Annotated in this window: 56 protein-coding genes and 2 pseudogenes (1 of these 58 only partly in view); 44 read left to right on the plus strand and 14 right to left on the minus strand. The window is 34.2% G+C overall.

Annotated elements, in window-relative coordinates; genetic code table 11:
- The first annotated feature begins 129 nt into the window (after positions 1-129).
- On the plus strand, positions 130-630 hold the full coding sequence (locus F5ESL0230_RS02410) for a lanthionine synthetase LanC family protein (RefSeq protein WP_122021431.1): 501 nt from the start codon (positions 130-132) through the stop codon (positions 628-630).
- Positions 631-806: 176 nt separating this feature from the next.
- Here the strand turns inward: F5ESL0230_RS02410 and F5ESL0230_RS02415 are convergent, their stop codons facing one another.
- Positions 807-998 carry a hypothetical protein gene (locus F5ESL0230_RS02415; RefSeq protein WP_122021432.1) on the minus strand — a complete coding sequence of 64 codons (192 nt, stop codon included), beginning with the start codon at positions 996-998 and terminating at the stop codon, positions 807-809.
- A gap of 403 nt (positions 999-1,401) precedes the next feature.
- On the opposite strand from F5ESL0230_RS02415, the gene F5ESL0230_RS02420 reads away from it, so the two are divergent.
- The 6 genes and pseudogenes from F5ESL0230_RS02420 to F5ESL0230_RS08685 form a co-directional block, all read left to right on the plus strand.
- On the plus strand, positions 1,402-2,517 hold the full coding sequence (locus tag F5ESL0230_RS02420; protein ID WP_122021433.1) for an ATP-binding cassette domain-containing protein: 1,116 nt from the start codon (positions 1,402-1,404) through the stop codon (positions 2,515-2,517).
- Between the two features lie 335 nt (positions 2,518-2,852).
- A pseudogene (locus F5ESL0230_RS02425) lies at positions 2,853-3,134 on the plus strand (helix-turn-helix domain-containing protein).
- Between the two features lie 426 nt (positions 3,135-3,560).
- A complete protein-coding gene (locus F5ESL0230_RS02430; protein ID WP_158593047.1) occupies positions 3,561-3,710 on the plus strand; it encodes a lactococcin 972 family bacteriocin in 150 nt (49 codons plus the stop codon).
- Between the two features lie 4 nt (positions 3,711-3,714).
- Entirely contained in the window at positions 3,715-5,865 is a 2,151-nt protein-coding gene (locus tag F5ESL0230_RS02435; protein WP_122021435.1) for a hypothetical protein, read from the plus strand.
- Entirely contained in the window at positions 5,866-6,495 is a 630-nt protein-coding gene (locus F5ESL0230_RS02440; RefSeq protein WP_122021436.1) for an ABC transporter ATP-binding protein, read from the plus strand.
- Between the two features lie 88 nt (positions 6,496-6,583).
- Positions 6,584-6,649 (plus strand): annotated as a pseudogene (locus F5ESL0230_RS08685) (hypothetical protein); the annotation flags it as partial.
- A gap of 174 nt (positions 6,650-6,823) precedes the next feature.
- Here the strand turns inward: F5ESL0230_RS08685 and F5ESL0230_RS02445 are convergent.
- The 6 genes from F5ESL0230_RS02445 to rlmD all read right to left on the minus strand — a co-directional run bounded on the left by F5ESL0230_RS02445 (position 6,824) and on the right by rlmD (position 13,517).
- On the minus strand, positions 6,824-7,141 hold the full coding sequence (locus F5ESL0230_RS02445) for a YxeA family protein (protein WP_090093004.1): 318 nt from the start codon (positions 7,139-7,141) through the stop codon (positions 6,824-6,826).
- Positions 7,138-7,803: an ATP-binding cassette domain-containing protein gene (locus F5ESL0230_RS02450; RefSeq protein WP_122021437.1), complete on the minus strand. Its 666-nt coding sequence runs from the start codon at positions 7,801-7,803 to the stop codon at positions 7,138-7,140. The genes F5ESL0230_RS02445 and F5ESL0230_RS02450 overlap by 4 nt, the downstream gene beginning before the upstream one ends.
- Before the next feature lie 10 nt (positions 7,804-7,813).
- Positions 7,814-9,847 carry a hypothetical protein gene (locus F5ESL0230_RS02455; protein ID WP_122021438.1) on the minus strand — a complete coding sequence of 678 codons (2,034 nt, stop codon included), beginning with the start codon at positions 9,845-9,847 and terminating at the stop codon, positions 7,814-7,816.
- A gap of 161 nt (positions 9,848-10,008) precedes the next feature.
- Positions 10,009-10,278: a lactococcin 972 family bacteriocin gene (locus F5ESL0230_RS08470; protein WP_199692494.1), complete on the minus strand. Its 270-nt coding sequence runs from the start codon at positions 10,276-10,278 to the stop codon at positions 10,009-10,011.
- A gap of 202 nt (positions 10,279-10,480) precedes the next feature.
- A complete protein-coding gene (locus F5ESL0230_RS02465) occupies positions 10,481-11,230 on the minus strand; it encodes a hypothetical protein (RefSeq protein WP_158593048.1) in 750 nt (249 codons plus the stop codon).
- 910 nt (positions 11,231-12,140) lie between these two features.
- Positions 12,141-13,517, minus strand: a complete 1,377-nt coding sequence (gene rlmD / locus F5ESL0230_RS02475) for a 23S rRNA (uracil(1939)-C(5))-methyltransferase RlmD (RefSeq protein WP_122021441.1) — start codon at positions 13,515-13,517, stop codon at positions 12,141-12,143.
- A 126-nt stretch (positions 13,518-13,643) separates the two neighbouring features.
- Between rlmD and recX the strand changes: the two genes are divergently transcribed.
- The gene (gene recX / locus F5ESL0230_RS02480; RefSeq protein WP_122021442.1) at positions 13,644-14,459 is read left to right on the plus strand and encodes a recombination regulator RecX; all 816 of its coding nucleotides are present in this window, start codon (positions 13,644-13,646) and stop codon (positions 14,457-14,459) included.
- Positions 14,460-14,469: 10 nt separating this feature from the next.
- The gene (locus tag F5ESL0230_RS02485; RefSeq protein ID WP_122021443.1) at positions 14,470-14,949 is read left to right on the plus strand and encodes a hypothetical protein; all 480 of its coding nucleotides are present in this window, start codon (positions 14,470-14,472) and stop codon (positions 14,947-14,949) included.
- 3 nt (positions 14,950-14,952) lie between these two features.
- On the opposite strand, the gene F5ESL0230_RS02490 is transcribed toward F5ESL0230_RS02485, so the two are convergent.
- Positions 14,953-15,414 (minus strand): hypothetical protein, encoded by a 462-nt coding sequence (locus tag F5ESL0230_RS02490; protein ID WP_090093019.1) that lies wholly within the window; start codon positions 15,412-15,414, stop codon positions 14,953-14,955.
- A 99-nt stretch (positions 15,415-15,513) separates the two neighbouring features.
- Here F5ESL0230_RS02490 and F5ESL0230_RS02495 point away from each other — a divergent pair, with 99 nt between their 5' ends.
- Positions 15,514-16,395: a hemolysin family protein gene (locus F5ESL0230_RS02495; RefSeq protein ID WP_122021444.1), complete on the plus strand. Its 882-nt coding sequence runs from the start codon at positions 15,514-15,516 to the stop codon at positions 16,393-16,395.
- Positions 16,395-17,966, plus strand: coding sequence for a peptide chain release factor 3 (locus F5ESL0230_RS02500; protein ID WP_122021445.1), 1,572 nt, complete (start codon positions 16,395-16,397; stop codon positions 17,964-17,966). Before F5ESL0230_RS02495 ends, F5ESL0230_RS02500 begins: the two co-directional genes overlap by 1 nt.
- Positions 17,967-18,138: 172 nt before the next feature.
- Here the strand turns inward: F5ESL0230_RS02500 and F5ESL0230_RS02505 are convergent, their stop codons facing one another.
- Together F5ESL0230_RS02505 and F5ESL0230_RS02510 are read right to left on the minus strand one after the other, a co-directional pair.
- Positions 18,139-18,420, minus strand: a complete 282-nt coding sequence (locus tag F5ESL0230_RS02505; protein ID WP_090093025.1) for a DUF1827 family protein — start codon at positions 18,418-18,420, stop codon at positions 18,139-18,141.
- Positions 18,421-18,509: 89 nt separating this feature from the next.
- Positions 18,510-20,657, minus strand: coding sequence for an ATP-dependent Clp protease ATP-binding subunit (locus F5ESL0230_RS02510; RefSeq protein WP_122021446.1), 2,148 nt, complete (start codon positions 20,655-20,657; stop codon positions 18,510-18,512).
- A 194-nt stretch (positions 20,658-20,851) separates the two neighbouring features.
- On the opposite strand from F5ESL0230_RS02510, the gene F5ESL0230_RS02515 reads away from it, so the two are divergent.
- From F5ESL0230_RS02515 to F5ESL0230_RS02540, 6 genes are all read left to right on the plus strand, one after another.
- Positions 20,852-21,034 carry a hypothetical protein gene (locus tag F5ESL0230_RS02515; protein ID WP_090093245.1) on the plus strand — a complete coding sequence of 61 codons (183 nt, stop codon included), beginning with the start codon at positions 20,852-20,854 and terminating at the stop codon, positions 21,032-21,034.
- A 113-nt stretch (positions 21,035-21,147) separates the two neighbouring features.
- The gene (locus F5ESL0230_RS02520) at positions 21,148-21,414 is read left to right on the plus strand and encodes a phosphocarrier protein HPr (protein ID WP_090093029.1); all 267 of its coding nucleotides are present in this window, start codon (positions 21,148-21,150) and stop codon (positions 21,412-21,414) included.
- On the plus strand, positions 21,414-23,147 hold the full coding sequence (gene ptsP / locus F5ESL0230_RS02525; protein ID WP_122021447.1) for a phosphoenolpyruvate--protein phosphotransferase: 1,734 nt from the start codon (positions 21,414-21,416) through the stop codon (positions 23,145-23,147). The genes F5ESL0230_RS02520 and ptsP overlap by 1 nt, the downstream gene beginning before the upstream one ends.
- A 205-nt stretch (positions 23,148-23,352) precedes the next feature.
- A complete protein-coding gene (gene spxA, locus F5ESL0230_RS02530) occupies positions 23,353-23,751 on the plus strand; it encodes a transcriptional regulator SpxA (protein WP_090093032.1) in 399 nt (132 codons plus the stop codon).
- A 106-nt stretch (positions 23,752-23,857) separates the two neighbouring features.
- Positions 23,858-24,628 (plus strand): adaptor protein MecA, encoded by a 771-nt coding sequence (locus tag F5ESL0230_RS02535; protein WP_122021448.1) that lies wholly within the window; start codon positions 23,858-23,860, stop codon positions 24,626-24,628.
- 54 nt (positions 24,629-24,682) lie between these two features.
- Positions 24,683-25,531 (plus strand): competence protein CoiA, encoded by an 849-nt coding sequence (locus tag F5ESL0230_RS02540; RefSeq protein ID WP_369931543.1) that lies wholly within the window; start codon positions 24,683-24,685, stop codon positions 25,529-25,531.
- On the opposite strand, the gene F5ESL0230_RS02545 is transcribed toward F5ESL0230_RS02540, so the two are convergent.
- Positions 25,517-26,134, minus strand: coding sequence for a DsbA family protein (locus tag F5ESL0230_RS02545; protein ID WP_158592377.1), 618 nt, complete (start codon positions 26,132-26,134; stop codon positions 25,517-25,519). The genes F5ESL0230_RS02540 and F5ESL0230_RS02545 overlap by 15 nt on opposite strands.
- A 75-nt stretch (positions 26,135-26,209) precedes the next feature.
- Complete coding sequence (locus F5ESL0230_RS02550; RefSeq protein WP_122021451.1) at positions 26,210-26,833, minus strand: CYTH domain-containing protein; 624 nt, start codon at positions 26,831-26,833, stop codon at positions 26,210-26,212.
- 461 nt (positions 26,834-27,294) lie between these two features.
- Between F5ESL0230_RS02550 and F5ESL0230_RS02555 the strand changes: the two genes are divergently transcribed.
- Genes F5ESL0230_RS02555 through F5ESL0230_RS02565 form a run of 3 tightly spaced genes read left to right on the plus strand, consistent with a single transcriptional unit; the run spans position 27,295 to position 29,619 of the window.
- Positions 27,295-27,924 (plus strand): GTP pyrophosphokinase family protein, encoded by a 630-nt coding sequence (locus tag F5ESL0230_RS02555; protein WP_122021452.1) that lies wholly within the window; start codon positions 27,295-27,297, stop codon positions 27,922-27,924.
- Positions 27,924-28,730 (plus strand): NAD kinase, encoded by an 807-nt coding sequence (locus tag F5ESL0230_RS02560; RefSeq protein ID WP_122021453.1) that lies wholly within the window; start codon positions 27,924-27,926, stop codon positions 28,728-28,730. The genes F5ESL0230_RS02555 and F5ESL0230_RS02560 overlap by 1 nt, the downstream gene beginning before the upstream one ends.
- A complete protein-coding gene (locus F5ESL0230_RS02565) occupies positions 28,717-29,619 on the plus strand; it encodes an RluA family pseudouridine synthase (RefSeq protein WP_122021454.1) in 903 nt (300 codons plus the stop codon). The genes F5ESL0230_RS02560 and F5ESL0230_RS02565 overlap by 14 nt, the downstream gene beginning before the upstream one ends.
- A 31-nt stretch (positions 29,620-29,650) precedes the next feature.
- On the opposite strand, the gene F5ESL0230_RS02570 is transcribed toward F5ESL0230_RS02565, so the two are convergent.
- Positions 29,651-30,685 (minus strand): lactonase family protein, encoded by a 1,035-nt coding sequence (locus F5ESL0230_RS02570; RefSeq protein WP_122021455.1) that lies wholly within the window; start codon positions 30,683-30,685, stop codon positions 29,651-29,653.
- Positions 30,686-30,852: 167 nt separating this feature from the next.
- Here F5ESL0230_RS02570 and F5ESL0230_RS02575 point away from each other — a divergent pair, with 167 nt between their 5' ends.
- From F5ESL0230_RS02575 to F5ESL0230_RS02650, 16 genes are all read left to right on the plus strand, one after another.
- Complete coding sequence (locus F5ESL0230_RS02575) at positions 30,853-33,609, plus strand: cation-transporting P-type ATPase (RefSeq protein ID WP_122021456.1); 2,757 nt, start codon at positions 30,853-30,855, stop codon at positions 33,607-33,609.
- 79 nt (positions 33,610-33,688) lie between these two features.
- Positions 33,689-34,069 (plus strand): PTS glucitol/sorbitol transporter subunit IIA, encoded by a 381-nt coding sequence (locus F5ESL0230_RS02580; protein WP_122021457.1) that lies wholly within the window; start codon positions 33,689-33,691, stop codon positions 34,067-34,069.
- Positions 34,070-34,082: 13 nt separating this feature from the next.
- A complete protein-coding gene (locus F5ESL0230_RS02585; protein WP_122021458.1) occupies positions 34,083-35,273 on the plus strand; it encodes an AI-2E family transporter in 1,191 nt (396 codons plus the stop codon).
- A gap of 55 nt (positions 35,274-35,328) precedes the next feature.
- A complete protein-coding gene (locus F5ESL0230_RS02590) occupies positions 35,329-35,886 on the plus strand; it encodes a tRNA (cytidine(34)-2'-O)-methyltransferase (RefSeq protein WP_122021459.1) in 558 nt (185 codons plus the stop codon).
- A gap of 2 nt (positions 35,887-35,888) precedes the next feature.
- Positions 35,889-36,281 (plus strand): DUF1149 family protein, encoded by a 393-nt coding sequence (locus F5ESL0230_RS02595; protein ID WP_090093051.1) that lies wholly within the window; start codon positions 35,889-35,891, stop codon positions 36,279-36,281.
- Positions 36,282-36,299: 18 nt separating this feature from the next.
- Positions 36,300-38,741: a DNA translocase FtsK gene (locus F5ESL0230_RS02600; protein WP_118897964.1), complete on the plus strand. Its 2,442-nt coding sequence runs from the start codon at positions 36,300-36,302 to the stop codon at positions 38,739-38,741.
- Positions 38,742-38,902: 161 nt separating this feature from the next.
- Positions 38,903-39,631, plus strand: a complete 729-nt coding sequence (gene ymfI / locus F5ESL0230_RS02605) for an elongation factor P 5-aminopentanone reductase (protein WP_122021460.1) — start codon at positions 38,903-38,905, stop codon at positions 39,629-39,631.
- A 68-nt stretch (positions 39,632-39,699) separates the two neighbouring features.
- Positions 39,700-40,785, plus strand: a complete 1,086-nt coding sequence (locus F5ESL0230_RS02610) for a RodZ family helix-turn-helix domain-containing protein (protein WP_122021461.1) — start codon at positions 39,700-39,702, stop codon at positions 40,783-40,785.
- A gap of 29 nt (positions 40,786-40,814) precedes the next feature.
- Positions 40,815-41,375, plus strand: a complete 561-nt coding sequence (gene pgsA, locus F5ESL0230_RS02615) for a CDP-diacylglycerol--glycerol-3-phosphate 3-phosphatidyltransferase (protein ID WP_090093058.1) — start codon at positions 40,815-40,817, stop codon at positions 41,373-41,375.
- A gap of 146 nt (positions 41,376-41,521) precedes the next feature.
- Entirely contained in the window at positions 41,522-42,700 is a 1,179-nt protein-coding gene (locus F5ESL0230_RS02620; RefSeq protein WP_305020018.1) for an ABC transporter ATP-binding protein, read from the plus strand.
- On the plus strand, positions 42,700-43,323 hold the full coding sequence (locus F5ESL0230_RS02625; protein WP_122021462.1) for an ABC transporter permease: 624 nt from the start codon (positions 42,700-42,702) through the stop codon (positions 43,321-43,323). Before F5ESL0230_RS02620 ends, F5ESL0230_RS02625 begins: the two co-directional genes overlap by 1 nt.
- Positions 43,324-43,335: 12 nt before the next feature.
- Positions 43,336-44,265 carry a glycine betaine ABC transporter substrate-binding protein gene (locus F5ESL0230_RS02630; protein ID WP_122021463.1) on the plus strand — a complete coding sequence of 310 codons (930 nt, stop codon included), beginning with the start codon at positions 43,336-43,338 and terminating at the stop codon, positions 44,263-44,265.
- Positions 44,258-44,917, plus strand: coding sequence for an ABC transporter permease (locus F5ESL0230_RS02635; RefSeq protein ID WP_122021464.1), 660 nt, complete (start codon positions 44,258-44,260; stop codon positions 44,915-44,917). The genes F5ESL0230_RS02630 and F5ESL0230_RS02635 overlap by 8 nt, the downstream gene beginning before the upstream one ends.
- A gap of 151 nt (positions 44,918-45,068) precedes the next feature.
- Positions 45,069-46,181 carry a recombinase RecA gene (gene recA, locus F5ESL0230_RS02640; RefSeq protein ID WP_118896757.1) on the plus strand — a complete coding sequence of 371 codons (1,113 nt, stop codon included), beginning with the start codon at positions 45,069-45,071 and terminating at the stop codon, positions 46,179-46,181.
- A 130-nt stretch (positions 46,182-46,311) separates the two neighbouring features.
- Positions 46,312-47,943, plus strand: a complete 1,632-nt coding sequence (rny, locus tag F5ESL0230_RS02645; protein ID WP_122021465.1) for a ribonuclease Y — start codon at positions 46,312-46,314, stop codon at positions 47,941-47,943.
- Between the two features lie 144 nt (positions 47,944-48,087).
- Complete coding sequence (locus tag F5ESL0230_RS02650) at positions 48,088-49,242, plus strand: glycosyltransferase family 4 protein (protein ID WP_122021466.1); 1,155 nt, start codon at positions 48,088-48,090, stop codon at positions 49,240-49,242.
- Positions 49,243-49,298: 56 nt separating this feature from the next.
- Here F5ESL0230_RS02650 and F5ESL0230_RS02655 read toward each other — a convergent pair whose 3' ends face one another.
- Positions 49,299-49,952: a YigZ family protein gene (locus tag F5ESL0230_RS02655; protein ID WP_122021467.1), complete on the minus strand. Its 654-nt coding sequence runs from the start codon at positions 49,950-49,952 to the stop codon at positions 49,299-49,301.
- A gap of 47 nt (positions 49,953-49,999) precedes the next feature.
- Between F5ESL0230_RS02655 and F5ESL0230_RS02660 the strand changes: the two genes are divergently transcribed.
- The 8 genes from F5ESL0230_RS02660 to lgt form a co-directional block, all read left to right on the plus strand.
- Positions 50,000-51,280 (plus strand): helicase-related protein, encoded by a 1,281-nt coding sequence (locus tag F5ESL0230_RS02660; protein WP_122021468.1) that lies wholly within the window; start codon positions 50,000-50,002, stop codon positions 51,278-51,280.
- Positions 51,277-51,981: a ComF family protein gene (locus F5ESL0230_RS02665; RefSeq protein ID WP_122021469.1), complete on the plus strand. Its 705-nt coding sequence runs from the start codon at positions 51,277-51,279 to the stop codon at positions 51,979-51,981. The genes F5ESL0230_RS02660 and F5ESL0230_RS02665 overlap by 4 nt, the downstream gene beginning before the upstream one ends.
- An 82-nt stretch (positions 51,982-52,063) precedes the next feature.
- Complete coding sequence (hpf, locus tag F5ESL0230_RS02670) at positions 52,064-52,624, plus strand: ribosome hibernation-promoting factor, HPF/YfiA family (protein WP_122021470.1); 561 nt, start codon at positions 52,064-52,066, stop codon at positions 52,622-52,624.
- A gap of 128 nt (positions 52,625-52,752) precedes the next feature.
- A complete protein-coding gene (gene secA, locus F5ESL0230_RS02675) occupies positions 52,753-55,152 on the plus strand; it encodes a preprotein translocase subunit SecA (RefSeq protein WP_122021471.1) in 2,400 nt (799 codons plus the stop codon).
- Positions 55,153-55,223: 71 nt separating this feature from the next.
- Positions 55,224-56,340, plus strand: a protein-coding gene (gene prfB / locus F5ESL0230_RS02680) for a peptide chain release factor 2 (RefSeq protein WP_199688759.1) whose coding sequence is annotated in 2 segments (ribosomal slippage) — positions 55,224-55,295 and positions 55,297-56,340 — 1,116 coding nt in all. Because the reading frame shifts where the segments join, the coding sequence is not laid out codon by codon here.
- Between the two features lie 20 nt (positions 56,341-56,360).
- The gene (locus F5ESL0230_RS02685; RefSeq protein WP_122021472.1) at positions 56,361-56,630 is read left to right on the plus strand and encodes a hypothetical protein; all 270 of its coding nucleotides are present in this window, start codon (positions 56,361-56,363) and stop codon (positions 56,628-56,630) included.
- Between the two features lie 17 nt (positions 56,631-56,647).
- Positions 56,648-57,583, plus strand: a complete 936-nt coding sequence (hprK, locus tag F5ESL0230_RS02690; protein WP_122021473.1) for an HPr(Ser) kinase/phosphatase — start codon at positions 56,648-56,650, stop codon at positions 57,581-57,583.
- A gap of 29 nt (positions 57,584-57,612) precedes the next feature.
- Positions 57,613-57,671, plus strand: partial view of a prolipoprotein diacylglyceryl transferase gene (gene lgt / locus F5ESL0230_RS02695; RefSeq protein WP_122021474.1) — the beginning only. The gene runs 778 nt beyond the window's last position; only the first 59 of its 837 coding nucleotides appear in the window; its start codon is at positions 57,613-57,615; the stop codon falls past the right edge of the window.

Below are 57,671 nucleotides of genomic sequence, written 5' to 3' on the forward strand. Positions count from 1 at the left end.
CGATATTATTAAAAGTATATAACAATAATAAAGAATGGGTTTTAAACAAGTATTACAAAGAGAAGCAGAAAATAAAACTACAAATTCTACAGACCTAGTTATGTTTTCATGATCTTCTAGAAGCTGTCCATGTCAATTACCAATGATCTAATTAAATATATTATTCAGTTCAAAAATAGAAACTTTGGCTTATTTGATGGATATGCTGGTGTAGGCCTTTCCTTAATCAATAATTCTAAAAAGAGTCAAAAAGTTGAAAATACACTCTCCTTCTTAGTAACGAAATTACTCAATGAAAAAACTTTAGTTAATTATGATTATTTAGGACTGGCCCAAGGCGGAGCAGGTATAGCATATTTTTTATTAAGGTATGAGCAGCATTTAAAATCACATAAATACGACAATATTATTTATAAATGGTTGCGACATGATTTTGATTTGGCAATACGTGATAATGATAATAAGTTCGTAGGATTACCTTCAAAAAGAAATAGTACTATAGCTTATCCATATTTAGTATATGGCACCGCAGGGTTATTACGGGTCTTTTTAGAAATCTATGATTATTGTCCTAATCTTCAATCAAAGTTGAAAAACAAAATCAAAGAAATGGCCGCTAGTTTAGATTAACCTTATACAGCGTATTATGGTTATTTCTTTGGAATTGCAGGAATTATAGACACGTTGATAGAATTTGATAACCGATTTCCATCAGATAAAACTCAAAGTGTTATCAATCGTCTTTTATCCTATCTTATTCTACACAAGTTTAAATCTGAATCTGGACATACCCTATTATTATCATATCAATTGCAAGCAGTTGGTACAGATTTAGGATCTGGAATTACTGGCATTTTAAAAGTTTTAGGGAAGTATTGTAACAAGCTGGAATATGACAGCTTGTGGAGGATTAAAAATTGAGTCTTAAAAAAATTACTATTATTACTCTTCATTACTCTTTCAATAAGTTCTTTGGCAGGAATTGCTAACTCAGCCATTATAGGTTATTTGCCTAACTTTTCTAAAAATACTTCATGGGTAAAATTTGCTAATTTTGTTAGTATTTCAGTATTTACTTATATTTTGATCTATATGTCAATTTGGCTGTTTTCGAAGATACAAAACAAAATCATTTATTTACTCAATACAAATCTTAAATCCGAATATATTAAGAAGGCAACTTTTAAAAAGATTAATACTAATTAAGAAATTTCTACACTAATTAATGATTTCAAATTAATCGAAACTAATTATTTTAACTTACTTATTCAAATTGTTTCTGATTTTTGTATAGTTGCATTTTCGACATTTTTTGTACTGAAGCTTAATCTTTTACTAGGAACAGTCTTTATTATTTTTGCTATACCCCAAATATTTATCCCAAATATTTTTCAGCCTGTCTTGTTACGACGTTCAGCCAAATGGTCGAATAATAATAGCGATTTTGTTGAACAAATACGTGATTTAATGGGTGGTCGGGATACCGTACTGCGTTATTGTGCATTTGCTCCAGCTTTCAAAAAAATTAAGGAACAGCTCTCTGTAACAGAGCGGTCTTATCAGAAAATGAATAACTCTAGAATAGATGTTCAATTAATATCTTGGATATGGTCCATAATTGCTCTATTCGTACCAGTTGCTCTAGGATTTTTCTTAATGAACACTGGCAAACCCGTTACGATTTCAATCATTCTATCTATTTATTTAGCAAGCAGTCAGGTAATGCAGCCTTTAAGAGAAGCTATAAATGACTTTGCTTCTATAAAAACAACCAAAATGATTAGAAAGACAATTGAACAAACACTTGCAAGTGAAATTGATCAATTTGATGAAAAATTTGAAATCAATACTAATACTTCACCAATTTTAAAAAAGATATACAGTAACGATATTACCTTCTCTTTTGGTAACAAGATAATTCTAAAAAATGCTATGTTCACAATTAATCAAAACGATAAAATTTTGTTAACAGGCGCCTCTGGTATTGGTAAGAGTACCGTTTTCAATTTATTGATGGGTTCACTTAAGCCGTCAAAAGGCAAAATAATTTATACTACTAAAGATGGAGAAACAGCTCTTGATCCAAATGATTTTGCTCTAATTCAACAAGATCCATATATTTTCAATGATACTATTCGCTACAATTTAGGCTTAGGACTGAGATTTTCAGATCAGATTTTAGAATCATGTCTAAAAGAAGTCAATTTAGATAAAGAACTTGGCAGTAAACCATTAGATTATGTTTGTAAAGATGGTGGTAATAATTTATCGGGAGGTCAACGTGCTCGCCTAGAGATTGCTCGTGCTCTAGTTTTTGATAGGCAAATTATCTTGGCGGACGAAATTGATGCAAATTTAGATCCTCAAAATGCCGTTCAAATAGATAATTTGCTTGCAAGCATTGATAAAACGGTGATTATGATTTCCCATCATATTAATAGTCGGCAAGCACAAGATTTAGGATATAAACAATGGCTATTAACCGATGGTAAATTAAAAGAAAATATCTCAAATTAGCGCAGCAGTAATCAATATATCATTTAGATTAGTAGGAGCTTTATCGACTCTTTATTAAATATAGTTGATAGAATTTGGTAAAGTTTTGCTTGAGCATCAGGTCACTGACCCCCGAAATTGAAATTTGCAGTAAATACTTGTCTCACCAAGAAACTTTAGCTAGTTTAGAGCGGGAATACGGCGTTGATCATACCAAGATTAGAGCTTAGGCGTAACGCCCCCGCAAACATGGCTTAGCCGCATTAAAGGTTACTCATGGATTTTGCAAAAAGCACCAGTAAGGGAAATTAATAAAGCCAAGGCACGTTGTGATAATTACAAAGGAGAAAATGACAATGAGTAAAATTGACAACTACATTAGCAAAAGAAGTCAGGACAGTTCTGAATTTGTCCAGGCTGTGACACAGTCCAATATCAACCTTGAGGTTGCAGTTTAAGTTAAGAAACTACATGATAGTCTAGGCTTAACGCAAAGGGAATTTGCTAATCTGGTAAACAAGCCGCAATCAACAATTGCAAGAATTGAAAATGGCTCATTTAACGTTTCCACTATGTTGCTGAGCGAAATTGCTCAAGCGGCCAATAGAAAAGTAAAAATTGAATTCACACATGCTTAATTTTATATTGAATCTAAAAGAAAAGGTAAATTTATAGCTTTTTTCTACTATCTCTTAAAGCAGTTAGTTCAATAGAGCCCACCCTATTATTCATATTAAAATTTGTGTTATACCTGTTTTGGTTACAGTTCATTAGCAAAATGCAAAGTAGATCAATTGTTTTGTGACAAAATGTCGGGGGCAAATAATAAGCGTCTAATATCAAACAAATAAAATTATAAAAACATGTGTAAAAAATAAAAATAATGTTATAATTTTAACAGTAAAGCGATATCATTATGAAAAAACATAAATCATAACAGAAAGAAGGCCTATTTAATGTTAAAAAAATTAACCACAGCTCTTGCAACTAGTGATACATCAGCTCCATATGAATGGCATCACATAGATGATGGAGATTGACTATTTGGCATTTATGGAACAAAAGTGCAATCAACATATAAACATAGTAGTCGGAATCATACTGCAGCGGCTAAAAATGCCAATGACGATGGTAGACGCGATTATGCCCGTGCAGGATCAACCGCCTTTTCAAAGGTTAATGTAGCTATCAAAGGAAATAAATTTAGAGGATAATTTTATGAAAAAAATATTATCATTTAGCATGATACTCTTTTTAACTTTTTCTGGAATATTGATCATAAGTTCATCGATTAACAGCTATTTCAACCAAGTACTGTATTATCAGCAAAAAGAGGTAGCATTACAATTACGAGACAATGCAGATTATTCAAGCTTAGTTAATCAGCTTCAAAAAGCAGCAACAGGAACTACCAGTGTATCCCAGTATTTTTTTACTGGGCAAAATGACTTGATTATTTATAGTGCTAATACAAACTTACCCATCAAAAGAGGAACCTCTTCTAGTAGTGACGTTACAAATTATAAAAAAACAGGGTCTGCGTTACTGCTTCCTAACTCGCAATACAAAGTTAAATTATATCCATTTAACAAGATAAAAAATTTGGGGTTAAATAATGTCTTTTATGTAAGTGGAAATGTTGCTAAAATTACCAGAATAATGCGTCACTTTGGTATAGTTAAAATAAAATCGGAAGTTAACGAAACTGCTCCTGAAAATAATAATAGAATAAATTTTATTACACTAGCGCTTCTCACAGGAATAGTATCATTAATTTCGTTAATGTTTATTATTATAAAAGAACGAGAAGCTGTTATATTACGAAAATTTTTTGGTTACCGACTTATTAATAATGTATATCAATCTTTTCGAAGTATAGCAGTTGCAATAGTAATTGCAATAATTATTAGTGTAATATTACTAATTGTTTATGCAGCCTATAACAATATGTTGATTTACTATAAAACATTTGTGTCATCATTATCAGTATTTTATGCCAGTTACTTATTTTTAATAATTTTGATTTATGGTGCTGCAAAAAGTATACAAGCAAAGTCTCAAATAACTTCATTTAACTGGGCCAGAGGTTCATTAATGGTTACAGCTGCTAGTGCAATAGGATTTATAGTCTGCATTTTACTTGTTAGTATTAAGATTCCAGCAATTCATCAAGATTTTTTATATTATCAAAAACAAATAAAAAGTCTTAACTCCTGGATATCGACCAAAAATATATATCAAACGAATGTAACTAATCAGTTGGATCGAACTGAAGATCGAACTGAAGTGACTTACGACATTAGTGCGAAAGATTTGTGGCAACGACTTAAAAAACAACATAAAACTTTTGTTGTTTTTTCTGATAACCTATTAGGTACTTATGGTGTAGCTAGACGTGGTTCAACTAAGCGGCTAGTTCCGTGGTACAAAATTAATTCTGATAATAAGTCGGTACAAGATTACATAATTCTTCCTTCTGGACGAGCCATTACTGCAGACATAAATTATTTAAAACTGTCTAAAACAAAGTTAGTAAGTGGAGCCAAGATAGCTGAGTTACAACCAACACTATTTACAAAGATTTTAATAGTACCAGAAAAATATAAAAAGTTTGAATCCCGGATTCGTTCTAATTATTTATCTGAATTTCTGTTTCAATTGAATACTGATTTTAAAGATTGGCGTCATAGAGAACATACTCCAAAATTCACCCGTAAAAATTTAAAAATAAAGATAGTTTATGCTAAAAACGGACAAAATTATTTTACTTATAATCCTAACTCTGGCGATAATTTATCATCTAATATGGTTAGAGATCCAATCATAAGACTATTTGATAACTATCAGAATAGCCTTAGTTATGGCAACCTATTTACTTTGAATGGAGGTTTCTTCTTTTTTAATAAGCATGTTGGCCAAGCCTATGATCAAATAAAACCGCAACTTATTGAAAGTAGAATGGGAAGTACTATAAATTATGTAACCTCTATCTATACGCAAAAGGCACAACTTGTTCAACAAACTCAAAAAGATGTAAGTATGACATTAACTCAATTGATCCTGTTTAGTGTTATTTCTTTTGTTTTGCTTTCTGTGTTAATAAGTCAATATTATATGTTACGTGAAAGAGAAATTATAGTTAAGCGTTTAATGGGCTATCCAATTTATAAGATTATTTTTAACTTTATAATTTTTATTGTTAGTATTTTTGTAATCTCTAGTATAATTTCTGTTTATCTAGCACATGCAATAGATTGGTTAAGCCTGGTAATATCAGGGTTACTTTGTGTTGCAGCTATAGCATTATCATTTATTATAATTATATATGATATACATAATAGAAATAGAACAATGGGGAGTGATTCGTGAATGATAATTGTAAAAGAAGTATCAAAATATTATAATAACACACCAGTGCTGCAAAACATCAATTTAGAAATACCACAGGGTTCTTTTTGTAGTATTTCGGGGGAAAGTGGGGCTGGAAAAACAACATTTTTAAAAATTGTTGCTGGAATAGAAAAGCCCACTTCTGGACAGATTATTTTAGATAATATCGAATTAAGAAAAATTAGTTATCCAGATTTATGGGGAAAGCGCTTCTCGTTTGTATTTCAAAATTATTTTTTGCTAGACGATAAAACTGTTAAGGATAACTTAAAGTTAGCAAAAAGAAAAATCAGTGAAAACGAAATGCTAAAAGTGTTATCTCGTGTTGGTTTGCAATCAGAATTATTAAATCAATCAGTATTTAAATTGAGTGGCGGTGAAAAGCAAAGAGTGGGTATTGCGAGAGCAATTATTAAGCCGTTTGATGTACTTATTGCTGATGAACCGACAGGCAATCTTGATTACCTAAATGCTCAAGCCGTGACTAAAATTTTTAAAGATATACAATCATATAATAAAACAATTATAGTGGTTTCACATGACGATAATTTTCAAAAAGTTGCAGATCAAAAACTCTATCTTAAAGATTATAAATTAATATCTGAATGAAACACTTATTGTTTTGCCCAATATATTGTAGAATATAAAAATAAGTATTAGGTATTTATGTGGCTAAAAGAGTCTATGCCATGCGTTAGAATTAGCGCTGGCTTTTACCTCATTTATTATTGTCTTGTTGACTTATATCGACAATCATAAGTAAATAAAAAGACCGTTCCAACATAATTTTGACAGATTATATTGGGACGGCCTTTTTGATTAAAGCATAATTTGCCAACCGCTCTCAAAACAATTGGCTATGAATTTAAGCTAACAATGTGCAGTATTCCTAAATGATAGCGGTCCTTTAGTTTTGGGGTTAATCTTACTTAAAAAATCAATCTTGCAATCTTGGCATCTCATTCTTAGTGATATAGTCAATAACCTTGACATACTGACCCTTGTGGCGGATTACTATGTATTGCCGACTTGGATCATTTCCACCAACATATTTTATCTTATACGGCAATTTTTTGCCCGACTTGTTAATCGCCTGTACATTGTAATATTTTTGCGTATGCTTAGGCACCTTGGCATAATCAGTTTCCATCTTAATCATTGGATTAAGATAGTCAGTGTATTGGTTATGAATTAGTAACAGGGCAGCACATAAAATAGTAACAACAATAATAATTGTAAGACCTAATTTTTTCATTTGTATACCTCTTTGTTGGTAATCGTTATTTTCTTATTGGCAATTTTAATTACATAGTCACATTGCTGCCAAACTGCTGGGTCATGCGTTGCAATTAACACTGTTGCAGTTGAATCAAATCCAGTCAGCAGGGTCTTTAAGACTATCTTACCATTATCTGCATCAAGTGAACCAGTTGGTTCATCAGCAAAAAGCTCTTTCGGCTCTTTTAAAATTACTCGCGCTAACGCTACCCGTTGCTGTTCTCCACCACTTAGCGTGTAAATTTTTTGCTTCAATGGTATACTGGCCAACCCAACCTGACTTAAAGCGGCCTTCATTTTGGCATTGGCCTCTGTTTTAGCCAATTTTTGATTGGCTAATCCAAGGCGCAAATTCTGTCTAACCGTTTCCGTATCAATTAAAGCAAAGTTTTGAAAAACAAACCCGCAATCTTCACGATACAGTTTTCGTTGATTTTTAGCATTAACAAGCAAATCGTCAATAAATACTTTACCCGCTGTCGGCTCCTCTAACCCACTTAAAACATTAAGAAAAGTTGTTTTGCCAGCACCACTATTGCCCACTATGGCATAACTTTTGCCTGTTTCGAGGTTGCAGTTAATGTTTTCGAATATAGTTTTTTCTTTAAATTTTTTGGTAAGATGTTCTACTTTAATCATTTTATGACTCCTAATTCCCGTGATTAAGGGTAATCAATAAATTGTGCTGCGCACGCCAATAAGTTAATAAGATAACGCCGGCCTCTAGCAACAGGTAAACGTAGACAACCGGCATTAAGGATAGGTAGTGCAACCTAGTTAAACTTAGGGCAGTTACCAAGAAGTCTAGTCCTAAGTTAGTTAGCAAGAAGCTTCCCATCAAATGAGCATTCGACCTACCAAAAACTCGATAAATTGCTATCTTGCGCCGCTGACTCTGCAAAAAGGTCGTACTAACAAACACAATAATAAAGATTAGCTGCAGTAGCGATAACATAGTTGTAATGGTTAAAATGAGCAATTGTCGATTGACATTTCTCTGATATTCAGCTATTCGTACTCGTTTACTTGTAATACCAATAACATACGGCATTAGACCCAGTTGCTTAACTTTTTTTCTAAGAAGCTTTAAATTAGAAAACTGGATGGTTCCTTGACTAATGGTTGATGAATAAAAAGAATCAGATAAAAACTTGTTGTTAACAACTATAATCAAGGGGTTCATCGAGAGCGATGACGTAATTTCGTATTCAACTGTGTAATTAAAAATGTTCTGTCCGTTGGCGATAGGTACAACTTGAATAGCTGGTAGCTTTTTTGGCCGCTGTTGATAGTAATAATTAGGTAAAGTCTGTTGAAATTTAAGGAAGTTTCTTAGCTGCTTCTTAGCCTGTTTTACTTGGTCTAACCGATTATATGGGACTAATAGTAAAACTTTGTTAGCAGTAAGCCTAATAGGATTAAAATTAAGCTCACTATTCTTAATAAAATTATTATTGGCAATAATCACATTGCCATTTTCAGGCTCAGTATCACGCATTGCTGGGTGAAATTGTTGTGAATTCTGGGCAACAATTGTTCCAGGTGACTGCACTACTAACTGGTGAGCCATTTTGCCCATTTTTTTATCTTCATACTTATCATTAATATTCCAATATCGTTGAAGTGAATAAGTGTTTTTTTGTCTTTGCCATTTTTTAATTATATTAGTATCTCTAATATAAATTTTATTGTGATTAGTTAAAGAAATGGTGTTAATCATAATCAAAGCTAGCAGAAGTATCTTTAAAACATAGCCAATTAGTAAGAAAATATATGTTGTTTCTGCTCCCTTAATTGCCTGATAAGGGTCAATCAACGCTAAAACTACATAAGATATAGTATTCAAAACCAAAAAGCTTAAAAAGACAATTGATAGTAGAACTAAAGCATAGGGCAAAAAGAAACGCCAGCCGCTGATTGTAAAGGTAGTTAGCCCCCAGATAATCATCACTAACATAATTACCCCCAAAGCTCCAATTAACATAGGAGATTCATCTTTCAAATCGTTCTTAATTATCTGCCAGTCGCTTAAGCCATTAATCTTCATAATTGCATAAGCTTTAAAGCGAAAAACTTTCTCTAGTACCATCACAATAAATAAAGTGCCAATAATTCCAATCAAGACAATTAAATCAAATTTTGAAAAATTAGCTACAACTATTTGCCCCAAACTTTTTACTGATAAGGAATTATCTATAACCTCCGTCTTTAATCCAAGGGCACGGAATTTTGTCAATATTTGGCCTAAAGCTTCATTTTTGGCATTAGTGCAATATAGGCCATTAATTTCTTCTAAATTTAGCTCGGTATTCGTCAATTTTTTAATAGCTTCAGCTTGATATAGTGAATAGTTATTAATTGGAGTCCCAAAATTGTAAACCACCTTGCTTTGTTGCCCGTTAAACTTATTAATGCGTAACTTAACTAAAGAACTATTTTTAGCTTGAGCTACTTGCTTCAACTTAGTAAAAATTATCTTTTTTTTGACCTTTTTAGTGTACTGTTTGCTAGTTAATTGTTTCTGCCATTTGGCAATTACTTTTGGGTTCCAACTAGCAATGTTTATAATGGTATTATTTTCTGGGATTGAATTATTATCATACTCACGAATAAAGCCTGCAAATAAGGCAAGCACGACAACCGTGATTAGAGAATAAAAAACAATTTTTGTTTTCCGCAGCATTTTTAAACCTCATGTTATTAAAAAACTCACGAGTAAAGTCGTGAGTTTAATTATTTTTATTATTAATTAAAATTAGCTTATATCATAATAAGCAGTATTTCCGTGTGGAGCTTTAGGAGCAGACGCTCTTGACTGAACACCCTTTGTTTTCCAATCACTACTTAAATATCGGCAAAATAGCCAGGTCTTACAGATGATCTATGGAGTCTACTTTTATGTTGGTAGTAGGACCAGACATATACACTACCCACACCATAGTTCCAAGTACCACCATCTCTTTCTTGAGTTTGCCGTAAAAGTGAATTGCTATCTTCTACCATTCCTGAATGTACTTCTTCACCAGTTGAAGCAAGAGCAGGGAGACTAGTCATGCCAAGTGTAGCAATTGTAGCTACACCAGCAACAATTTTCTTTAAAATACTCCTACTCAATAAGATTATTATCTGTTATACCATTATTCATAATTACTATAATAATTGAATGAAACAGACGATCCATATTACTACCTCACAACTATAAAAATTAATTTTTATATGGTTATATTAACTCGTTTTTTAAAAATAAATGCCAAAGTGGTATAAATGCTACTTTTATAGCAAATATGCCAGTTTTATTAGCAAAATTGACTACAAGTTACTTATTTTCTATCAGAAAGTCTTTAAGTTCATTACTGTATTCAGTCATGCCTGCCAAAGCTATATTTCGGATAACGTCATAGCACTGATCTAAGTAATGTTCTTCTGATTTTTCTTGGTATTGTAATAGGCCTTTAAAGAAAAGCAATAAAGTTTTATAAAAGTATATTTCCGGTATAGTAGCAATTTCTTCGGCACTATTGATATAAAAATCTACTTCTTGGTAGCGCTTTTCCTTAATGCAAAAAATCAAAATATTAATTATTATTCCCAAAATGTTTTTTTGAATAGAAATTGAATTATTGTTTTTAAATTGCGTAACTGCGCGTTTACTAATGACTAAATTTTCATCTAAATTATAAAAAGATATACAATTGCAATAAAGTTTAAGGGTATCAGCATCAAAAACATCGGCAACAAAGATTCGGTTTTTCATGTTTTCTAAGGTAGCCGCATCAATACTAGAATAGTCATCATCAATGATCGCTATGTAAATATTAAGCAGCATTAAATGCTCTTCTTTATTCGGCAAATCTCCCTTAGCAATCTGATTATAAAGCTTGAGCAAATCAGCCCTTTTCCCGTTATAATAGGCCTTATTAGCGGCCAAACGTAATGCTCGATCTTCTGAGCTTATTAAGCGATCATGTGGATTTAACTTCTCAAAAAATTCTATTACCGAAATTTTATTTGCATGCAACAGGTTAATCAGATCATCTGCGGAGATGCGGTTCAGTCCTTTTTCCACACGCGCATAAAAAGACGAGTTTAGATATGCGATTGTGCCACCGGATCAGACCTTTTTCCACACGCGCATAAAAAGACGGGCTAAGTACATTTTTTGCCCAAGCCTTTTTAGTTGCAGCGTGCATTAAGCGATATTTTTTTAATAGTTCACCAATTTCCATTATTAACTCCTTTAGCCTAATTTCTTTTACACTTTTTTATTGTGGAATTGATTTATAATAATTGCAATCCTAATTGAAAATTATTATTATGCTAGATAATTAACTGAATTGCTTATTTAGTGCCAAAATGCCGGGGGTAAATATTAAATGCCTCCAACTGCAAAACATGTTAGATTAGATTCGTGAAGATGATGTGGCAATTGTAACTGAACTTGATCGCTTAGGGCGCAATCAAAACAAAGGGTGCAACTAGCTAAACAATGTTTGGCTTAAAGCCCCATCTCATAACTTGGTAAAGTTAAATTTTAGTGTTTATCTGTGTTTTGTTGAATGTGGGTCAACGAACTCGTTATGAGCTAATAAAAATATAATCATAATTTTTAGATATTGCCGCAAATGATAATGACGTGTCCTTGTTCTTTTACATAGTCTGTAGCTTCACACATTTTCTTCCTTTCCTTTTTTCCAATTCAGGAATTTAATTTTCTCTCGCCCAAGGGCAATTCACTTAATGATGGTTTAATTTAATGGGCACTTTTTTGCAGGCTTAAGAACGGAAATCTTTTCTAGGTACGAAGCTGGCTATCACAATTTACTTGAATTAAGGCAAGTGATTAATGATTATCTGCATAAGGTGCAGACTAAAAGGCTTAATGCCAATTGAAGATTGCCATCAAGCCTTAGCCCAGTAATTATTAAAATTTATTAGTTCAACTTTTGGAACTTACTTTAAATTGTGTCAGTTTTTTATTATCTTAAAGTTAACTTAACAATACATTCACACCGCGGTGTTTGCGGTAGCATATCGACGTTTTCGATTAAACGAACATTATAAATATCACTAAGTAAAACGAGATCTTGCGCTAGCGTAGATGGATTACAAGAAATATAAACAAAAGTTTTGGGTTTAATTTTTAGTAAAGTCTTAATTAAACTTTTGGCTAAACCTGTTCTAGGTGGATCTACGATTAGTGCATCGATTGAGACCCCATTTTGCTCTAGTTGAGGAAGAATTTTTTCAACACTACCTTGGATATAGTTGGCGTTATGTAAGTGATTTAATTCAACGTTATGGTTGGCGTCTGCAACAGCTTCCGGGATAGTTTCAATACCAATTACTTGTTTAACTTGATCTGCTGCTAAGATTCCTAAAGTTCCGACTCCACTATAAGCATCAATTAGGGTGTCCTCTGGACCTAAATCTAAAAACTTCAGAGCATGTGAGTAAAGTGTTGCGGTTTGGACTGGATTAAGCTGGAAAAAGGCTCGTGGTGAGAGAGCAAATTTTTTCGTTAAAATCTCATCAATAATTTGATTTTTACCCATTAGTTTGGTGGTTTTATTACCCCAGACCTGTGGATTGTGCCAATCCGTCTCATTTTGAAAGACACTGACAACATTTGGTAAATTAATAATTTCGGCACTTAATTCTGGTAAGTTTTTAATAAGATGGCCGACGGTTACTAAAGTGACTTGTATTTCGTTAGTTGCTTGGGCTTGACGGACTACAATAGTTTTTAAACCATCTGTATGGCGGTATGGATTGGCAATCGCTACGTGAAACTTTTCTACTAGCTCTTTAATTTGGCGCTCAATTTTTTGCGTTTTTTCACTTTGGGTTGGCATAATGGGTAAGTCATATAGCTGGTGGGAATTAGGCGCAAATAAACCTAAATTAATCTGCCCATGATCTTGTTCAATTTGATATTGAGCTTTGTTACGGTAGTGCCATTGATTGGGTGCTGGAATTGTGGGCTTGACTTTATATTTGTTATAACCACGAGGATGATATTTTTTCAAGGCTTCTAAAACATTATCCCGTTTAAATTTTAGTTGCTTTTGATAGGATAGATGGGCTAATTCTAAGCCGCCAATTGCTAAATCTACTCCCGCAGGAAAATCTACTCGATCAGGACTTTTTTCTTTGATGCGAACTAGTTCAGCCTGAATGTAATGAGGGAATTCTTTAATAATTTTGGCAACTACCACTTCATCAGGTAGTGCATTTGGAATAAAGATAATTTTTTTACGATAATAGCCAATACCTTCGCCATTAATGCCAAGTCTTTTAATCGTAATAATTACATTTTTTTCGTTAGTCATTGTTTGCTTAACTTTTTGGTTCATAATTTTTTCTTTCTACAATAAAAATATTAAGGGTTAATAACATATTCTACTCTATCGAAAAAGTTTTTAGCAAGAAACAAAGAAATTTGTTAGCATAAAAGAGAAATAATAGGAGGGTGGATAAAGATGCCGATTATTACTAAAGTTAGTAGTCAAAAAAAACCTGGTCGCTATAATATCTTCTTAGATGGTCAGTATGCTTTTTCAGCTAGTGAACGAACAATAGCTGAATTTGTACTTTTAAAAGGACAAGAATTAAGTAATGGGAAAGTTGAAGCTGTAAAACAATTTGATGCTGATGCTAAGGCAACAAGTATGGCATCAATTTTTCTAAGTTATGAACCGCGTACGGTTTATGAAGTGTTACAATATTTAAGCAAGCATGGTATTGCTGAACAGTCAGCCCAAAGTGCAGTACGAGAACTTAGTGAAATGGGCTTTTTGGATGATCGGCAATACGTAAACCTTGTATTACAACAAAATTTACGTATTGGCACTGATGGACCACTAAGTCTAGCACGTAAGCTTGAGCAAAAGGGAATTGATCCTGAAATAATTCAGCAAGCGTTTGAGCAGGTTGATGAGGAACAGTGGCAAGAACCAGGATTACGTGTTTTACGGTCATTGAAAAGTAAAATTGGTCAGATAGCACAACTTGAACTCGAACGTAAGATGCGTACAAAATTGTTGAGCCATGGCTTTACTAGTGACCTTAGCACTGCAATTGTTGCCCAAAGCAATTTACAAACAAATCAAGTAGCACAATTAGCCGCTTTAAAAAAGCAGGGGATAAAAGCCTATAAACGTTTTCGAAGGTTAAATAAAAGTGAACGTGAAATTAAGATACGTAATTATCTTTATGCACATGGCTTTAGTAGTAGCGAAATTGAGTCTTTCCTGCAAGGAGAAATTATCCCGCTTGATGAATTGGGAGAATATTAGGAGATTAATTATGAAAAGATTACAACCGCAGTTAACTTTTATCGGCCGCCCTTTTGCTGATCAGTTGCTAGACGAGCAACGCACTTTTACACAAGCTAATTTAGAAATGGAGCAAAATGAAGTCTTTCAGTCCTTCTTGGCTAATAATAATTTGAAGGCAAAAAGAAGTAATATGATTGTTTTTGGTCCAGAAAATTTTATGTATTGGTATGGTGTAACTGTTGCTAAAGAAATTGAAGTTCCGCAAGGATTGTTGCGTTTTGTTTTACCTGAGACGCAAGTAGCAATTAAACAACAGAATAATCAAAATCTTTCATTTTTTAGTCAGCCCTTAAATGTTGTTGTAGCAAAATTTTTACAAGAAGTAAGGGATGAAGGTATTCAAACTTATGAAAATCTTGGTGATAGTTCAATGCCATATATAGTGCAAGATTTAAATTTAGACACTAAACAATTAACCCAAATGTTGTATCTTGAGGCTGATAATTAAAAGCTAATGTTGGTTAGGGTCAATAGAAAGATTGTCATATTCAACATAAGCACCTAAACATGTTGATAAAAGCATAATCAAGAAAACAAAGCCGACAGATTTGCCAACTATTTGATCTAAAGTTAGAAAATGTCTAACCACAAAAGTTGCCGCAAAACATAAAATAAAATCAAGTATGACGTTTGCCACTAGGAGTACATATCGCCGCCTAATACTGAAAAAGCGTAGCAGCTGTTTAAGAATGCCATCATTAACTTCTACAGCCAATAGATCGACAGGTCGCTGAATAGTTGCTTTAATGGCAAACATAATAAAAGCACCAACTATTGCTCCAATGACCGTTCTAAATAAATCAGCCGAGTGTAAAACGAGTGCATCATAGCCGATGCCAATAATTGTGAGGCTACACAAATAGGGAATTAATAGTAAAAAGGTGAAGACAAGTAAGACGTGACTTTTTTTCATAGATTAAACCTCATTTCTTACGTGTATTTTAACATATCAGCGCGGTACATGATATAATGTGACTACTTGAATTGTTATTTTAAGAAAGAGAGAAAAAATATGGCTAGCGACCCCGAAAAGGGTAATTTATTTCGACGTTTCAAAAATAAATTATCCCCTTCAAGTGATGAAGAAACAAAAGAGCATTTAATAAAAGAAATAAAAGCCTTACATGAATGCAATGAGATTAATGATAGCGAATTTTCTATGTTAACTGCAGTTTTGGATTTTCAAAGCAGAATGGTTCGTGAGGTAATGGTTCCACGAATTGATGCTTTTATGGTTGATTGCGGCGAAAGTTTTCAAGATAATCTTGATGAAATTTTACGCGAGCCATATTCACGCATTCCGGTTTATAAAAAGGATAAGGATAAAATTGTTGGGGTGATTCATATTCGAACAGTTTTACGTAAAGCGCGTGAAAAGGGCTTTGATAAGTTGGATTATGCTGACGTAATGAATCCACCTTTGTTTGCACCAGAAACAACAGATTTGAGTGAATTATTAGTTGAAATGCAACAAAGTCAGCAACAACTTGCTATTTTAACGGACGAGTATGGTGGCGTAGTTGGATTGGCTACAATTGAAGACTTAATTGAAGAAATAGTTGGCAATATTGATGATGAGGTTGATCGCGCTGAAGTATTATTTCAGCAAATTGCATCTAATAAGTACGTCATTTATGGCAAAATGTCACTTGATGAATTTAATGAGCAATTTGGAACAAATTTAGAAATGGAAAATGTTGATACAATTGCTGGCTTTGTTATCACCAAATTGGGTATTATTCCTGCTAAAGGTGAAAAACTATCAGTTAAACTTGATAATGGTATGATTTTGACCACTAGAAGAATGATGCGTTCAAGGTTAGCAACCGTTCTGTTGACCATACCAGAAAAAGAAGTACAAAAAGCAAAAAAGGAAGAAGAGCAGAGTAATTAATGAGTGAGGGACTTTTAGATAAAGTACAAAAAAGAAGAACATTTGCTATTATTTCACACCCTGATGCAGGTAAAACGACAATTACAGAGCAAATGCTTCTTTTTGGAGGAGTAATTCGTAATGCTGGTACCGTTAAAGCACGAAAAACGGGCCACTATGCGACTAGTGATTGGATGGAAATCGAAAAACAACGTGGTATTTCTGTTACTAGTTCTGTGATGCAATTTGAGTATCAAGGAAAAAGGATAAATATTCTCGATACTCCGGGACATGAAGATTTTTCAGAAGATACCTATCGGACCTTAATGGCAGTTGACTCTGCCGTTATGGTAATTGATTCGGCTAAGGGAATTGAACCTCAAACCAAAAAATTGTTTAAAGTCGTCAAGCAACGCGGCATTCCAATTTTTACTTTTATGAATAAGCTTGATCGCGATGGGCGCCCACCGCTCGACTTGATTGCTGAATTAGAAGACTTGTTAGGAATTGAGGGGGTGGCGATGAATTGGCCAATTGGCTCCGGTCAAACACTGCAAGGATTATATGATATAGCAAACAATCAGGTTGAATTATATCATCAAGCAGGGGCAAAACAATTCATTCCGTTAAATGAAGCGGGAACTTTACCGGCCAGTGAGCCAATGAGTCAAAATCCTCAGTTCCAAGACACTTTAGGTGAAATTGAATTAATTAAAGAAGCGGGAAATACTTTTGATCTTACTAAGATTATGGCTGGTGACCAGACCCCAGTATTTTTTGGCTCAGCCTTAACTAATTTTGGCGTGGAAACTTTTTTAAAGGGTTTTGTTAAATTAGCACCTGCCCCTGCAAGCCATGTGGTTAATCAGGATGAACGCTTGGAGGCAGATGATGCAGAATTTTCTGGCTTTGTATTTAAAATCCAAGCAAATATGAATCCACAGCATCGTGATCGAATAGCCTTTGTTAGAATCGGTAGTGGTGAGTTCAAAAAGGGACTCGATGTAACTTTAGCGCGAACTGATAAGCCAATTAGATTAAATAATGCGACTGAATTTATGTCTAGTGAGCGAGTTCAAGTTTCTGATGCTGTCGCTGGCGATATTGTTGGCTTATATGATACGGGTAATTTTCAAATTGGTGACAGTATTTATGCTGGTAAACGCAAGATAACGTATCCTGCCTTGCCAGAATTTACGCCAGAATTGTTTGTGCGTGTTACGGCTAAAAATGTGATGAAACAGAAGTCCTTTCATAAAGGAATGAACCAGTTGGTACAAGAAGGGGCAATCCAGCTTTATCGTAATTACCAAACAGATGATTATATTTTAGGTGCAGTTGGTCAGTTACAATTTGAAGTTTTTAAATTTAGGATGAAGAATGAGTATAATTCTGAGATTGAAATGACTAATATTGGTCATCGTGTAGCTAAATGGATTGATCCTAGTCAATTGGATCCAGCAATGTCAAGTAGCCGTAACTTGCTTGTAAAGGATCGTTATGATCAACCTTTGTTTTTATTTGAAAATCAGTTTGCTGAAAGATTTTTCCAAGATAAATATCCAGATGTTAAATTGACTGAAAAATTATAGGTAAAAAGAACTTTCCTTGAAGTTAAAATGTTTTCATAAATTAACACTTTACAGTATGTAAAAAAATAAAAGTCTGGGAAAAACTATTTTCCCAGACCACCAAAAAGGGTTTGAACATTTATGTTCAAACCCTTTTTATATTAGTTTAAAGAGCTAGCTTCTTTTTAGACTCTTATTTATCAACGTGAATTTCCATTACTCTTTGATTTTTATCAGATATCAATGTATATGCTGGAGCTTCTTCTTTAATTAGTCGCTCAATGATAAAATCAATTTCTTCTTTACGAACACGTCGGTTGTGGTTTTCCAAAACAATTTCGATTGCATCGTCACTTTCAGTATAGATAACAGAGGTATTGCCTAGGGAATAAACCTTGACATAATTGACGTTAGTTGTATTTAGTTGACTATGAACTAATTCACGATAACTATTGGTCACATCTATCAAATGCATGCTATTCACCCATTTCTTCTATTTTCACTATTTCTTTACTTTATTATAACGCTAATTTTCACTTTTTTCTTTAATATTTAATAAAAATATTATTTTTCTTCACTAATGACTATTTTTTGATTATCAACTTTGGCAAGTAATTTTTTAGCTGTTGGATGATCAAGTTTAAAATCAGCTACTTTATCTTCAATTTCTTCTTGGATTATTCTTCTAAGTGGGCGTGCCCCCATTGCTGGATTATATCCTTCTTGAACTAATTGCTCCTTAGCTTCGTCTGTAACGGTAATATTAATTCCTTGGTTTTTGACCATACCGTTAACTTCATCAAGCATTAAATTGACAATTTTAACTAAATCTTTAGTTGATAATTCGTTAAATTCAATTACATCGTCTAAGCGATTTAAAAATTCAGGTTTAAAGAATTCACTCATTGAATTACGGACAGAATCGGGTTTTTTGCCTGCGGTTTCAGCAGCAAAGCCTACACTGGCACGTTTAATTCCTTGACCTGCATTTGAAGTCATAATGATAATTGTATCCTTAAATGAAACTTGGCGTCCTTGTGAGTCAGTCAAGCGACCATCATCTAAAATTTGTAAGAATAAATTCATTACAGATGGATCAGCCTTCTCAATTTCATCTAGCAAGATCAAACTGTATGGATTACGCCGAACCTGTTCAGTTAATTGACCAGCTTCTTCATAGCCAACATAACCCGGTGCAGAACCAATTAATTTAGAAACTGAATAGGATTCCATAAATTCTGACATATCAAATCTAATCATGGCATTTTCTGAACCAAACATTTGCTTAGCTAATTGCTTTGCTAGCTCTGTTTTACCAACTCCAGTTGGCCCAACGAAAAGAAATGAGCCAATTGGACGACCCGATTTGTTAAAGCCAATTCGATTACGGCGAATAGCTCGCGCCAACTTATCAACAGCTTCATCTTGGCCAATAACATGTGACTTCAAATTTGTAGCCAAGTTTTGCAATTGATTTTCTTCTTGCTTTTGTAATTCGCCTACCGGGATACTTGTTTTTTCTTCTACAATTTTATCCATTATTTTATTTGTAATAATAGGTGACTTATCCGGATCAACGTTTTGATTTTTCATTTTATTATATTTTTCAATTTGATCACGGTAATAAGCGGCTTTTTCATAGTCTTCGTTTTTAAGCGATTCCTGTTTAAGTTGTTGTGCAGCTTCAATACGTTCTTTAATTTTGTCCTTGTCTACATAAGGGATTGTTAGATTCATACGCGAACCAGCTTCATCAAGTAGGTCAATTGCTTTATCTGGTAAAAAGCGATCTTGAATATAGCGTTCAGATAATTCAGCTGCAGCCTGAATAGCATCATCTGTATATTGTACATGATGATAATCTTCATAACGCTTTTTAATTCCTTGGAGAATGCGAATTGTTTCTTTAACGGAGGGTTCTTTTACATCAACTGGTTGAAATCTTCGAGCTAAGGCTGAATCTTTCTCAATTTCACGATATTCTTTGAGAGTAGTTGCTCCCACTAATTGTAAATCACCACGGGCGAGGGCCGGTTTAATAATATTACCAGCGTCCATTCCCCCTTCAGCGTTTCCTGCACCAACAATCTCATGAATTTCATCAATAAAAAGAATAATGTCATCTTGATTTTGTAATTCATTAATCAGTTGTTGCATACGTTGTTCAAATTGTCCACGAATTCCGGTCCCTTGAACTAAAGAAACCACATTTAATGAAACAATTCTTTTGTCTTGTAATTTAGCTGGGACAGATCCGTCAACAATTTGTTGAGCTAATCCTTCAACTACTGCAGTTTTACCTACACCAGCCTCTCCAATTAAGACAGGGTTATTCTTAGTTCTTCTATTTAGAATTTCAATTACACGAGCGATTTCTTGGTCACGACCAATCACTGGATCGATTTTGCCCTTTCGAGCTAAATCAGTTAAATCAGTTCCATACTGATCTAAAAGTGACCGCTTACCGCCATTATTGCCAACTGAAGTCCCACCATTATTATTCATTTGTGAATCATCGGCATTACCACCATTATTGAATGGATTATTAAAATCACCGAAAAAGCTATTATTGTTATTGCTCATATTAATATTTCCTTGTTGTTCAAGTTCTTGATAACATTGACCACATAAATTGATTTCGCGACTTTCACCATTTACCTGAGCAAAGAGGTGAATGGAAGCAGGTCGTTTATGACAGTTTTGACAAAGCAATTATATTACCGCCTTTCGCTTTGATTCATCTTTCCCTAAATTATATAATTAGCACTCTTAATAATCAAGTGCTAAACATAAAAGCTTGGTGGTTGGATGTAGGTACAATATGTTAAAATGTAGATAAGCAAAGTAGTCAAAAATTTGCTAAATTTATCTAGATTATTATTAATTTGAAAGAAACGGTGGTATATTTGGATTATCAAAAAATTCTTGAGCAGTTAGCTAGCGGTGAACTTGATTCATATCAAGTTCACCCAAAAGAAGCCTTTGCTTTCCAAGCTGCTTTAAGATCTTTTGGGAAAAGACAAAATATAACTGGTAAGGCACTCCGTGGAGGTCAAATAATTTACATGCAAAAGAAGACACAAGTTTAATGATGTAAACTGTTACATTAATGTTGTCTATTTTGCAAAAAAATGATAGTCTAAGTACACGAATAGGTATTTACTACCGGTTTTATTTTTTTGAATTCAAAGGAGATATTATAATGGAAAAACGCGATTTTCATGTTATTGCAGAAACAGGTATTCATGCTCGTCCTGCTACCTTGTTAGTACAAGCTGCTTCTAAGTTTGGTTCAGACATCAACTTGGAATACAATGGCAAATCAGTTAATTTGAAGTCAATCATGGGTGTTATGTCACTTGGTGTTGGCAAAAATGCTGATGTTTCAATTAGTGCTGATGGTGATGACGAAAAGGATGCTATTGAAGCTATTTCTGAAACAATGAAAAAAGAAGGCTTAGCTGAATAATGACCAAGACATTAAAAGGAATTGCTGCAAGTGATGGTATTGCTGTAGCACCAGCTTATCTCTTGGTAGAACCGGATCTTTCATTTTCAAAGGCTAATGTCAGCGATGTTGAAGGTGAACTAGCTCGCTATCACGAAGCAATTAAGGTTTCAACTGCTGAAGTTGAAAAGATTCGTGATAGTGCTAAAACAAGCTTGGGAGAAGAAGAAGCACAAGTTTTTGAAGCTCACTTGATGATTTTAAATGATCCTGAATTTACTGGTGCAATCGAAACCGAAATTAAGGAACAAAAAATTAATAGTGAAGCTGCACTTGATGAAACTGCTCAAAAATTTATTACAATTTTTGAAGGTATGACTGATAACGAATATATGCAGCAACGTGCTGCCGATGTTCGTGATGTTTCTAAGCGAATTATGGCTCACTTATTAGGAAAAGAATTACCTAATCCGGCAACGATTGACCATGAAGTGGTTGTCGTAGCTCATGATTTGACGCCAAGTGATACTGCTCAACTAAATAAAAACTTTGTTAAAGGTTTCGTTACTGATATTGGTGGGCGGACGGCGCACTCAGCAATTATGGCTCGTTCGCTTGAATTGCCAGCTGTTGTTGGTACTGAATCAATCACTGCTGATGTTGAAAATGATCAAAATATAGCTGTTGATGGATTAAATGGTGATGTAGTAATTGAACCAGATGCTGACCAAATAGCAGCCTATCAGCAAAAAAGTGAAGCGTTCTTGGCGCAAAAAGCTGAATGGGAAAAATTGAAAAATGAACCATCAGTTACTGCTGATAACAAGAAGTTTATTATTGCTGCTAATATTGGTACACCTAATGACATGCAAGGTGTAAATGATAACGGTGCTGAAGCCATCGGACTATATCGTACTGAATTTTTATATATGGATTCGAAAAATTTTCCAACTGAAGAAGAGCAATTCGAAGCCTATAAAGAAGTTATCGAAGGTATGAATGGTAAGCAAGTTATTATTAGAACCATGGATATTGGTGGTGACAAACACCTTGATTATTGGGACTTACCCGAAGAAATGAATCCATTCCTCGGTGTACGAGCAATCAGATTATCTTTACAAAATGAAGAAATTTTCAGAACACAACTACGTGCATTATTGCGGGCTTCGGCTTATGGAAAATTGGGAATCATGTTCCCGATGATTGGTACTCTAGGTGAATTGCGCAAGGCTAAGTCGATTTTAGCTACTGAAAAAGATAAATTGACAGCAGCAGGCATTAAAGTTGGCTCTGACTTGCAAGTCGGAATGATGATTGAAATACCAGCTGCGGCGGTAATGGCTGATCAATTTGCCAAAGAAGTTGATTTCTTCTCAATTGGTACCAATGATTTAATTCAATATTCGATGGCTGCTGATCGTGGTAATGATAATGTTTCTTATTTGTATCAACCAGCTAATCCAGCCGTATTACGCTTAATTAAGCACACTATAGATGCTGCCCATGAAAATAATATATGGTGTGGTATGTGTGGTGAAGCTGCTGGCGATAATATCATGTTCCCAATTTTACTTTCAATGGGACTTGATGAGTATTCAATGAGTGCCACATCAATTTTACGAATTAGAAGTTTAATGAAGAAGCTGAATACTGAAGATATTAAAGATTTGGCCAATCAGGCGTGCTTTGTATCGGAAACGGCGGAAGACAATGAGAAGTTAGTCAATGATTTAATGTCAAAGTTAACTAATTAAATAAAAAATATAAAAGAGTATTAATATCATTAATACTCTTTTATTATATCTTAACGTTTTCTTGATAAAAAAGTCACAGATTATTCATCTTTGTAATTTAATATAAAGATATGGTTAGTATACAAGATATTACTTACAAAAAAGAAGTGTTATGTTATACTAAAGAGGTAAAAGAAATCGTATTGTTCAAAGGAGCGTGAAATATATGGTGAATTTATATATATCTCCGAGTTGTACCTCGTGTCGTAAAGCAAAGGCTTGGTTGAAAAAACATGATATTGCTTTTAAAGAAAGAAATATTTTTTCAGAGCCACTTACGAAAGAGGAACTTATTCAAATATTACGAATGACTGAGAATGGTACCGAAGAAATTATCTCTACACGTTCAAGAGCTTTTCAACAGCTAAAGATTAATCTTGATGATCTATCAATTGATCAGTTGCTTAATTTAGTTGAAAAAAATCCTAGTTTGTTAAGACGTCCGATTATTATGGATGATCGTCGCTTACAAGTTGGTTATAATGAAGATGAAATTAGGCGGTTTTTACCGCGTAAAGTTCGTCGGCTCGAACTTGAAGAAATGCAAAAAATCGCTGACATATAATTAATGCAAAAATTTAAATAAAAGCGTTGGTATTTAAACTAACGCTTTTATTTTAGTTATAAAATAAGCTACAATAGATAAAAGGATTCGATGGAGGTGAGAATTCATGCAAGTAAAACGTATTAATGAAAACACGATTCGAGTACGAATAGATAAAAATGAATTGTCCAAGCGTGGGCTTAAGGTATTGGATTTATTAGGGGATAAAAATAAAATTCAGCAATTCTTTTATTCAATTTTAGAAGAAATTGATAATGACCATTCATTTAGTCAAGATGCCCCGGTCACTTTTCAAGTAATGCCCAATAATGGTGGCTTAGATCTATTAATAACGAAAGTGACAAAGCAAGATCGTGCAGAGTTGTCACAATTATTTGATAGCGATTTAAAAAATGATAATCCGGTCTTAAATAAAGCTTTTGAAGATTTAGAATCAGATGATGCTGCTGATGCTGCTGACGACGATGAAAATAATTTTACTGATGAACAGCGACAAGAAGATGATGAAAATTCGCCTTTATCAGAATTAGCTAGTTCACTTAAACCAAAAACTAAAAAGTCAGATCAGCAATTACATAAGCGGCAAGCTTATAGCTTTAGTGATCTTAATCAGGTAACTGAACTAGCAGAAAGTGTGCCAGAACAAATGCTTCTTTCGAGTCTTTATTTTGAGCGCGAGTACTTTTATTTGGATTTAGCTTTTAAAGATGATGATTTTAATGAATTGAAGCCAGCAGAAGTTTGGTCAATTGCAAATGAATATGGTGTTAAGGTACGTCCTAATAAAATGGCACGTATCAGAACAACAGGTAAATGTTTAATTAAGCAAGATGCACTTGAAATTTTAAAACATTATTTCAGTCATAGTAAAAATTAATAAAAGTAGGGGAGGTTAAGGTCAACTTAACCTTTTTTGCGTACATAATTTTGGGTGATTTTTTTGTATGCAGCTTTGTTAAACAATCAGTTAGTATTGGCGGTGACTGAGGCACAAAGTCAGTCAAAAATGTTAGCTAAAAATAATTATATTTGTCCGCAGTGTAAACAAAGAGTTAAATTGGTAATTAAAGAAAAATCGGCTTACTTTAAACATTTTCCTAGTAATAATAATTTAAGCGGGGAAAAAGAAGAACATGCCTTAAGTAAGGCTATATTAAAAAATGCACTTTTAGAGGCAAAATTTAGTGCGCAAACAGAAATTAGTTTGGCTAACGGGCAATTACGAGCCGATATTTTAGTGAATTCAAAACTGGCCTTTGAAATTCAGTGTGCACCATTGAGTAAAGTAGAATTTACAAAAAGGCATAATTTATATAAAAATATTGGGGTTGCAGATATTTGGATTGTTGGTGAGCGTCATTATTTATTACAAGAAATAAAAAAGTCACAACTTATTTTTTTTCGTAAAAACAAGTTGTGGCATGACTATTATTTAGAAATTGTACCCAAGCAAAAAATACTACGGCTAAAATATAATGTTCAGCTTGAACCAATTACAAGCAAAGTTCACTATCAAACAAAGAATTTTGTTATTAATTCTCATGGCTTAGCTAAATTATGGCATTTTAAGCCGATACTGAAACAATATTGCGTTGATCCTAGAACACAAAAAAATTATTTACAATTGCAATTAACACAAAAAACTATTAAAGGTATGAAAATCGCTAATCAATTATATCAACGCAACCTTACCATTGATGAATTACCACCAACCGTATTTACTAATTTTCGTAAAGTTAATAGTTGTGATAATGTTATTACTTTTTTACATCAAATGTAGATGATTAGTTGGCAGATATCCTGGTTCCTCGTTAAGTCGATAATCGTTTTTAAAAAGGGTAATTAATTTATCGTGAGCAACTGTTCCCTCTATTAAGATACCATTATAATTACCATTTTCATTAAAAATAATTGTTGTGGGAATATTGCGTACATTGAACTTTTTAACAAGTTCTTTATCTTGTTGAATTGAATCTTTGATATATTTATCTATCTTAGGGTTATTGATACGATTAAAGTCTAGATTTAAATCTAATGTTATTTTTTTAGGTAAATCAGTAGAATAATTATTGAAATTTCTACTGATTGCCTTTTGTAAACTGATTAAATATAATCTTGCTTTTTTGTTACCATATTCAAATCTTATTGCATGATAATAGCGTAAAGCTTGATGCGAAGCAACTGTGTACTGTGGAATATCATTTACCTTTTGACCTTCTTTTTTTCTTCGTATAATATCATCTCTAGCAACCATAGTATTAGTTATAGGGATAAAATGGAACGAAGTATTAAGGTTGAGTTCATCGATCGCTTCTTTAATCAGAATCTCTGTGTCGTAGCAATAGATACCTATAGGATTTACAAAGAGAAAAATCTCGAACATAATCAGGTCCTCCATAATTGTCTGTGCAATTATTAATCTAACAATATCTATCCTCCGAAAAATATACTAACATAGTCATATTCTAGCACGATGCTCGAAAGCCCGCTTAATTTTTGCTTGGTTTGTATTAGCTGGGCTTTGCTTAATTACATACTCCTTTTTTAGTAAATTTAAAACGTCGCTAATTAATGAAATTTTAGGGTTCTCGATTTCAAGTTCATAATCTTCGTAACCATCAGGATAAACAGTGTCATCAAAAGTTAGCTCGCAATTTTGGGGTCCATAAGCTAAAATTCGATGAGTTTTACTAAAAGTTTGCAAATATAATTCACAATTTTGTCCCAAATGTTCAATAAGAAAATGACCACCAGTTTTACCAAAAGTAACAGGAATGTGCTGTTGACCGCTGTTAATCATTTCTTGTGCTTCAGTTAAAGTTAAAGTATCAGTAAGTTCAGTTGCTGCATGAAAATTAGTTTGTTTAGCAATTTTACTTGGTATCTTTAAAGTTTGTTCGGCATAATTGTTAAAAATACGAATACGACAGCTTATTTGCATGTTTTTAAGTGAGCTATCTGCAGTATCAAAATAATAATTTTCTTGGTCAAAATTACTTTTTATTGTAAAATTATCGCAAAGTTGTTGATAAGTTTTTTGAGGTAGGATAATTTTAGCTTCAATTTCGCTATTTTTTGCCATCTGAAGTTACTCCAATCTTTAGCCAAGTTATAATTCAGAATATTATATTTTTTAATTTAAAATTCAGCCATGAGAAGGCTTACCTTAAAATTATACTCCTTAATTGCTGTATAGTCTTGCTTTGGATAGAAATAGCACGTATTCATTGATAAAAGGGATTGTTAACTATTTTGCGCTATTTTGCCCATATTAGTCAAAAAATAGGTTTGACAATGTTTGCTTTTTGTAGTTTATAAGCTAAAAGAAAGTTGCTCTGATAGTATTGATATATAATTTATAAAATAATTAAATTACTAAATTTCTAATAAATAAAAAATATTTTTTATTAAAATTAATCTAATATAATTAATATGCATAATTCATAAAAAAAACTTAAATCAGTAGTAAGCTTAAAGGCGTGAAATTGCTATCATCAGTTTTGTGTTAAAATATAGATGCTGTTTAAGAAGGGGATTATTTCTATGAATATTGATTGGGAAAATTTTTTATGGCCTTATGATGAGGCTGTGCGTGAGTTAAAAATAAAATTTCGTTCCCTTAGACAGAGTTTTTTAACTGAAAGAGAACATTCACCAATAGAATTTGTAGTTGGTCGCGTAAAATCGGTTGATTCTATTAAAGAAAAAATGCAACGGCGTGTTATTAGTCCAGAAGTAATTGAAACGGACATGCAGGACATTGCTGGTATTAGGATTGTTTGTCAGTTTGTTGACGATATTTATAAAGTTGTAGATTTGATTCATGCACGTGATGATATGGAAGTAATTGAAGAAAGAGATTATGTCAAAAACGCTAAGTCATCTGGCTATCGTTCATATCATATGGTAATTTCTTACACTATTTATTTACCAGAAGGATCAAAAAAATTACTTGCTGAAATACAAATTAGAACATTGGCAATGAATTTTTGGGCAACCGTTGAACATACCCTGAACTACAAATATCAGGGTTCATATCCAAAAGATATTTCTAAACGGTTAAAGTCGACTGCGGAAACGGCTTATAAGCTTGATGAGGAGATGTCGTTCATTAAAGATGAGGTACAAGAAGCGCAAAAAGTTTTTACCAAGAATAAAGGTAAGGAAAATTAATGAGGATAGCAATTGCCCACAATAATAATGATGAAACTTTACAGGTAGTAGCAAGACTTAAGTCACTTCTTGCTACTAAAAACGATGTGGTTTTTGATGCAAAGTATCCTGATGTGGTTATAACAGTTGGCGGAGATGGGACTTTAATTAACGCTTTTCATCGCTATGAAAGCCAAATTAGCTCAATTAGATTTATCGGTATTCATACGGGACATTTAGGCTTTTATACAGATTGGCGAAGTGTCGATGTTGATAAGATGGTAGATGCGCTTTTTTTGCGTGAGCCCGAATCTGCTAAGTATCCCTTACTTGAAGTAGAACTAGTCACGGAAGCCGGAGATACCAAACATTATTTAGCCTTGAATGAGTCAGCTGTTAAACGAATATCGCATACCTTGGAAGCTAATATTTATATTGACGATCAACTTTTTGAAAACTTTCGTGGTGATGGGTTGTGTATTTCAACGCCAACAGGGTCCACTGGGTATAACAAATCGTTAGGTGGAGCCGTTATTCACCCACAACTTAAGGCTTTACAAATGGCAGAAATTGCTTCGATTAATAATCGGGTTTTTAGAACATTATCTTCCCCAATAGTCATTGCACCTGAGCAATGGATTACAATTGTACCTAAAGCTGATCATTTTGTAATGACAATTGATGGTAGTCAAATTAATGTGCGCAATGCTAAGAAAATTAATTATCGTATTTCTAATAAAGTGATTAGATTTGATCGCTTTGGGCATACATATTTTTGGACGCGGGTGCAAAATGCCTTTATTGGTGATAAAGATGACGATTTTTAAAGTAATAGTTGCAACTGATAAGCCCATATCTTTGGGCTCATTTTTAGAAAAAAGTGGCTTTTCAAAGCAAGCAATTAATAATGCCAAGAACTTAGGGGGTTGGCTATTAGTTAATCACAAAAAGCGTTATACAAATTATCTGGTTCGTTCTGGGGATGAAGTTATTTTTATACCTGGTAAAGAACCCGCTAATTTGTGGTTAAAACCATCGAATAAGCCATTGAATATTATTAAAGAAACTGAAAACTACTTAGTAATTAATAAGCCAGCTAGCTTACTGTCAATACCATCTCGCTATGATGATAATGCTATTGTTAACCGAGTCCTAGGTTACTTTGCTAGAAATAAGTTAACCGAAGTAAAGCCACATATAATTACTAGACTTGATCGTGATACTTCGGGTTTGGTACTTGTAGGCAAGAATGCAATCGCTCATGGTCGTTTTAGCAAAATTAGTAAAGCTGATTTCGTCAAAAAATATCATGCAATTGTTCATGGCAACTTTAGCCAAAATGAATTAGAGGGTATGATTGATTTGCCAATCGGTCGTATGAATAAAGCTATTAAGCGAACCATTGATGTAAAAGGCAAAAAGGCAGTGACTGCTTATCGGGTTATTGACCAAATTCCAGACATGAGTTTAGTAGAACTTCGTCTCTATACAGGGCGAACACATCAAATTCGACTTCATATGCAAGCAATTGGTCATCCTTTATATGGGGATCCATTATACGGTATTAAGGATGAATTTAAGCGGCAAGCATTAAACTGCTTTTACTTAGCCTTTCCAGATCCCTTTGTCAAAAACGAATTAGTTAAAGTAGAAATTGCAGATGCTGCGGATATGCAAAAATTGTGGCAGGAACGTAAATTTTTATCTCTAACATAAAAAACGGTATTAGAACAATACCGTTTTTTTATTATTCATCGAAAAGAACACATGTTCCTTCTGGAATATAAATATTTTTTTGAATAGGGGTCAAGCAACCATTTTCTGCGTTACGGGTATACAGTGTGGCATTATCTGTATTTTGATTAGTTACTACAAGTAATTTTTGATCATTGTCCCAATTAAAATCACGAGGGAACTCACCAAAAGTTGAAATTCGTTGCCGTAATTCTAAAGTATGATCTGCTTTCACTGAAAAAACAGTAATCGAATCGTGTCCTCGATTTGAAACATAGATAAATTTTCCATCATTGCTCATTCTGATTGCCGCAGCACCATTATGTTCTGAATAATCGGTCGGAATTGTGGAATAAGTTGCGATATTTTCGAAGGACCAGTTTTTTTCGTCTAATTTAACTACGTTAATTTTACTTGCTAGTTCGCCTACAACATAAAAATACTGCCCATCAGGACTAAAGACTAAATGACGAGTACCAAATCCTGCTTCATTTTGATATTTGGCTAGATGCTTTAGCTGATTATTTTCTAAACTATAAAAATCAACACAATCATTGCCTAAATCGCAACTAACTAAATTTTTTTGCGGTGTTTGATCAAAAAAGTGTGGATGTGGACCATCAACTTGTTCGGGACGGGGTCCTAGGGAATCAGCAGTATGAGTAAGAGAAGCCAATAATTTTAAAGTACCATTACTGTCGTAAGAAAAGATCGCTAAGAGACCAGTATGGTAATTTGCTGAATATAAAAGCTTACTTTCTCGGTTAATGCCAATATATGCAGGTGAAGATCCAGTAGTTAAGTATGAATCTTTTTCGAGATACTTACCTTTGAGCAATTGAAAAGAACTAATTCCGCCTTGGTTACCAGCATTATTGATAGTAAAAAGTAAATCATTATCTTGGACAAAGTAAGTTGGACCACCAATCTTAATTATTTCTTTAGCTGAGCCAACTTCTGGCTGGGAATTTTCGTTAGAATTGGCTAGGGGTAGTTCATAAATACCTGTCGCCTTTTTCTTAGTGTAACCGCCAATTAATAATTTCATTTGTGAGCCTCCCAAATTTAATATTCCTAAATTTAATATCCATATTAAGTATAGCATGCTAAATTGGCGGATGAGTTTATAATCAGGTAAATATTTAAAAAAATGTTAGAGTATATAGTTAGCTTTATTAATAAAAATGAAACTTATAACTAAGGGGTGGATTTGTAATGGAACAGAATAAAATTCGTAAACTTTATGCTCAGAATAAAATTTCGGAAGTTTTTTTAAATTTGAAATCTGCTGATGTTGGGTTGACTTCAACAGAAGCTAATAATAGGTTAAAAAAGTATGGCTTAAATGAAATAAAAAAACCACAAGAAGAATCAGAGTGGAAATCTTTTTTAAAAAATTTTATTAGTATGATGGCCATTTTACTATGGATATCAGGTGCAATTGCCATATTAAGTGGTACTTTGGAATTAGGAATTGCTATTTGGCTAGTTAATATTATTAATGGATTATTTAGTTTTTGGCAGGAACGAGCAGCTAAAAAAGCCACAAATGCCTTAAATAATATGCTGCCCAGCTATGTGCAGGTGATTCGCAATGGTAAAAAGGTTCAGCTTGATGCCAAAAAATTAGTCCCAGGTGATGTTTTTATTCTGCAAGCTGGCAATACCATTCCGGCTGATGCCCGTATAATTTCTGCTAGCTCTTTACAAGTGGACCAGAGTGCGTTAAATGGTGAGTCAACGACAGAATCAAAATCAGTTGAGTATGCACCAGGAGAAGGAAAATATGCTGAAACTAATTTGGTCTATTCTGGAACTTCTGTTGCTGCTGGAACGGCAAGAGCGATTGCTTTTGCTACGGGAATGGAGACAGAATTTGGTAAAATTGCTCAATTAACTCAAAAACAAAGAAAGGTTGATAGTCCCTTAACTAAAGAACTTAATCGGTTGACTAAACAATTATCAATGATTGCTGTATCGATTGGATTATTGTTTTTATTGGCCGCTATTTTTTTGGTCAAATATCCTTTTGCCAAAGCCTTTGTTTTTGCATTGGGCATGGTAGTGGCCTTTATTCCAGAAGGGTTATTACCGACTGTTACTTTGAGTTTGGCGCAAGGTGTAAAGCGAATGGCAAAAAAACATGCCTTAGTTAAAGAACTTAATTCAGTGGAAACCTTGGGTGAGACGACCGTTATTTGTTCAGATAAAACTGGTACTTTAACCCAAAATCAAATGACAATCCATTATATTTGGACACCTAAAAATGAATATCGGGTAACTGGCAACGGTTATGTAAACAATGGGCAGATAGAATTAAATAAAAAGCAATTATGGTATGATGAGAATCCAGATTTACAAAAATTGGTTGAAATTGCGGCGCTAGATAATGATACTTCAGTTGAGCAGACTAAAATGAAGGGTGCCAAACCCAAAATACTAGGCACACCTACAGAAGCAGCTTTAGTTATTATGGCTGAAAAGGGAGGCTTTGATCGATCAAAAGTAATTATCAAATATCCTAGATTGTCTGAATTACCATTTGATTCTGAGCGCAAACGCATGTCAACAATTCATCGCTGGAATGATCAACAATTCATTATATTTACTAAAGGTTCATTTAGTGATGTTATTAAGCAGTGTGATCAAATTCAAATTGATGGTCAACTCCAACCAATGACTCCTAGTCAGCAGCAAGCAGCTGCTAATCACAATGCTCAATATGCACTAAAAGGTTTGCGCAGTATGGCAATGGCTTATCGGATTGTTGATAAAGATAGTATAGATATTAATAAGGTGACTGCTACGACTATTGAGCAACACTTAATCTTTGTCGGTTTAACGACGATGAGTGATCCACCAAGGCCAGAAATTTATAATGCAATTAAGCGTTGTCATGAAGCAAAAATAAAGATCATTATGGTAACAGGTGATTCAAAATTAACGGCTAAGTCGGTTGCGGTTCAAATAGGACTAACTACTAATCAAGCACGGGTTATTTCAGGTGATGAACTTGAAAAAATGAGCAAGCATGAATTGAGTGCAGCACTAAAAGGAGAAGTTATTTTTGCGCGTGTGGCACCAGAACAAAAATATAAAGTTGTAAAAACTTTACAACAAAATGGTGAAATAGTAGCCTCTACTGGAGATGGTGTGAATGATGCACCAGCATTAAAACAAGCCGATATTGGAATAGCAATGGGGATGACAGGGACCGATGTAGCTAAAAATGCTGCAAATATTATTTTGACAGATGATAATTTTGCTTCAATTGTAGCCGCGATTGAAGAAGGAAGAGCTGTATATAGTAATATTCGAAAATTTTTAACTTATATACTCACCTCAAATGTACCTGAGGCCTTTCCCTCAATTTTATTCTTGTTGTCTGGTGGCATAATACCTTTACCCATGACGGTAATGCAAATTCTAACAGTTGATCTAGGTACAGATATGTTACCTGCTTTAGGATTAGGAGGAGAAGCTGTCGATTCTGATGTAATGAAACAGGCACCTAGAAATCGTAAAGAACATTTACTTAATAAAACGGTAATTGCTAAAGCTTTTCTTTGGTATGGGTTTATTTCAAGCATGATCTCAATTGGTGCTTATTTTCTAGTTAATTTGAAAAATGGTTGGCCTAGAATTCCCTTAGCTAGTAATGGAGAAGTTTATCTAAGAGCAACGACAATGGTCTTGGGGACAATTATTTTTACTCAAATTGCCAACGTTTTGAATTGTCGAACGAATCGTATTTCAATTTTTAAAAAGGGCTTATTTAGTAATACTGGTATTTGGTATGGAATTATTTTTGAAATCCTTTTATTCTTAATTTTGACGATAACTCCAGGGTTACAACAATTATTTAATACGACTAATTTATTAATGACTGATTGGCTATTTCTCTTTTGTTTACCAATTCCGTTAGTTTTACTTGATGAATTAAAAAAATGGATACTCTATCGTAAGAAGTAAATATGATCCTAGAAAGCCACTTATATATTAGTTAAGCGGTTTTTATTATGCTAGAATTAGAAGTTAAGGAGTGTAAAAAATGAAATGGACTGCAACAATTAAGAAAATTGGCCCAGCAGCTCTTACAACTGAGGGCAATATGATAATATTATTTGGTGAAAATGTTGCAACTGAATTATTTGATGTATCAGTTATTCAAAAATTTAGTACAGCTACACCAAGCGAAGATTTTGTTTTCCAAAAAGGGGACAAGATTACGATTGACAATCAGACCTATGTGGCTGATTATGTGGGCACAATGGTTGAAAATAATATGAGAACTTTAGAACAGGTAACTTTGTGCTTTGATAAAAAAAGTGACGATAATCCTTTAGCTAATGCTATTCATTTTACTTTTGCCAATAATCAGAGTATGCCTAAATTTAAGGTAAATGAAAGCATTGAATACGAGCATATTTGATGGGGTAAATTAAATGGACTACGAGAAAAAATATAAGAAATCAACGATTATGCAAAAATGGTTTTCGAATAACCGCTTTAGCGTAGCATTATTAAACATTTTATTATTCTTTTTGGTAATTTGGATGTTTAATAAAATTTCTTTTATATTAAATCCAGCTAAAGTATTTGTAAGTGCGATTTTACCACCACTGCTGTTGGCATTAATTCAATTTTATATTATGAATCCGTTAGTTGACTTTTTGGAGCGTAAGTTTAAAGTGCCGCGGATTGCTACTATTATTGGTTTGTTTGCATTAGTTACGGTTTTACTTATCTGGATTGTCAATACGCTTTTGCCAATTGTTCAAGGGCAGATCGACTCTTTAATTAAACATTGGCCTAGTATTTGGAAAGATGCCACAATGGTGGTTCAGAACACTTTAAATGATCCGCATTTAAATAGTGTGAGAAATGACTTAAATGATGCTCTTACTAGGGTTCAAAACATGATTTTTAAATCAGGTAGGAACACTATTGATACTGCTATGAATAATATTTCGTCTGCGATTAGTATTGTAACAATTATTTTCATGACAGTTTTAACAGCACCGTTTATTTTGTTTTTTATGCTGAAAGATGCACACCATTTACGCCCATACATTACCCAATTTGCCCCTTATCGGTGGCAAAAAAGTTTTAGTCAGTTACTTTATGATATTAATACAGCTCTTGCCTCATATATTCGTGGACAAATTACCGTTGCCTTTTGGGTGGGAGTAATGTTTGCTATTGGATACAGTATGGTAGGTTTGGAGTATGGAATCGCGTTAGCAGTATTGAGTGCTTTTTTGAATTTGATTCCCTATTTTGGGACATTTATTGCTTTTGTGCCAGCAATTGTAATTGCGATTATGATGTCAATGCCAATGGTTATTAAAGTATTGATTGTTTTTGTAATTGAACAAACCATTGAGTCTAGAATTATTAGCCCCTTAGTTATGGGCAATAAAATGGCGATGCATCCGGTTACTACAATTCTACTTTTGATAGGTTCTAGTGCAGTTTGGGGGCTATGGGGAGTTATTTTTGGTATTCCAATTTATGCAATTTTAAAAATTATTACTATGCGGGTGTACAATTATTACCGTAAAGTTTCTCAAGTATTTGAGGAAGATGAAAGTACATCTTTGTCTTCGTTTAATCAGCAAAAGGTTAAAAAGTGACAAAGAGTTAGAACTGTGTGGTTGTGTTGCCACACTTTTTGATTAAGGAGAAAAAATGACCAATCACGTTGTTTTATATGAACCACTGATGCCAGCTAATACCGGTAATATTGCTCGAACTTGTGCCGGGTCTAATGCAGTGCTTGATTTAATTGAACCACTTGGATTTCAATTTGATAATAAAAAAATGAAGCGAGCGGGGTTAGACTATTGGGACAAGGTTGATGTTCGTTTGCATGATGATTTAGATGCATTTTTACAAAAATTAGGACCAAACGATGAAATTTATCTTATTTCAAAATTTTCATCTAAAAATTATGCTGAGGTTGATTATACTGATTCAAATAAAAATTATTATTTTATTTTTGGTAAAGAAACAACGGGATTACCTGAAACCTTTATGCGTGAATACCAAGAAAGAAACTTACGTATTCCAATGTCAGATAATATTCGGTGCTATAATTTGGCTAATTCAGTTGCAATTGTTTTGCTTGAAGCGTTACGGCAACAAGGTTTTCCTAACATGGAAATAACACATCATTATGCAAATGATAAGTTAAAAGATAATTATAATCGGCCACAACGTTATGAGCGCAATTTAAAGGGAGAGTAAAAATGGATTATAGTAAAGAAACACCAATATTAGTTAAAAATTTTCACTACGATATCAATGAAGAATTACAAACTAAGAACCAAGTAAATTTTGGTTTGAAGGAAGTAGAAAAACAAAATGAGGACGGTTCAGTTGATGAGGGTAGGGAAGGAAAATATTTTGATGTAACTGTCATTTTTGAAGTTGCCCCTGCTCCGGGTCAATTTACTGTTAGTGGGATGATTAGTCAAATTGTCCAAATTAAAGATTATTTTGGTGATGGGAGTGATTTAGCTAAGACAGATTATCAATTGCTAAGTCGACCTTTGATCGAATATATTGAAACACTAACTTATGAAGTTACTCAAATTACACTCGATGAACCAGTTAATTTGAACTTCCAGGCCAATTTTTAATGCTGATTAGGTGAAAAGATGCCTAAGAAAAAAAGAAAAACAACTAAGGCACGTAAGAAGGTCCAGAAAACAGACATGACTTGGGCTATTGTGGGGCTCATTCAGCTGATTATTGCTATTACTGCTTTTACTAAATTTGGTAATTTAGGCAAACAGGTTGCTAATCTTTTTCGTCTATTTGTAGGTGATTCTTATTTACTTATAGCAGGGATATGCATTGTTTTCGGTTTGGTTATGCTGATTTATAATAGGCCAATGCATTTTAAATTTAAAAGAAGTTGTGGCCTGTTTTTAGCAATTCTGGGTTTTTTACTGGTGCAAAGTAGTAATTATTTTGCGCATGAATTGGTCAATAATGCTTTTATGAATGTTTTTTGGTATGAGATGCAGGCAGAGTTTATGCGTGTTTCAATTACCAAATCTGTTGGTGGAGGCATAATTGGAGCAATGTGTTACCAATTTCTTTATCCGCTTTTTGGGCACATTGGAATAAAAATCATTGCAATTTTATTCATTCCAATTGGAATTTTAATGTTTTTTGATATTAAATTTGCGGATATTATCCGAAAGTTTCAGCTTTTTAGTCAACTCTTTATCAGTAAAAATAAAGAAGCAAGTTCTAAAATAAAAAATCAATATAATATTATCCGCACTAAGCAAGTAGAAAGACGAGAAAATAAAAAAGTACAAGATTTAGCCGATCCTTTAGCTGAAGAGCCATTGGAGTTTCCGAATGTGACTGATTTTAATGAGCAAACAGAAAAAAATGATGATAGTCAAAATGACGATGAAACTGAAATAAGTGAATCTTCTGCGACTGCTGAATCAAATTCTGCTATCGAAGAAGAAAAATTTGAACCACCAATTCAAATTGCAAGTGAAAATGATGAAAAGGCAAATTCTCCTCTAGAAGAAACTGATTTGCCGCGACCGCATTCTTTCGTTGCTGAAGATCAGAAATTACAACAAGAAATAAGCAATGTTGAACATGATGCTTCAAGGCAAACTAAGCAAATAAAGCAAAAATACCAAAAGCCACCGCTATCACTACTTGATGCAGTTAAGAATATTGATCAAAGTTCAGATAAAGCATTAATCAGAAAAAATACGCAAACTTTACAGACAACTTTTAAAAGTTTTGGCGTAAATGTAATTATTAAAAAGGCGATTTTGGGCCCTACCATTACCCGATACGAAGTTCAACCAGCGGTGGGAGTAAAAGTAAGTCGTATAGTTAATTTGGCAGATGATTTAGCCTTGGCTCTTGCTGCTAAGGATATTAGAATTGAGGCTCCAATTCCGGGGAAGCCTTTTATTGGTATTGAAGTTCCTAATCGGACTAATAGTGTGGTGGCGTTCAAGGATGTAATGCAAAATCAAGATAAAAAAGCACAAGCAGATCCAATGGAAGTTCCGCTAGGAAAAGATGTTACTGGCCAAATAATTTCGGCTAATTTAGCAAAAATGCCCCATTTATTGATTGCTGGTTCAACTGGATCAGGTAAGTCAGTGGCCATCAATACTATTTTAACTAGCATTTTAATGAAAGCTAATCCGGATCAAGTCAAGCTTATCTTGATTGATCCTAAAATGGTCGAATTATCAGTTTATAGTGGTGTACCTCATTTATCAATTCCGGTTGTAACTGACCCTAAATTAGCGGCCAATGCTCTAAATAAAGCTGTGAAAGAGATGGAGCGGCGTTACAAGTTATTTGCAGCAAGTGGGGCCCGTAATATGGGTGAATTTAACGAAAAGGTTCGTATAAATAATCAAGATAAGGCCAATCCGGTGATGAATCCTTTGCCGTATATCTTAGTTGTTGTGGATGAGTTAAGCGATTTAATGATGGTTGGAGGACATGATGTTGAAGGAGCAATTGTCCGTTTAGGACAGATGGCTAGAGCTGCCGGTATTCATATGATTTTAGCTACGCAGCGTCCCAGTGTTGATGTTATTACTGGACTAATTAAGGCTAATGTACCTTCACGAATTTCTTTTGCTGTCTCCAGTGGGATAGATTCGCGAACAATTCTCGATCAAACTGGAGCTGATAAATTGCTAGGGCGAGGCGATATGCTGTATATGCCAGTAGGAGCTGCTAAACCTGAAAGAATTCAGGGAGCATATGTATCTTCGCATGAAGTAGAAAAAGTGATTGCTTGGGTTAAGGAGCAACAGCAACCTGAATATGATCAAGAACTAATCCCTAAAAAAGGAGAAGAAACGACCGAAAATGCTGCTGACGAACCGGTAGATGAATTATACGATCAAGCAGTTGACATGGTTCAGCGGCAACAAGCGGCCAGTGTATCAATGTTACAAAGACGTTTTCGAATCGGATATAATCGAGCAGCACGAATTGTGGACGAAATGGAAGCAAGAGGAGTAGTCGGTCCATCAGAAGGATCTAAACCACGTCAGGTACTTGTTAAACCTACAAAAGATCAAACAAAATAGTAATTTTTAAGAAAGTTTAGCATGTAACAATTTTGCTTAGTTTTATTTAAATTCATGGTAAAATTAAAGATGTTGTGTGCAATTATAGTAGAAATTTAGCAAGTGCGGTATAATTGCATTGCTGTTTTTGATTGATAGTTTATCAAAAAGGAATGTTTTATTTGAAACGAGCAATCGTATTTGGTGCCACGGGTGGAATTGGACAAGCTATTTGTGCTGACTTAGCTAATAGCGGCTGGTCACTTTATCTTCACTATAATCAAGATGAGCAAAAAGCATCTAATATGGTGCAAAGATATAGTCGGATTTATCCTCAACAAGATTTTATTCCAATCAAATTGAGTTTTTTGACAGATAATAAAGGCTTGATGGAGTTTGTTAATAGTTTATTACCTATTAATGCTGTTGTTTTTTCTCAGGGTATTACGGATTACACTTTTCTGAGCGACCAAGATCTGAATAAAATTGATCAACTTGTACAAGTTAATTTGAACACACCAATTAAATTGACAAGTCTACTTGAATCATTACTGATAAAAAATGATTTTAGTCGTATTGTATATCTTGGTTCTGTTTATGGTGGAAATGGTAGTGCACTAGAAGCAGTATATAGTTCAACTAAAGCTGGATTGTCGCGTTTTGCACAAAGTTATGCGCGAGAAGTGGCATCAGCAAATTTGACAGTTAATGTTATTGCTCCTGGGGCAGTAGATACAAAGATGAATGCGTTACTTTCATCTGAAACTATGGTAGAAGTTAAGGAAGAAATTCCGTTGGGTCGCTTAGCAAAGGGTACGGATATTTCTTACTGGGTCAGAACCTTGCTTGATCCGAATGCGAATTATTTGACGGGACAAACAATTTATGTCAGTGGAGGCTGGCTTATATAAATAAAAATTAATAGTTAGTAGTATATGTTATACTCAATGTATAAAATAAAGAATTTAAAGAGGTAACTATGGCGGATATCGGAGACAAATTACGCAGTGCCAGAGAGGCAAAAGGACTTTCAATTGAAGATGTTGAAAAAGCAACTAAGATTCAAGGTAGATATCTGACGGCAATTGAGCAAAATGATTTTGATAAGCTACCAGGTGACTTTTATGTACGCGCTTTTATTAGACAATATGCTCAAGTAGTCGGATTAGATGGTAAAGAATTACTTAATGAATATCACCAAGAAATACCACAAGCTGAACCTGATGAGTATGTTGAAGAATCTATCGATAATAAAAGTGAAGAAGTAAGTAAGACTACTAACAGTAAAAAAAAGCTCTGGAAAGATTATCTTCCGCGAATTATTATTATTTTAGGAATCGTAGTAGTTGTGCTAGTGTGTTATATGGTATATGCCCACTTTTCATCAGCAGGAAATCAGAATAATAATTCTGCTAGCGATGTATCGGTTTCATCAGAAAATACTAGCAGACCAAAAAAAGTTAAAAAGGCTAAACCCAACCTAGTCAAAGTTAGGGAATTAGCTGTAAATCAATATGAAATTACTGGTTTAAAGAAGAATCGTAATATAGTAGTTCGAGCAGGTGATCAAGTAACAACGATTTCGGTTGCAATGAATGGTGTGAATCAAGGAGCCCAGACCTTGACTGCGGGGCAAAAACATACAGTGCGTATACCTGAAAGTGCCCAAACAGTAGTTGTTACTTTTAGCAATGCGCTTGGAACGACCGTTTCAGTTGGTGGCAAAAAAGTACCTTATAATGGCCAAAGTGCAGGGCTATCACTAACCTTATTTATTGGTAAGCATCACCAAGTTCAAAGAAATGGTGAGGTAAATCAAAATAACAATACAGGGAATGCTAATACTGGTACTACCCAAAACCAGCGTACTGAAACTGAGCAAAATCAAGACCACCATCAGACCAATAATACTGAAAATAACAGCACCACTAACAATAATCAATCTACTGGACAGCAAACTAACGGTCAGGTAAACCATGATAATCAAACCGATACTACTGATCATCATCAAGCTAATAATAACTCAAGCAGTTCGTCTGATAACCAAGGTGGCAGCAGTAACTAATTACTGTATTTTAGGAGGAAAATTTAAGAATGAATTTACCCAATAAGTTGACGGTGTTTAGAATATTTCTAATACCGGTATTTATGTTAATTGTTATCTTTGGCGGAGATGCAAGTTTTAAAGTAGCAGGTAGTACTGTTTACTGGAATTTAGTTATTGCAGCGATAGTTTTTGCAGTAGCATCAGCTACTGACTGGTTTGACGGTCATCTTGCTCGCTCACGCAATTTAGTGACCAATTTTGGTAAATTTGCGGATCCATTAGCAGATAAGATGTTAACTATGACTGCTTTTGTTATGTTAATTTCATTAAAATTAGCACCAGCTTGGATTGTGGCAATTATTGTCTGTCGTGAGTTAGCAGTTACTGGGTTACGGCTGATTTTAGCTGAAAATAAAGGTCAAGTAATGGCAGCTGAGATGCCGGGAAAGATTAAGACAACTTGTCAGATGCTGTCGATTATTTTCTTATTAATTGGTGATATTTATCATATTGGAACAGTTTTACTCTATCTTGCTTTGATTTTTACAATATATTCTGGCTATGATTATTTTCGTAGTTCTTGGAATATCTTCAAAGGTTCAATGTAGTTTTAAATATTTAAAAACACTAACAATGTTAGTGTTTTTTATTTTAGTTTTATAATTTAAAAAATATGTAATAGTATATTATTGCCCGTCTTTAATTATGTTGATAGGATTGAACTATAATACTATTGAAAAAAGGGGGAAATATTATGGTAAAAAATATACCGATGGTTGAATTTAAGAATGTAACAAAGCTATATCCTAAAATGAGCAAACCAGCTGTTGACAACATTAACTTCAAAATAAATAAGGGTGAATTTTGCTGTCTAATTGGAACCTCTGGCTCGGGTAAAACAACACTAATGCGAATGATTAATCGGATGAATAGTGTAACTAAGGGAAAGGTTTTAATTAAAGGAAAAAATGTTAAAGAATTTAATCCTGTTTTTTTAAGACGACATATTGGATATGTGATTCAGAGTAATGGCTTAATGCCTCATATGACGATTCGACAAAATATTGCTCTGGTACCAAAATTATTAAAATGGCCAAAGGAAAAAATAGCGGTTGCTGTAAATAAGTTAATAGAATTAGCTCAGTTACCTAAATCATATTTAGATCGCTATCCTAATGAATTATCTGGTGGTCAGCAGCAGCGAGTAGGTGTCATTAGAGCTTTAGCTGCAAATCAAAACTTGATTTTAATGGATGAGCCATTTGGTGCATTAGATCCGATTACGCGTGAAAGTTTGCAGACTTTAGTGAAAAATTTACAATCCAAGTTAGGTAAAACAATAGTGTTTGTTACACATGATATGGATGAAGCCCTAAAGCTTGCTACTAAAATAGTTGTTTTACACGGGGGTCATTTAATTCAGGTTGGCTCACCAGATGAAATTTTGCACTATCCAAAAAATAAATTTGTAGAGAATTTGATTGGTGAAAAGCGCCTTTCTGAAGCAAAATATGAAACTGTTAAAGTAAAAAACGTGATGCTCACTGATCCCGTCAAAATTAATCAAACGGCTTCTTTAACGGCTGCATTAGCAATGATGAAGGAACATCGAGTTGATACGCTGTTAGTTGTTGATCTCGAAAATCACTTTAAAGGATATATTTCAATTAATGAGTTACAGAAAAAATATAACCACGCTAATAAGATTAGTGAAATTTTATTAACTAAAATTCCAGTCCTAAGACCAGATGAATATTTACGTGATAATTTTAGTCGAATTTTAAGCCGCGCTGGACAATATATTCCGGTTGTTGACGATAATGAAAGATTAGTAGGTATAGTAACTCGTTCTAGCCTGGTTAATGTGATTTATGAAAAAATATGGGGCGATAAAACAGCTTTAATTGAAAAATCAGAAAAAGAGGTAAAATAATGGTTGCTTTTTTAACTCAACATGGATTAGAGTTAATTGTTAAAACTTGGCAGCAAATTTATATAGCGATTATTTCATTATCCTTAGGAATTATTGTAGCAATTCCTTTAAGCGTTTTTTTACTAAAAATTCCACGAATTGCGAAAATAATAATTTCGATTACGAGCATTTTGCAAACTATTCCAGCTCTTGCATTATTAGCAATGATGATTCCATTATTTGGAGTAGGACGTTTGCCAGCAATTATTGCACTTTTTTTGTATAGTTTAATGCCAATTTTGCGTAATACTTATGTGGGACTAACTAATGTGGATACTAATATTATCGATTCTGCTCGTGGTCTTGGCATGACCAAAATACAATTAATTACTAAAGTAAGGCTCCCTTTAGCAATGCCAGTAATTATGGCTGGAATTCGTTTAGCTGCAATTTATATAATTGCTTGGGCAACATTGGCTTCCTATATTGGAGCTGGAGGATTAGGCGATTTTATTTTTAGTGGACTTAGTCTTTATCAACCTGATTTAATTCTTGGTGGAACCCTCCCAGTAATTGCTTTAGCATTATTAACAGATTTTTTACTTGGTTTACTAGAGAAAAAAATTATTCCTAAAGGTATATAGGGAGGCTTAGTAATGAAAAGACGAGCAAAAATATTAATTTCTACCATTACATTTATGACTATGATAGCTACTTGTGCGTGTGGATTAGTTGATAATCAACCTAGTAGTGATCAGATTAGAGTAACTGCCTTAACAACAACTGAATCTCAAATTGTCGCTAACATAATTGTTCAATTAATTGAACATGAAACGCCATATCGCGCTTCCATTGTTAATAATTTAGGTTCAGCCCCAATGCAGCACCAAGCATTGTATCGTCATGATGCTGACATCCAAGCGGTTGCCTATGATGGGGGTGAATTGACTGCTAATTTACATCTAGCTCCAATTAAAAATGCAAAAAGGGCCAATCAGACAGTGCGGAGTGAGGCGAAAAAAAGGTGGGATCAAACATATCTTCCCACTTATGGCTTTGCCAATAATTATGCCTTTATGGTAAAAAAAAGTGCACAAAAAAAATATAATTTATATAAAATTTCTGACTTAAAACAATGGCAAAATAAATTTTCATTTGGAGTTGCTTCGGAATGGATTAATGCACCAGGAGTTGGTTATAGGCAGTTTAAGCAAGCGTATCATATGGCTTTTACCAAAATTGAGCCAATGAATATTGGTCTGGTTTATTCCGCCCTAAAAAGTGGTAAAGTGAATGTGATTTTAGGTTATTCTACGGATGGGCGAATTGATAGCTATCGATTAAAATTATTAAAGGATAATAAGCATTTTTTTCCGCCATATAATTGCGGCATGTTAATTAATAATTATTTATTACGTAATCATCCCGACCTTAAGCCTCTTTTGATGAGATTAGTGGGGAATATTAGTATTCATGACATACGAAGAATGAATTTTGAAGTAGATGATAGATTACTAGAACCCTCTACCGTGGCGCATCAATTTTTGGTAAAACATAATTTTTTTAGGGGTAAAAATAATGGCTAATTTAACTTTATGGCAACAATTTATTTATTATTATCAACATAATGGCAATTATATACTTAGTCAATTTAATCGTACTTTTTTAATGTCAGTTTATGGTGTATTGTTTGCAGCAATTATTGGTATTCCGCTGGGAATTGTGATTGCTCGTAATACACATTTGGGAAGTTTTGTGCTTGAATTTGCTAATTTCATTCAGACAATCCCCTCACTTGCTCTTTTGTCAATCGTAATGATTGGAATGGGTTTAGGAGTAAAAACAGTTGTTTTTACTGTTACGCTATATTCATTGTTACCAATTATTAAAAATACATATACTGGCATGTGCAGTGTTGATAAAAATATTATTGATTCAGGTAAAGGTATGGGAATGACTAAGCTGCAATTACTTTATTTGGTTCGGTTACCTTTATCAATTTCAGTAATTGTAGCTGGTTTAAAAAATGCTTTAGTAATAGCAATTGGAATTACTTCAATTGGTTCTTTTGTTGGTGCCGGCGGATTAGGCGATATTATTATTCGCGGTACTAATGCAACTAGCGGCAACGCAATAATTTTAGCTGGGGCGTTTCCCACTGCATTAATGGCAGTATTAGTTGATCTATTGCTTAACTTGGTCCAAAATTGGGTACAACCTAAAGGATTAAAAAAATAAATCAAAAAATATGGGTTATTTTTGCATATATATTAGTAGGGCTTAAGCTTATTTAAACATTTGTTCGCTATATTTCTTGCAAATATATCTTCAAGCAACGTATAATTAATGAGTATAAACTGGTGATTATTATTTTAGAGGAGGAAAAGTCTTGCCCAAAGATGAAAAGCAGGCAGCATTGGAAAATGCGCTTAAAAAAATAGAAAAGAACTTCGGTAAGGGCGCTGTTATGCGCATGGGCGATAAAGCAGATACTAAAATTTCAACGATTCCATCTGGTTCACTTGCACTTGACTCAGCTTTAGGGGTCGGGGGCTATCCACGGGGAAGAATTGTTGAAATTTATGGTCCTGAATCTTCTGGTAAGACCACGGTTGCTTTACATGCTGTAGCTGAAGTACAAAAGCGTGGTGGTACGGCTGCTTACATTGATGCTGAAAATGCAATGGATCCAGCATATGCAGAAGCCTTAGGGGTTGATGTGGATTCACTCATTTTATCGCAGCCTAATACTGGTGAAGAAGGATTACAAATTGCGGATACACTAATTACAAGTGGTGCAATTGATATTTTAATTGTCGACTCTGTAGCTGCTCTAGTTCCCCAAGCTGAAATTGACGGAGAAATGGGTGATAGTCATGTGGGGTTACAAGCACGTTTAATGAGTCAGGCTTTGCGTAAGCTTTCTGGAAATATTAACAAGACAAAGACAATTGCCATTTTTATTAATCAAATTAGAGAAAAAGTTGGCATTATGTTTGGTAATCCGGAAACGACTCCAGGTGGGCGCGCACTTAAGTTTTATGCGACAATCCGTTTAGAAATTAGACGTGCAGAAAAAATTAAGCAGACTGGTGGCGAAATAACGGGAAATCGTGTAAAAATTAAAGTTGTTAAAAACAAAGTTGCACCGCCTTTTAAAGTTGCGGAAGTAGATATGATGTATGGCAAAGGTATTTCCCAAAGTGGTGAATTGCTAGATATGGCAGCTGATAAAGATATTATTGCGAAAGCTGGCTCTTGGTATTCATACAAAGATGAACGTATTGGTCAGGGGCGTGAAAATGCAAAGCAATATTTAGAAGATCATCCAGAAATATACGCTGAAGTTCAAAAGGAAGTTCGTCATATTTATGGTATTGATGAAGAAGCCATTTCTGAACGTGAAGATCCAGAAAATGCTAAAGCTAAAAAAGCTAAGGCAACCAAACCAGAAACTAAAACGACTTCTGCTGAAAAAGAAGTAGATGACAAAAGTAACTAGAATTGAAGAAATTAACCTTGATCTATAAATTTTGGTCAAGGTTTTTTTTAGTTGATTGACATAAGTGATTAGGTTATTTATCATTAAGTTTGTGTGAATAATCTAAAAATAAAAAAAGGCGATAGTAATCATGATAAAAACAATTTTGGTTCCCATCGCGATTGCTATTATTTCAATTTTACTAGGTTTAATTATTGGCTATTATTTCAGAAAAAATATTTGGGAAAAGAAAGCTCAAAATGCCAAAAAGAATGCTGATAATATTTTAGCTGAAGCAAAGTCTCAAGTGGCAGCTACCCAAGCTGAAATAAGTTTTCAAAAGCAAGCTGCTGAAACTTTAAAGCAGAGTGCACTAAATATTAAAAAAGAAAAAATTCTTGAAGCGCAAGAGCAAATTCAAACTTATCGACAAAAGGTTGAAGATGAATTAAATGTTAAGCGCGATTTGGTTGCACGCGATACTAATCGTTTAAAGCAACAAGAAGATACTTTTGAACATAAAAACTCTTTATTGACGGAAAAGGAAGCCGAATTAACTGAAAAAGAAAATCACTTTCGTAAGCAAGAACTAGAGCTAAAGAAAAATATAAAGGTTGTAACTGACTTAGTCGATCAAACTAAGGAAAAGCTGTACGAGGTTGCTCAACTGAGTAAAGATCAAGCACAGAAGTTAGTTTTGACCCAATTATCTGATGAACTAGTTAAGGAACGGGCAGAAATGATCAAGGATAGTAATGAAGAAATTCGGGTTAAAGCTGATCATTATGCCCGTAAAATTATTATTGATGCAATTCAAAGTAGTTCGGCTGAAACTGTTGCTGAAACAACAGTTTCAGTAGTTAATTTGCCTAATGAGGAAATGAAGGGAAGAATTATTGGTCGAGAAGGTCGGAATATTCGCTCCTTTGAAGCTCTAACTGGAGTTGATTTAATAATTGATGATACTCCTAAAGTAGTCACTTTGAGTGGCTTTGACGCGATTCGACGTGAAATTGCTAAACGAGCAATGGAACGGCTGGTTAAGGATGGTCGTATTCATCCAGCTCGAATTGAAGAGATGGTTGATAAAGCACGCAAAGAAGTCAATGATGACATTTATGAAGCTGGTGAAAGCGCATTAATGGAGCTAGGGATTCATCGAATGAATCCTGAACTTGTTAAAATTCTTGGTCGCCTTAAATATCGAACGTCCTATGGCCAGAATGTTTTAGGGCATTCAATTGAAGTGGCTAAATTAGCTGGAGCAATGGCGGCTGAGCTTGGTTTAAATGAAAAATTAGCAGTTCGCGCGGGATTATTACACGATATAGGAAAAGCCATCGATCATGATATTGAAGGTTCACACGTTGAAATTGGTGTAGAATTAACTAGAAAATATCATGAATCAGATGTAGTTGTTAATGCAATTGCGGCCCATCACGGTGATGTACCGAAGTTATCATTTGTTGCTGAGCTAGTAGTGGCGGCAGACACGATATCTTCGGCTCGACCTGGGGCAAGAAGTGAAAGTTTAGAAAATTATATAAGAAGATTAACTGAATTAGAACAAATTGCTAAAAGATATGATGGAGTTGATCAAGCTTATGCCATTCAAGCTGGACGAGAAGTTCGCGTGATGGTCAAGCCAGATAAGATTTCAGATGACCGAATTACTGTATTGGCCCATGATATTCGTAAGCAAGTTGAAAAGGAACTTGATTACCCAGGTAATATTAAAATTACGGTTATCCGTGAAAAAAGGGTAGTCGCAGTTGCAAGATAAAAAAGCTGAATTAAAAAATTCAGCTTTTTTGATTTGTGTTTAAATATAGTAAAAAATTCAATTATTAAATAGTAAATTTTGTGATTTGTGGATTTTTGCTTCACCCTGTATAATTAAAGCAATTAATTATGAAAGTAGTCGACTATGTTTAAAATTATTGTTGAATTATTCTTTCTAGTGATTATTCAAGCGTCAATTACACCATTTATTAGGCGTCTTGCCTTTGTTTTGGGGGCGGTTGATAATCCTAATGCTAGAAGAGTTAATAAAAAACCAATGCCAACCCTTGGTGGCTTGGGTATCTTTGTGACCTATAATATTGGTACATTTGTTCTATTGCGAGAGCAGTTTCCCACGCATGAAGCTTTTAGTGTATTGTTAGCTTCTAGTGTAATTGTTTTAACGGGAATTATTGATGATATTCTAGAACTAAAGCCGCGCCAAAAAATGTTTGGCATTTTAATTGGTGCTTTAATTATTTATTTTTTGGCTGACATTAAGATGAATGTACTCAATTTGCCACTCTTGAATAAACAGATTAATTTGGGCTGGTGGAGTTTGCCAATTACAATTTTTTGGATTCTTGCATTGACTAATGCAGTAGATTTAATTGATGGGTTAGATGGCTTAGCTGATGGTGTATCACTAATATCGCTGATTACCATGGGAATTGTTGGTTACTTTTTTCTACATACCAATCAACTTTATATTCCAATTAGTTGTTTTATGCTAGCTGCTTGTTTACTGGGCTTTTTACCATATAATTTTCACCCCGCAAAGATATTTTTGGGTGATACAGGTGCTTTGTATATTGGTTTTATGATTGCTATTTTTTCTTTAAAGGGACTAAAGAATGTTACTTTTATTTCACTCTTAGTACCAGTAACAATTTTAGGTGTGCCAATTACTGATACCATTTATGCAATGATTCGGCGTAAGTTGAATAACCAACCTGTTTCGCAAGCAGATAAGCACCACTTACATCATCAATTAATGAAGATGGGCTTGACTCATCGACAGACAGTTTTAGCAATCTATTCTTTATCATTGATTTTTTCATTTATTTCACTGTTATTCTTGTTATCACCAACCTGGGGGATGTGGTTGTTAATTGCAGGACTAGTTGTTGCATTAGAAGTATTTGTGGAATCGATTGGCCTGCTAGGAGAAAAATATAAGCCCTTATTATGTTTACTTCAAAAACTAATTAGTATGCGCAGTAAAAATGATCCAACAGTTGAAGTATGGCATTTAGGTCAAGAAAAACCAGAACAATTAAAAAATAAGAAGCATGATTGACCGAGTTGAATTCAATAAAAAAGCCATGGAAATAGTTTGATTTCCATGGCTTTTAATTATTGTGAATGATAATTATGTTCGGTAATAGGAACTTCGATATAACGTTTTTCGCCTAGGTTGAACGTGATTTGTCCAGCTAAAAGATTGGTTAGGTTATTTTCAACAGCAGTTCGTACTTTTTCGTCGACAAAAATTTGAATATTTACATCTACTCCATAATCAGTATTGGCAATAAAAATTTGTTCATTAGTTAAAAAATGTTGTACCTCATCAAATTTATTATATGCAACATGAAAATCGACTTTTTGCTGTTGCATGCGTTTAACCACTCCAATTGTTTTAGCCGCTTCAGTCACGCTATTTGAATAAGCACGAATTAGTCCACCAGTACCAAGTTTAATTCCACCAAAATAACGTGTCACTACAGCAGTTACATTTTTTAGATTCATCAATTGCAGTGCTTTTAATTCCGGAACTCCTGCTGTTCCAGCAGGTTCGCCGTTATCACTAGCTTTGACATGATCTTCTACGACATAAGCATAGGTATTGTGGGTTGCATCTCGGTATTTTTTAGTAATAGCCGCAATTGCTTGGTCAGCTTCAACTATTGTATTAGTTCGTACTAAGGTGGTAATAAAACGACTTTTCTTAATTATTAGTTCATTTGTACCATTATTCTTAATAGTTAAATAATTTTTTTCTTGCATCAAAAGAATTCACCTTCGTTTTACGTACTTATAGATTGGAGGGAAAGTAGATGGAAAATTTAACTAGCCTCATCGGCCGCCAATGGATTGGTAGTCAAGAGGATTTTAGCATAAATACCGATTTAACAAAAGTAAGTGCGATTGAAGATAGTCATTGCAAGCGGTGTGGGGCAATGGTTAATGCCAAATTGCCAAACGGTAAGCGGTATTGTCGTTCATGTATTGAACTGGGACGAATTGTTGAAGGTGACATTTTGATTCGGAATGAACAAGAAGTTGCTTTTCCCAAAGATAAACGCCAATTAACATGGAATGGTAAGTTAACGCCTTTGCAAGAAAAAATTTCGCAAAAATTAGTTGAAAATTTCATAAATAAGAAAAATACTTTGGTCTACGCGGTGACAGGGGCGGGTAAAACAGAAATGCTTTTTGCCTTGATAAATCAAAGCTTAAGTTGGGGTCAACGCTGTTGTATTGCTAGTCCTAGAATCGATGTTGTTAATGAATTATACCCGCGTTTTAAAGCGGCTTTTAATAAAACTAAAATTGGTAAATATCACGGTCAAGAATATATTGATCCAAGGCTTGATCAATTAACAATTTGTACTACACATCAATTATTAAAATTTTATCATGCATTTGATCTGTTAGTAATTGATGAGACTGATTCTTTTCCGTATGTTGAAAATAATACTTTGCATTTTGCGGCTAAGAATGCATTAAAAATAGCTGGTGTTCAAGTTTATCTAACAGCTACGCCAACTAAAGATTTATTAGCAGATGTTAAAGTAGGAAAAATCGAAATTTTACAGTTAAAGCGGCGGTTTCATGGTGGCAAGTTACCTTTACCAAAAGAGAAAATGTTTTTACGGCCCTTTTTAAGTAAGGGCAAAATTCATCCTAAGTTACTAAAGGAGATTATTGCTGTAACTAAAAAAGGACATCCGCTTTTACTTTTCGTACCGCGAATTGAACAAATCTCTTTGTATTTGTCAGCTCTTAAGCAAGTTGAACAACTTAGGCAAATAAAAATAGCTGGTGTTTATGCTGGCGATAAAGAGCGTCTAGAAAAAGTACAGCAATTTCGCAATCAAAAATTGCAAATTCTAGTAACAACGACAATCTTAGAGCGGGGAGTAACGTTTAAGCATGTTTGGGTGATTATTGTTCAAGCAGATGATAAAATTTATACCGCTTCGAGCTTAGTTCAGATTGCGGGAAGAGTGGGACGGGCTAAAAATGATACTGATGGGTTAGTGTTATTTTGCTATCACAAGTATACAAACCAGTTACGGAAAGCATCACAGCAGATTAAGGAACTTAATAGATGAAAAAATGTTTACTATGTAATCAAATGTTTGCGCCTATTTTGTCGTTAAATCAGCTTCTTTCTTGGCGAAAATGGCATGAAGAACAGCTATGTCATCATTGTTTAGCCCAATTTGAATTTTTACCTGCAATTAGCTGCAAAATTTGCTCGGGTAAATTACTACAAGACGCTGATAAGCAAAGTTTGATTTGTTCAGATTGCCGCCGTTGGCAAAAAATCTATGGTAACAATGTACTCTATCATCAAGCGGTTTATCTATATAATCAGGCATTTCACGATTTAATGGTCAATTATAAACGTTATGGAGATTATGTTTTATGTTATGTTTTACAAGATTTATGCTATAAAAATTTAGCTAAAATAAAGGCTGACTACTATGTACCAATCCCCACATCTGCTAGCCACATAGCTGAGAGGCAATTTGACACAGTTAGTGCAATTTATGGTGATTTAGTTAATTTAACTACTATTTTGGGTAAAATTGATGGGCAACAAGCACAAGGTGAAAAAAGTAGAAAAGAGCGCTTGCAAAGTAAACAAAGCTTTTTTATAAAAGCTAAATATAATATTGACTTAAATATGAAAAAAGTTTTGCTTTTGGATGATATTTATACTACGGGCAGGACCTTGTATCATGCACGGGATGCGGTTTTGGCGACCTTCCCTAGGGCTAAAATAAGTAGCTTTTCAGTTTGCAGATAGAATAATATTGTTCAGCGCTTTCAATTTTTGTTATAATGTAAGTATCGTAAGGCTGCATAAGCAGTTGAAAGGAGAATCTCATATGTTAAAGTATAATGTTCGTGGTGAAAATATTGAGGTAACCGATGCTTTGCGTAGTTACGTTGAGAAGCGCTTAAAAAAATTAGAAAAATATTTTGATATGACTCAAGAGATGGTTGCTCATGTAAACTTAAAGGTGTATCGTGATCGGACTGCCAAAGTTGAAATTACTATTCCACTGCCATACTTAGTATTGAGAGCAGAAAAGACAACTGATGACATGTATCGTAGCATCGACTTTGTCTCTGAAAAACTGGAAAGACAGATTAGAAAATACAAAACACGTGTAAACCGTAAGGGGCGCGAAAAGGGTGTGGATAATTTCTTCGTTGAACAAGTGGTAGATGAAGATGTAAATGAAGAAATTCAGGATACTGATAGTGGGTTTACCATTGTGCGTAATAAGCAGATTGGTTTAAAGCCAATGAATCCTGAAGAAGCTATTTTACAAATGAATATGCTAGAACATGATTTCTTTGTCTTTCAAGACGCTGAAACAAATGGAACCAGTATTGTTTATCGCAGGAATGATGGTCAATATGGTTTAATTGAAACTAAATAAAATAGTGTATTTGAATGAGGACCCCACATTTAATGTGAGGTTTTTATTTGGTTAATTTTTCATTTAGCGCTAATCATGTTAAAATTAGCATGTGTTTTTATACTTAAGTACATATAAGGATCGATTAAATGGTAAACGTTTTAAAGAAACTATACAATAACGATAAAAGAGAACTAAAAAGATTTGAAAAAATAGCAAATCAAGTTGAAAGTTATGCTGACAAATATGATCAACTTACTGATGATCAACTAAAAGCAAAAACTCCAGAATTTCGTGAACGGCTAGCTAAAGGTGAAAGCTTAGATGATCTTTTACCCGAAGCTTTTGCAGTAGCGCGTGAAGGAGCCAAAAGGGTACTGGGACTATTCCCATTTCATGTCCAAATTTTGGGTGGAATTGCATTACACTTTGGTAATATTGCGGAAATGATGACCGGTGAAGGTAAGACTTTAACTGCCACAATGCCTGTATATTTGAATGCTTTAACAAGTAAAGGTGTTCATGTTGTCACAGTTAATGAATATCTTTCGAGCCGTGATCAAGAAGAAATGGGTCAGCTTTATAAGTGGTTAGGTTTGACTGTTGGCTTGAATCTTAATTCAATGTCACCTGACGAAAAAAGAGAAGCATATAACTGTGATGTTACTTATTCAACTAATGCTGAATTAGGCTTTGACTATTTGCGGGATAACATGGTTGTCTATAAGGAACAAATGGTGCAGCGAGAACTTAACTATGCCATTATTGATGAGGTCGATTCCATCCTAATTGATGAGGCAAGGACGCCACTAATTATTTCAGGTGAAGCAGAACAGGCTAATGGTGATTATATTCGGGCTGATCGTTTTGTTAAGACTTTGAAAGAAGATACTAGTGGCGATGATGCGGATGACGATGAGGATCATGGCGATTACAAGATTGATTGGCCTACTAAGACGATTTCTTTAACTAGAACTGGTATTCAGAAGGCTTGTGATCACTTTGGCTTGAAGAACTTGTATGATGTAGAAAATCAAAAATTAGTTCACCATTTGGACCAAGCTTTACGCGCTAATTACATCATGCTTAAAGATATTGATTATGTTGTTCAAGATGGGGAAGTTTTAATTGTTGATTCTTTCACTGGTCGGGTTATGAGTGGTCGGCGCTATTCTGATGGTCTGCACCAAGCAATTGAAGCAAAAGAAAACGTTAAAATTCAAGAAGAATCAAAGACGCAGGCGACAATTACTTACCAGAACTTCTTTAGAATGTATAAGAAACTATCTGGTATGACTGGTACCGCTAAAACAGAGGAAGAAGAATTTCGTGAAATATACAATATGCAGGCGATTACGATTCCAACTAACCGACCTAAAATTCGTCAAGACAAGTCTGATATCCTATACCCAACTTTAACTTCAAAACTAGCTGCAGTAGTGGAAGAAATTAAAGAACGTCATGCAAAAGGTCAACCCGTGTTAGTTGGTACAGTTGCTGTTGAAAGTTCAGAGCGGTTGAGTCAGCTACTAAAAGAAGCAGGTATTCCACATGCTGTTTTGAATGCTAAGAATCATGCTAAAGAAGCCCAAATTATCATGAATGCAGGTCAACGCGGTGCTGTAACTATTGCTACTAATATGGCTGGTCGTGGGACTGACATTAAACTTGGACCTGGAGTAAAAGAGCTCGGTGGACTAGCAGTGATTGGTACTGAGCGGCATGAATCACGGCGAATCGATAATCAACTTCGTGGGCGTGCTGGTCGGCAAGGGGATCCAGGTGTTACCCGTTTTTACCTTTCACTTGAAGATGATTTAATGAAACGCTTTGGTGGTGATCGGGTTAAGGACTTTTTGGATCGACTATCTGACAATGATGATGAAAAAGTGATTGAAAGTCGCTTAATCACGCGCCAAGTTGAATCTGCTCAAAAACGAGTAGAAGGTAATAACTATGATACCCGTAAACAAACATTACAGTATGATGATGTTATGCGAATTCAACGTGAAATTATTTATGGTGAAAGAATGCGAGTTATTGATGAAGATAATTCACTTAACTTTGTTTTAATACCGATGATTAAGCGTACAATTGATAGTCAAGTTGATATGTTTACTCAAGGAGATCGTAGTAAATGGCGGCTTGATTCATTGCGGGACTTCATTAGTTCAAGTTTGTTAAGAGAAGATGAAGTAGATAAAATCAACTTCAAGACGATTACAGTTCCTGAATTAAAGCAAAAATTATATGATGCTGTAGAAGCTAATTATAATGAAAAGTCGCAAGCATTGGCTGACCCATCTGAGATGCTCGAATTTGAAAAAGTTGTTATTTTGCGAGTGGTTGATGACCGCTGGACAGATCATATTGATGCAATGGATCAATTGCGGCAGTCGATTAGCTTGCGTGGTTATGGTCAACTTAATCCACTTGTTGAATATCAAGATTCTGGTTACAGTATGTTTGAAGAAATGATTTCAAATATTGAATTTGATGTAACTCGCTTATTTATGAAGGCTGAAATCAGACAAAATCTTAGTCGGTAAAAGTTAAGATTGAAGAGAAAGTTACAGCTTTCTCTTTTTTACTATAAATTTATGATGGAGAAACACTTATGATGGAAATTAGTGAAATTCAAAGTGAGTTGGCTAACTTGCAAAAGCGGTTAAACCACTTTAGGGGGTCTCTTTGACCTTGATGCAATTGCTGAAAGTATTGCGATTAATGAGAGTAAAATGCAAGAGCCCTCATTTTGGGATAAGCAAGAGCGCGCCCAAAAATTAATTGCCGAAACAAACTTATTAAAGGAAAAGCGTGATTCTTTTTTAAGTTTGCAGGAAAATTATCAAAATGAATTGACCGCCATTGAATTATTAAATGAAGAGCCAGATCAAGATTTACAAATAGAAGTTGAAGCTGATTTAGAAAAGCTGCAAAGTGCATTCCATAACTATGAGATGGATTTGCTTTTGGCAGGTAAATATGACAGCCATAATGCCCTGTTAGAAATTCATCCTGGTGCAGGCGGTACAGAGGCAATGGATTGGGGACAGATGCTATTGCGAATGTATCAGCGTTATTGTGAAATGAATGGTTTTAACTTTGAAATTAATAATTATGAAGCAGGTGAAGAAGCTGGTCTTAAGAGTGTTAACGTAAGAATTAGCGGTAAAAATGCTTATGGGTTATTGAAATCAGAAAATGGAGTTCATCGCTTAGTAAGAATTTCACCGTTTGACTCGGCTAAAAGAAGACATACTTCTTTTGCTGCGGTTGAAATTATTCCCGAAATTGATGATAGTATTAAAATTGATATTAATCCCAAAGATTTACGAATTGATGTTTATCGTTCAAGTGGCGCAGGCGGCCAGCATATTAATAAGACATCGAGTGCAGTGCGAATTACTCATTTGCCAACAGGTTTTGTTACCACTTCGCAAGCACAGCGTTCGCAATTACAAAATCGCGAAACTGCAATGAATGAGTTACGCGCAAAGCTTTTTCATTTAGAAGAAGAAAAAAAACGCCAGCATAAACAAGAGCTTAAAGGTGAGCAAATGGAGAATGGCTGGGGTTCGCAAATTAGGTCCTATGTCTTTCATCCTTATAATTTAGTTAAAGATTTGCGCACAGGTTATGAAACTGCTGATACTAGCGGTGTAATGGATGGAAAATTGCAGCCATTTGTTTATGCATATTTACAATGGCAGCTTAGTCAAGAGAATCCGGAATAGGTTAAATAATAGGTGTAAAAATGAGTTTTTTGGGAATTGTCAGTATTTTATTGTTAGTGTTAATTGCCTTATGCATTATTTTTGCTATGTTTCATATTATCTTTATGCTTTTACCGGCAATTATAGTTATTGCTTTAATTATTTGGCTAATCAATTATTTCACTAAAGACAAAGATGATAGCTCTGCTAATCAGAAAAAAACTTGGAGTACGGGTTGGTCTAACGAAAATACCCCCAAACATAAGCGTAAAAAAGTGCGTGACGCCGAAACTAAGGATGTTGATAAGTAAAGTCTAGAGGTATAAGAATGGGAAATGCCATTAAATTAAAAAATCTAATTCGTGATAATCGGATAGTGCACGTTGTTCAGGGAGCGCAATATATTAGTGAGAAAGAAATTGTTGTTTCTGATATATATCGACCAGGCTTAGAATTAACTGGCTATTTTGATTTTTATCCGCAACAAAGAATTCAACTTTTGGGTCGTACAGAAATTTCTTATGCTGCTCGACTAGATCATGAAAGTCTAGTGCGGGTTTTTACCAAACTGTGTACACCAGAAACACCATGTTTTTTTGTTTCACGTTCGTTGCCAGTGCCACATGAATTAAAAGAAGCTGCTGATAAGGCGCAAATCCCGATTCTTTCTTCACCAGAATCAACTACTTATGTAGCTAGTATTTTGACGGAGTATCTACGGGAGCGCCTTGCTGTTCGCGATACAATTCACGGGGTGTTTATTGAGGTCAAGGGATTAGGTATTTTGTTAACCGGTGATTCTGGTGTAGGGAAATCAGAAACGGCTTTAGGACTTATTAGGCGCGGGCACCGGTTAATTGCTGACGATCGTGTTGATGTCTATCAAAAAGATGTTGAAACTGTGATGGGTGAACCACCGCAAATTTTAAGGCATTTGATGGAAATTCGCGGCATCGGTATTATTAATGTAATGGATTTATTTGGCGTAGGAGCTGTCAAAAATCGGGCTAATATTCAATTAGTAATTAAATTAGTTAATTGGGATAATAAGGCTAACTATGACCGTCTTGGCTTTGAAGAGAGTAAACGTGATATTTGTAATGTAGAAGTACCGCAAATTACAATTCCAGTTAAAGTCGGTCGCAATATGGAAGATATTATTGAAGTGGCAGCAATGAATTTTAGAGCTAAAAAAATGGGTTACAACGCAACTTCTGCTTTTGATGATAATTTAACTACTTTAATTGCCCAGAATTCACGATAAAATTAAATAATTAAATAAAGGAAAATAAAATGACTTTAACAATTAATCCAGTTGCGTTTAACTTGGGTGATATTAGTGTTAAATGGTA

Origin of the sequence: Lactobacillus sp. ESL0230, assembly GCF_003692805.1 — a bacterium.
GTDB classification, from domain to species: Bacteria; Bacillota; Bacilli; order Lactobacillales; family Lactobacillaceae; genus Lactobacillus; species Lactobacillus bombicola.

What these genes read in the sequence shown, in the direction of transcription:
- F5ESL0230_RS02630 (WP_122021463.1), top strand. Translation starts at nt 43,336, where the DNA reads ATGAAAAGACGAGCAAAAATATTAATTTCTACCATTACATTTATGACT.
- F5ESL0230_RS02585 (WP_122021458.1), top strand. Translation starts at nt 34,083, where the DNA reads ATGGACTACGAGAAAAAATATAAGAAATCAACGATTATGCAAAAATGG.
- F5ESL0230_RS02455 (WP_122021438.1), bottom strand. Translation starts at nt 9,847, where the DNA reads ATGCTGCGGAAAACAAAAATTGTTTTTTATTCTCTAATCACGGTTGTC.
- rny (WP_122021465.1), top strand. Translation starts at nt 46,312, where the DNA reads ATGATAAAAACAATTTTGGTTCCCATCGCGATTGCTATTATTTCAATT.
- rlmD (WP_122021441.1), bottom strand. Translation starts at nt 13,517, where the DNA reads ATGAACCAAAAAGTTAAGCAAACAATGACTAACGAAAAAAATGTAATT.
- F5ESL0230_RS02555 (WP_122021452.1), top strand. Translation starts at nt 27,295, where the DNA reads ATGAATATTGATTGGGAAAATTTTTTATGGCCTTATGATGAGGCTGTG.
- F5ESL0230_RS02550 (WP_122021451.1), bottom strand. Translation starts at nt 26,833, where the DNA reads ATGGCAAAAAATAGCGAAATTGAAGCTAAAATTATCCTACCTCAAAAA.
- F5ESL0230_RS02650 (WP_122021466.1), top strand. Translation starts at nt 48,088, where the DNA reads ATGTTTAAAATTATTGTTGAATTATTCTTTCTAGTGATTATTCAAGCG.
- spxA (WP_090093032.1), top strand. Translation starts at nt 23,353, where the DNA reads ATGGTGAATTTATATATATCTCCGAGTTGTACCTCGTGTCGTAAAGCA.
- F5ESL0230_RS02620 (WP_305020018.1), top strand. Translation starts at nt 41,522, where the DNA reads ATGGTAAAAAATATACCGATGGTTGAATTTAAGAATGTAACAAAGCTA.
- F5ESL0230_RS02590 (WP_122021459.1), top strand. Translation starts at nt 35,329, where the DNA reads ATGACCAATCACGTTGTTTTATATGAACCACTGATGCCAGCTAATACC.
- ptsP (WP_122021447.1), top strand. Translation starts at nt 21,414, where the DNA reads ATGACCAAGACATTAAAAGGAATTGCTGCAAGTGATGGTATTGCTGTA.
- recX (WP_122021442.1), top strand. Translation starts at nt 13,644, where the DNA reads ATGCCGATTATTACTAAAGTTAGTAGTCAAAAAAAACCTGGTCGCTAT.
- F5ESL0230_RS02595 (WP_090093051.1), top strand. Translation starts at nt 35,889, where the DNA reads ATGGATTATAGTAAAGAAACACCAATATTAGTTAAAAATTTTCACTAC.
- F5ESL0230_RS02450 (WP_122021437.1), bottom strand. Translation starts at nt 7,803, where the DNA reads ATGATTAAAGTAGAACATCTTACCAAAAAATTTAAAGAAAAAACTATA.
- F5ESL0230_RS02575 (WP_122021456.1), top strand. Translation starts at nt 30,853, where the DNA reads ATGGAACAGAATAAAATTCGTAAACTTTATGCTCAGAATAAAATTTCG.
- F5ESL0230_RS02490 (WP_090093019.1), bottom strand. Translation starts at nt 15,414, where the DNA reads ATGAAAAAAAGTCACGTCTTACTTGTCTTCACCTTTTTACTATTAATT.
- F5ESL0230_RS02565 (WP_122021454.1), top strand. Translation starts at nt 28,717, where the DNA reads ATGACGATTTTTAAAGTAATAGTTGCAACTGATAAGCCCATATCTTTG.
- F5ESL0230_RS02535 (WP_122021448.1), top strand. Translation starts at nt 23,858, where the DNA reads ATGCAAGTAAAACGTATTAATGAAAACACGATTCGAGTACGAATAGAT.
- F5ESL0230_RS02660 (WP_122021468.1), top strand. Translation starts at nt 50,000, where the DNA reads ATGGAAAATTTAACTAGCCTCATCGGCCGCCAATGGATTGGTAGTCAA.
- F5ESL0230_RS02600 (WP_118897964.1), top strand. Translation starts at nt 36,300, where the DNA reads ATGCCTAAGAAAAAAAGAAAAACAACTAAGGCACGTAAGAAGGTCCAG.
- F5ESL0230_RS02410 (WP_122021431.1), top strand. Translation starts at nt 130, where the DNA reads ATGTCAATTACCAATGATCTAATTAAATATATTATTCAGTTCAAAAAT.
- F5ESL0230_RS02560 (WP_122021453.1), top strand. Translation starts at nt 27,924, where the DNA reads ATGAGGATAGCAATTGCCCACAATAATAATGATGAAACTTTACAGGTA.
- F5ESL0230_RS02495 (WP_122021444.1), top strand. Translation starts at nt 15,514, where the DNA reads ATGGCTAGCGACCCCGAAAAGGGTAATTTATTTCGACGTTTCAAAAAT.
- F5ESL0230_RS02625 (WP_122021462.1), top strand. Translation starts at nt 42,700, where the DNA reads ATGGTTGCTTTTTTAACTCAACATGGATTAGAGTTAATTGTTAAAACT.
- F5ESL0230_RS02580 (WP_122021457.1), top strand. Translation starts at nt 33,689, where the DNA reads ATGAAATGGACTGCAACAATTAAGAAAATTGGCCCAGCAGCTCTTACA.
- F5ESL0230_RS02505 (WP_090093025.1), bottom strand. Translation starts at nt 18,420, where the DNA reads ATGCATTTGATAGATGTGACCAATAGTTATCGTGAATTAGTTCATAGT.
- F5ESL0230_RS02445 (WP_090093004.1), bottom strand. Translation starts at nt 7,141, where the DNA reads ATGAAAAAATTAGGTCTTACAATTATTATTGTTGTTACTATTTTATGT.
- secA (WP_122021471.1), top strand. Translation starts at nt 52,753, where the DNA reads ATGGTAAACGTTTTAAAGAAACTATACAATAACGATAAAAGAGAACTA.
- F5ESL0230_RS02570 (WP_122021455.1), bottom strand. Translation starts at nt 30,685, where the DNA reads ATGAAATTATTAATTGGCGGTTACACTAAGAAAAAGGCGACAGGTATT.
- F5ESL0230_RS02440 (WP_122021436.1), top strand. Translation starts at nt 5,866, where the DNA reads ATGATAATTGTAAAAGAAGTATCAAAATATTATAATAACACACCAGTG.
- F5ESL0230_RS02665 (WP_122021469.1), top strand. Translation starts at nt 51,277, where the DNA reads ATGAAAAAATGTTTACTATGTAATCAAATGTTTGCGCCTATTTTGTCG.
- pgsA (WP_090093058.1), top strand. Translation starts at nt 40,815, where the DNA reads ATGAATTTACCCAATAAGTTGACGGTGTTTAGAATATTTCTAATACCG.
- hprK (WP_122021473.1), top strand. Translation starts at nt 56,648, where the DNA reads ATGGGAAATGCCATTAAATTAAAAAATCTAATTCGTGATAATCGGATA.
- F5ESL0230_RS02545 (WP_158592377.1), bottom strand. Translation starts at nt 26,134, where the DNA reads ATGTTCGAGATTTTTCTCTTTGTAAATCCTATAGGTATCTATTGCTAC.
- F5ESL0230_RS02610 (WP_122021461.1), top strand. Translation starts at nt 39,700, where the DNA reads ATGGCGGATATCGGAGACAAATTACGCAGTGCCAGAGAGGCAAAAGGA.
- F5ESL0230_RS02415 (WP_122021432.1), bottom strand. Translation starts at nt 998, where the DNA reads ATGGCTGAGTTAGCAATTCCTGCCAAAGAACTTATTGAAAGAGTAATG.
- hpf (WP_122021470.1), top strand. Translation starts at nt 52,064, where the DNA reads ATGTTAAAGTATAATGTTCGTGGTGAAAATATTGAGGTAACCGATGCT.
- F5ESL0230_RS02500 (WP_122021445.1), top strand. Translation starts at nt 16,395, where the DNA reads ATGAGTGAGGGACTTTTAGATAAAGTACAAAAAAGAAGAACATTTGCT.
- F5ESL0230_RS02485 (WP_122021443.1), top strand. Translation starts at nt 14,470, where the DNA reads ATGAAAAGATTACAACCGCAGTTAACTTTTATCGGCCGCCCTTTTGCT.
- F5ESL0230_RS02520 (WP_090093029.1), top strand. Translation starts at nt 21,148, where the DNA reads ATGGAAAAACGCGATTTTCATGTTATTGCAGAAACAGGTATTCATGCT.
- F5ESL0230_RS02685 (WP_122021472.1), top strand. Translation starts at nt 56,361, where the DNA reads ATGAGTTTTTTGGGAATTGTCAGTATTTTATTGTTAGTGTTAATTGCC.
- F5ESL0230_RS02435 (WP_122021435.1), top strand. Translation starts at nt 3,715, where the DNA reads ATGAAAAAAATATTATCATTTAGCATGATACTCTTTTTAACTTTTTCT.
- F5ESL0230_RS02635 (WP_122021464.1), top strand. Translation starts at nt 44,258, where the DNA reads ATGGCTAATTTAACTTTATGGCAACAATTTATTTATTATTATCAACAT.